General features: G+C 63.6%; 46 protein-coding genes, 1 tRNA gene, 1 pseudogene and 1 CRISPR repeat array (1 of these 49 running past the window's edge). Of the genes and pseudogenes, 18 read left to right on the forward strand and 30 right to left on the reverse strand.

Annotation, left to right across the window (positions count from 1 at the left end; genetic code table 11):
• Nucleotides 1-161: 161 nt before the first annotated feature.
• The 6 genes and pseudogenes from HNW77_RS03660 to HNW77_RS03685 form a co-directional block, all read right to left on the reverse strand.
• Nucleotides 162-1,511: a GntT/GntP/DsdX family permease gene (locus HNW77_RS03660; RefSeq protein ID WP_172155503.1), complete on the reverse strand. Its 1,350-nt coding sequence runs from the start codon at nt 1,509-1,511 to the stop codon at nt 162-164.
• A gap of 68 nt (nt 1,512-1,579) precedes the next feature.
• Nucleotides 1,580-3,016 carry a TolC family protein gene (locus tag HNW77_RS03665; RefSeq protein WP_172155677.1) on the reverse strand — a complete coding sequence of 479 codons (1,437 nt, stop codon included), beginning with the start codon at nt 3,014-3,016 and terminating at the stop codon, nt 1,580-1,582.
• Complete coding sequence (locus tag HNW77_RS03670) at nt 3,016-4,143, reverse strand: ABC transporter permease (RefSeq protein WP_172155505.1); 1,128 nt, start codon at nt 4,141-4,143, stop codon at nt 3,016-3,018. The genes HNW77_RS03665 and HNW77_RS03670 overlap by 1 nt, the downstream gene beginning before the upstream one ends.
• A gap of 4 nt (nt 4,144-4,147) precedes the next feature.
• Nucleotides 4,148-6,921, reverse strand: a pseudogene (gene rbbA, locus HNW77_RS03675) (ribosome-associated ATPase/putative transporter RbbA).
• The gene (locus HNW77_RS03680) at nt 6,918-7,904 is read right to left on the reverse strand and encodes an HlyD family secretion protein (protein ID WP_172155507.1); all 987 of its coding nucleotides are present in this window, start codon (nt 7,902-7,904) and stop codon (nt 6,918-6,920) included. The pseudogene rbbA and the gene HNW77_RS03680 overlap by 4 nt, the downstream one beginning before the upstream one ends.
• Before the next feature lie 152 nt (nt 7,905-8,056).
• Nucleotides 8,057-8,566 (reverse strand): MarR family winged helix-turn-helix transcriptional regulator, encoded by a 510-nt coding sequence (locus tag HNW77_RS03685; RefSeq protein ID WP_172155509.1) that lies wholly within the window; start codon nt 8,564-8,566, stop codon nt 8,057-8,059.
• Nucleotides 8,567-8,798: 232 nt separating this feature from the next.
• On the opposite strand from HNW77_RS03685, the gene HNW77_RS03690 reads away from it, so the two are divergent.
• Nucleotides 8,799-10,955: an FUSC family protein gene (locus HNW77_RS03690; protein WP_172155511.1), complete on the forward strand. Its 2,157-nt coding sequence runs from the start codon at nt 8,799-8,801 to the stop codon at nt 10,953-10,955.
• Here the strand turns inward: HNW77_RS03690 and HNW77_RS03695 are convergent.
• On the reverse strand, nt 10,936-11,526 hold the full coding sequence (locus HNW77_RS03695) for a preprotein translocase subunit YajC (protein WP_172155513.1): 591 nt from the start codon (nt 11,524-11,526) through the stop codon (nt 10,936-10,938). The two genes, HNW77_RS03690 and HNW77_RS03695, sit on opposite strands and share 20 nt — an antisense overlap.
• 264 nt (nt 11,527-11,790) lie before the next feature.
• Here HNW77_RS03695 and HNW77_RS03700 point away from each other — a divergent pair, with 264 nt between their 5' ends.
• Nucleotides 11,791-11,967 (forward strand): hypothetical protein, encoded by a 177-nt coding sequence (locus HNW77_RS03700; protein ID WP_165165649.1) that lies wholly within the window; start codon nt 11,791-11,793, stop codon nt 11,965-11,967.
• Between the two features lie 262 nt (nt 11,968-12,229).
• Here the strand turns inward: HNW77_RS03700 and HNW77_RS03705 are convergent, their stop codons facing one another.
• The gene (locus HNW77_RS03705; protein WP_172155678.1) at nt 12,230-13,504 is read right to left on the reverse strand and encodes a chloride channel protein; all 1,275 of its coding nucleotides are present in this window, start codon (nt 13,502-13,504) and stop codon (nt 12,230-12,232) included.
• 492 nt (nt 13,505-13,996) lie between these two features.
• Between HNW77_RS03705 and HNW77_RS03710 the strand changes: the two genes are divergently transcribed.
• Entirely contained in the window at nt 13,997-14,335 is a 339-nt protein-coding gene (locus tag HNW77_RS03710) for a P-II family nitrogen regulator (protein ID WP_172155515.1), read from the forward strand.
• The gene (locus HNW77_RS03715) at nt 14,332-15,708 is read left to right on the forward strand and encodes an ammonium transporter (protein ID WP_172155516.1); all 1,377 of its coding nucleotides are present in this window, start codon (nt 14,332-14,334) and stop codon (nt 15,706-15,708) included. The genes HNW77_RS03710 and HNW77_RS03715 overlap by 4 nt, the downstream gene beginning before the upstream one ends.
• A 97-nt stretch (nt 15,709-15,805) precedes the next feature.
• On the opposite strand, the gene HNW77_RS03720 is transcribed toward HNW77_RS03715, so the two are convergent.
• Both HNW77_RS03720 and HNW77_RS03725 read right to left on the reverse strand, forming a co-directional pair.
• On the reverse strand, nt 15,806-16,342 hold the full coding sequence (locus HNW77_RS03720; protein ID WP_172155518.1) for a GNAT family N-acetyltransferase: 537 nt from the start codon (nt 16,340-16,342) through the stop codon (nt 15,806-15,808).
• A gap of 54 nt (nt 16,343-16,396) precedes the next feature.
• On the reverse strand, nt 16,397-17,335 hold the full coding sequence (locus tag HNW77_RS03725; RefSeq protein WP_172155520.1) for a hypothetical protein: 939 nt from the start codon (nt 17,333-17,335) through the stop codon (nt 16,397-16,399).
• Nucleotides 17,336-17,386: 51 nt separating this feature from the next.
• Here HNW77_RS03725 and HNW77_RS03730 point away from each other — a divergent pair, with 51 nt between their 5' ends.
• Nucleotides 17,387-17,707: a hypothetical protein gene (locus HNW77_RS03730; RefSeq protein WP_172155522.1), complete on the forward strand. Its 321-nt coding sequence runs from the start codon at nt 17,387-17,389 to the stop codon at nt 17,705-17,707.
• A gap of 181 nt (nt 17,708-17,888) precedes the next feature.
• Here HNW77_RS03730 and HNW77_RS03735 read toward each other — a convergent pair whose 3' ends face one another.
• On the reverse strand, nt 17,889-20,108 hold the full coding sequence (locus tag HNW77_RS03735; protein ID WP_172155524.1) for a TonB-dependent receptor: 2,220 nt from the start codon (nt 20,106-20,108) through the stop codon (nt 17,889-17,891).
• A gap of 367 nt (nt 20,109-20,475) precedes the next feature.
• Between HNW77_RS03735 and HNW77_RS03740 the strand changes: the two genes are divergently transcribed.
• Nucleotides 20,476-21,582: a DUF1963 domain-containing protein gene (locus HNW77_RS03740; protein ID WP_172155526.1), complete on the forward strand. Its 1,107-nt coding sequence runs from the start codon at nt 20,476-20,478 to the stop codon at nt 21,580-21,582.
• A 22-nt stretch (nt 21,583-21,604) separates the two neighbouring features.
• Nucleotides 21,605-22,182: a CRISPR direct-repeat array (repeat unit 29 nt; unit sequence CGGTTCATCCCCGCGTGTGCGGGGAACAC).
• A gap of 186 nt (nt 22,183-22,368) precedes the next feature.
• On the opposite strand, the gene HNW77_RS03745 is transcribed toward HNW77_RS03740, so the two are convergent.
• Nucleotides 22,369-23,058 (reverse strand): TetR/AcrR family transcriptional regulator, encoded by a 690-nt coding sequence (locus tag HNW77_RS03745; RefSeq protein ID WP_172155528.1) that lies wholly within the window; start codon nt 23,056-23,058, stop codon nt 22,369-22,371.
• A 167-nt stretch (nt 23,059-23,225) separates the two neighbouring features.
• On the opposite strand from HNW77_RS03745, the gene HNW77_RS03750 reads away from it, so the two are divergent.
• The 4 genes from HNW77_RS03750 to HNW77_RS03765 all read left to right on the forward strand — a co-directional run bounded on the left by HNW77_RS03750 (nt 23,226) and on the right by HNW77_RS03765 (nt 26,529).
• The gene (locus tag HNW77_RS03750; RefSeq protein ID WP_172155530.1) at nt 23,226-24,857 is read left to right on the forward strand and encodes an efflux transporter outer membrane subunit; all 1,632 of its coding nucleotides are present in this window, start codon (nt 23,226-23,228) and stop codon (nt 24,855-24,857) included.
• Nucleotides 24,858-24,969: 112 nt separating this feature from the next.
• Complete coding sequence (gene dksA, locus HNW77_RS03755) at nt 24,970-25,383, forward strand: RNA polymerase-binding protein DksA (protein WP_025439494.1); 414 nt, start codon at nt 24,970-24,972, stop codon at nt 25,381-25,383.
• Between the two features lie 97 nt (nt 25,384-25,480).
• Nucleotides 25,481-25,555 (forward strand) — tRNA-Thr (locus HNW77_RS03760).
• A 389-nt stretch (nt 25,556-25,944) separates the two neighbouring features.
• The gene (locus HNW77_RS03765; RefSeq protein ID WP_241694276.1) at nt 25,945-26,529 is read left to right on the forward strand and encodes a hypothetical protein; all 585 of its coding nucleotides are present in this window, start codon (nt 25,945-25,947) and stop codon (nt 26,527-26,529) included.
• 84 nt (nt 26,530-26,613) lie between these two features.
• On the opposite strand, the gene HNW77_RS03770 is transcribed toward HNW77_RS03765, so the two are convergent.
• From HNW77_RS03770 to HNW77_RS03785, 4 genes are all read right to left on the reverse strand, one after another.
• Nucleotides 26,614-27,063, reverse strand: coding sequence for a hypothetical protein (locus HNW77_RS03770; RefSeq protein WP_172155532.1), 450 nt, complete (start codon nt 27,061-27,063; stop codon nt 26,614-26,616).
• Nucleotides 27,060-28,784 carry a putative bifunctional diguanylate cyclase/phosphodiesterase gene (locus tag HNW77_RS03775; protein ID WP_172155534.1) on the reverse strand — a complete coding sequence of 575 codons (1,725 nt, stop codon included), beginning with the start codon at nt 28,782-28,784 and terminating at the stop codon, nt 27,060-27,062. The genes HNW77_RS03770 and HNW77_RS03775 overlap by 4 nt, the downstream gene beginning before the upstream one ends.
• A 111-nt stretch (nt 28,785-28,895) precedes the next feature.
• Nucleotides 28,896-31,133, reverse strand: a complete 2,238-nt coding sequence (locus HNW77_RS03780; RefSeq protein WP_172155536.1) for an EAL domain-containing protein — start codon at nt 31,131-31,133, stop codon at nt 28,896-28,898.
• Nucleotides 31,134-31,297: 164 nt separating this feature from the next.
• Complete coding sequence (locus HNW77_RS03785) at nt 31,298-32,419, reverse strand: lysophospholipid acyltransferase family protein (RefSeq protein WP_241694277.1); 1,122 nt, start codon at nt 32,417-32,419, stop codon at nt 31,298-31,300.
• Nucleotides 32,420-32,625: 206 nt separating this feature from the next.
• On the opposite strand from HNW77_RS03785, the gene HNW77_RS03790 reads away from it, so the two are divergent.
• A complete protein-coding gene (locus tag HNW77_RS03790) occupies nt 32,626-33,828 on the forward strand; it encodes an ABC transporter substrate-binding protein (RefSeq protein WP_172155540.1) in 1,203 nt (400 codons plus the stop codon).
• Here the strand turns inward: HNW77_RS03790 and HNW77_RS03795 are convergent.
• The 4 genes from HNW77_RS03795 to HNW77_RS03810 form a co-directional block, all read right to left on the reverse strand.
• Nucleotides 33,819-34,550 carry a CbtA family protein gene (locus HNW77_RS03795; RefSeq protein ID WP_172155542.1) on the reverse strand — a complete coding sequence of 244 codons (732 nt, stop codon included), beginning with the start codon at nt 34,548-34,550 and terminating at the stop codon, nt 33,819-33,821. The two genes, HNW77_RS03790 and HNW77_RS03795, sit on opposite strands and share 10 nt — an antisense overlap.
• Before the next feature lie 325 nt (nt 34,551-34,875).
• Nucleotides 34,876-35,499, reverse strand: a complete 624-nt coding sequence (locus HNW77_RS03800; RefSeq protein WP_172155544.1) for a peroxiredoxin — start codon at nt 35,497-35,499, stop codon at nt 34,876-34,878.
• Nucleotides 35,500-35,533: 34 nt separating this feature from the next.
• The gene (locus tag HNW77_RS03805; protein WP_172155546.1) at nt 35,534-36,670 is read right to left on the reverse strand and encodes a lytic transglycosylase domain-containing protein; all 1,137 of its coding nucleotides are present in this window, start codon (nt 36,668-36,670) and stop codon (nt 35,534-35,536) included.
• Between the two features lie 163 nt (nt 36,671-36,833).
• Entirely contained in the window at nt 36,834-37,667 is an 834-nt protein-coding gene (locus HNW77_RS03810) for an aldo/keto reductase (RefSeq protein WP_172155548.1), read from the reverse strand.
• Nucleotides 37,668-37,855: 188 nt separating this feature from the next.
• Here HNW77_RS03810 and HNW77_RS03815 point away from each other — a divergent pair, with 188 nt between their 5' ends.
• The 4 genes from HNW77_RS03815 (at nt 37,856) to HNW77_RS03830 (ending at nt 41,900) form a co-directional block, all read left to right on the forward strand.
• Nucleotides 37,856-38,881 carry a dipeptidase gene (locus HNW77_RS03815; RefSeq protein WP_172155549.1) on the forward strand — a complete coding sequence of 342 codons (1,026 nt, stop codon included), beginning with the start codon at nt 37,856-37,858 and terminating at the stop codon, nt 38,879-38,881.
• Nucleotides 38,882-38,960: 79 nt separating this feature from the next.
• Complete coding sequence (gene ahcY / locus HNW77_RS03820) at nt 38,961-40,259, forward strand: adenosylhomocysteinase (RefSeq protein WP_172155551.1); 1,299 nt, start codon at nt 38,961-38,963, stop codon at nt 40,257-40,259.
• 66 nt (nt 40,260-40,325) lie between these two features.
• A complete protein-coding gene (locus HNW77_RS03825) occupies nt 40,326-40,718 on the forward strand; it encodes a DUF3597 domain-containing protein (RefSeq protein WP_172155553.1) in 393 nt (130 codons plus the stop codon).
• Between the two features lie 117 nt (nt 40,719-40,835).
• The gene (locus HNW77_RS03830; RefSeq protein WP_187353161.1) at nt 40,836-41,900 is read left to right on the forward strand and encodes a transporter; all 1,065 of its coding nucleotides are present in this window, start codon (nt 40,836-40,838) and stop codon (nt 41,898-41,900) included.
• Nucleotides 41,901-41,923: 23 nt separating this feature from the next.
• On the opposite strand, the gene HNW77_RS03835 is transcribed toward HNW77_RS03830, so the two are convergent.
• The 10 genes from HNW77_RS03835 to HNW77_RS03880 all read right to left on the reverse strand — a co-directional run bounded on the left by HNW77_RS03835 (nt 41,924) and on the right by HNW77_RS03880 (nt 55,179).
• Entirely contained in the window at nt 41,924-42,136 is a 213-nt protein-coding gene (locus tag HNW77_RS03835) for a hypothetical protein (protein WP_172155501.1), read from the reverse strand.
• Between the two features lie 177 nt (nt 42,137-42,313).
• Complete coding sequence (locus HNW77_RS03840) at nt 42,314-43,369, reverse strand: threonine aldolase family protein (RefSeq protein WP_172155555.1); 1,056 nt, start codon at nt 43,367-43,369, stop codon at nt 42,314-42,316.
• Nucleotides 43,366-44,646, reverse strand: coding sequence for a dicarboxylate/amino acid:cation symporter (locus HNW77_RS03845; RefSeq protein ID WP_338033766.1), 1,281 nt, complete (start codon nt 44,644-44,646; stop codon nt 43,366-43,368). Before HNW77_RS03845 ends, HNW77_RS03840 begins: the two co-directional genes overlap by 4 nt.
• Nucleotides 44,647-44,950: 304 nt before the next feature.
• A complete protein-coding gene (locus HNW77_RS03850) occupies nt 44,951-45,367 on the reverse strand; it encodes a c-type cytochrome (RefSeq protein ID WP_172155559.1) in 417 nt (138 codons plus the stop codon).
• A gap of 2 nt (nt 45,368-45,369) precedes the next feature.
• A complete protein-coding gene (locus HNW77_RS03855) occupies nt 45,370-46,947 on the reverse strand; it encodes a flavin monoamine oxidase family protein (RefSeq protein ID WP_172155561.1) in 1,578 nt (525 codons plus the stop codon).
• Nucleotides 46,948-47,221: 274 nt separating this feature from the next.
• Nucleotides 47,222-49,846, reverse strand: a complete 2,625-nt coding sequence (locus HNW77_RS03860; RefSeq protein ID WP_172155563.1) for a TonB-dependent receptor plug domain-containing protein — start codon at nt 49,844-49,846, stop codon at nt 47,222-47,224.
• A 951-nt stretch (nt 49,847-50,797) separates the two neighbouring features.
• Entirely contained in the window at nt 50,798-52,000 is a 1,203-nt protein-coding gene (locus tag HNW77_RS03865; protein ID WP_172155565.1) for a pyridoxal phosphate-dependent aminotransferase, read from the reverse strand.
• Nucleotides 52,001-52,347: 347 nt separating this feature from the next.
• The gene (locus tag HNW77_RS03870) at nt 52,348-52,770 is read right to left on the reverse strand and encodes a c-type cytochrome (protein WP_306665928.1); all 423 of its coding nucleotides are present in this window, start codon (nt 52,768-52,770) and stop codon (nt 52,348-52,350) included.
• Nucleotides 52,770-54,359: a flavin monoamine oxidase family protein gene (locus HNW77_RS03875; RefSeq protein ID WP_172155567.1), complete on the reverse strand. Its 1,590-nt coding sequence runs from the start codon at nt 54,357-54,359 to the stop codon at nt 52,770-52,772. The genes HNW77_RS03870 and HNW77_RS03875 overlap by 1 nt, the downstream gene beginning before the upstream one ends.
• A 160-nt stretch (nt 54,360-54,519) precedes the next feature.
• Nucleotides 54,520-55,179: a GntR family transcriptional regulator gene (locus HNW77_RS03880; RefSeq protein WP_172155569.1), complete on the reverse strand. Its 660-nt coding sequence runs from the start codon at nt 55,177-55,179 to the stop codon at nt 54,520-54,522.
• A gap of 452 nt (nt 55,180-55,631) precedes the next feature.
• Between HNW77_RS03880 and HNW77_RS03885 the strand changes: the two genes are divergently transcribed.
• The 3 genes in view from HNW77_RS03885 to HNW77_RS03895 are tightly spaced (each overlapping or abutting the next) and all read left to right on the forward strand, a layout consistent with a single transcriptional unit that may run on beyond the window.
• Nucleotides 55,632-56,414 carry an RraA family protein gene (locus HNW77_RS03885; protein ID WP_172155570.1) on the forward strand — a complete coding sequence of 261 codons (783 nt, stop codon included), beginning with the start codon at nt 55,632-55,634 and terminating at the stop codon, nt 56,412-56,414.
• Nucleotides 56,411-57,430, forward strand: coding sequence for an NAD-dependent epimerase/dehydratase family protein (locus tag HNW77_RS03890; protein WP_172155571.1), 1,020 nt, complete (start codon nt 56,411-56,413; stop codon nt 57,428-57,430). Before HNW77_RS03885 ends, HNW77_RS03890 begins: the two co-directional genes overlap by 4 nt.
• Nucleotides 57,420-57,671, forward strand: partial view of an NAD(P)-binding domain-containing protein gene (locus HNW77_RS03895; protein WP_172155572.1) — the 5' portion only. 1,209 nt of this gene lie beyond the right edge of the window; the window shows 252 of its 1,461 coding nt (coding positions 1-252); it begins with the start codon at nt 57,420-57,422; the stop codon falls past the right edge of the window. Before HNW77_RS03890 ends, HNW77_RS03895 begins: the two co-directional genes overlap by 11 nt.

A 57,671-nucleotide genomic window follows, 5' to 3' on the forward strand; every position in this document is an offset into this window, starting at 1 on the left:
GGTCCGTTTGCTTGCCAAGGCACAGCGGTTCCATTTTCGCCCATTGGGCATCCGTCAATATCAAGCGATCCATATGCAGTTTAAAGCACATCAGGGACCTTGTGAAAAATCAATTCCAAACAGACCCTGAAAAAAGGCGGCACCCAAAAACTTCTATTTTTTCAAAGCCCGCACGCCTGCATCAGCACGCACATCGCAAGCCCCACCACGCCGATCAGCGTTTCCAGCACGGACCATGTGCGCAGGGTCTGCGGCACGCTCAGCCCCAGCGCATCGCGCACCTGCCAGAAGCCGGAATCATTCATCGGCCCGAACATGACCGCCCCCGCCCCCGTGGCCAGCACCACAAGCTCGGGCGAGACCGTGCTGCCATGCGCCATGATGGGCGCCACGATGCCCGCCGTGGTGCTCATGGCCACCGTGGCCGAGCCCACCGCCACCCGCATGCCCGCAGCCAGCCCGCAGGCCAGCACCAGCAGCGGCACGTGCATGTCCACCGCCGCACGGGCGATCACGTCCGAGATGCCGCTCTCCATCAGTTCCGCGCCAAAGCCGCCGCCTGCCCCGATCATGAGCAGCAGCCCGGCCAGCGGGCCAAGGCATTCACTGGAATACGCCAGCACCTTCTCGCGCGTCATGCCGCGCCGCAGCCCCAGCGTCCAGAATGACAGCAGGGCCGCCAGCGCCAGCCCCACATTGGGGTCGCCCGCAAAGCGCAGCGCCTGCACCCATGCCCCCGGCTGCGGCCCCATGAAGCGCGTGGCAGACCCCGCCAGCATCAGCACCATGGGGGCAAGAATGGTGAACAGGGTGATGCCAAAACCCGGCAGGCTGGCGGGGTCGCGCGGCGTATCGACCCCATGCGCATGCGCGGCCTGCGCCCCGGCATCAACTGGCAGGCGCGGCACGATGAAGCGGGCATAAAGCGGACCGGAAATGATGGCGGCAGGCACGCTGACCACAGCCCCCATCCAGATCAGGCGGCCAATATCGGCATGGTAGGCCGCCAGCGCGAACATGGTGCCGGGATGGGGCGGCATGTAGCCCTGCACGACTGAAAGCGCCGCCGTAACCGGCAGGGCCACGTGCAGGATCGGCATTTTTGTCTGCCGCGCGATGGAAAAGGCCAACGGCACCAGCACCACGAAGCCCACCGTAAAGAACACTGACAGCCCCACCAACAGGCCGATCACCATCATGGCCCAGTCCAGCCGCCCTGGCCCGGCCAGCGCCACCACGGTCATGGCGATGCGATCCGCCCCGCCTGACACCTCGAGCATCTTGCCCAGCATGGTGCCCAGCGCAATGACCGAGGCGATCTGCCCCAGCACCTGCCCCGCCCCTTTCTCGAACGTGTCCACCACATGGCTTGCGGGCATGCCGGCGGCAAAGCCAAGCAGCATGGAGGCAAGGAACAGTGCCAGGAACGGATTGAGCTTGCACCGCTCAATGAGGAAAACGACAACGCATATGGCCGCAACCGCCAGCAGCAGGGCCATTCCGACCGACATCCGATGCCTCTCCTTTCCTGCCCGGCGCCCAGGGCCATTCCACTGAACCCTGGCTCAGTGGAATGGCTCTAGTGCGAAACCGGCGTCGCCGCCTGCCAGCCCCCACCCAGCGCGCGGGCCAGCTGAATGGTGGCCTGCGTGCGCAAATCCTGATTGGACAGCACCGCCGCCTGCGCATCGAGGGCCTGCATGCGGGCCTGAAGCACGTCGCCAAGCGTGCGCTGCCCACCGGCATACAGACCGGCCAGATCATGCGCAACCTGGCCTGCCTGCGCCTGCGCGCGCGTCAGTTCCACATCGCGGGCATCGAGGCCGAGGCGGTTTTCATACCCGTCCTCCACCTCGGCCAGCGCATGCAGCAGGCTTTTGTCATAACCCGCCACCGCCGCGTCGAGCCGGGCGCTGGCGGCATGGATGCGCGCCTGCACACGGTTGGCGGTAAAGATGGGCAGGTAGGTGGTCAGCGCAATCAGTCCCCCCGTGCCCGACATGCCGGGAATGCCATCAAAGCGCAGTCGGCCGTCGCCACCAAAGAACTGCAGCCCGAAGCGTGGCAGCAGGTCGGTCTTGGCACTCTTGAGCCGGTTGAGCGCCGCATCCACCTGATCGCGCCGGGCGCGCACGTCGGGCCTGCGCTCGAGCACCGTGTCCGGCATCTGCCCCACGGGGGCGGGCGGCACGAAATAGGCCGGGGGCGCGGCAGGTACCGGCAGCCCCTCCGGCACCTGGCCGGACAGCACGGCAAGCCTGCGGCGCATGAGGTCGAGCTGGGCCACCAGAACGGGCCTGCGCGCCTTCATTTCCGAGAGTTTCTGCTCGATCAGCCGCACATCCGCCGCCGTGGCCTGCCCCGCTGCAAAACGCGCCTGCCCGTAGGCGTGCAACTGCCCAAGTGTGGCGATGGCCTGATCGGTCAGGGCGATCTGGCGCTGCACACCCTGGGCGCGCAGGTAGCTGTCGGCGGCATCAGCGGCGATGACCATCTGCACGCCATGGAAATATTCTTCCTCCGCCTTCACGCCATCCTTCGCGGCCTTCGCATCGGCATGGCGGCCGCCAAACAGGTCAGGCTCCCACGAGGCGGCAATGCCCGCCAGATGGCCATCGGTGCCCGGATCATTTGCGGGCAGGCTGTATGGATTGCGCCAGTCCATGCCCCCGCCCATCATGTCGCCCGTGGCGCCCACGGTGGGGTACAGCGCCGATTTTGCAATCGTATGCATGGCGCGCGCCTCGCGCACGCGGTCACGCGCAATGCGGATGTCGGGGCTTGCGGCCAGCGCGGTCTCGACCGCCTGCGTCAGCCCCGGATCATGCCACGCCTCCCACCAGCGCGTCAGATCGGTAGGGGCCTGCGCGCCCGCCAGGCCCGCCTGCGTGAACTGCCCCGCCACCGTTACGTGCGACGCGGGCGCATGCGTGCGGAAGGGCGAGCACCCCGCCACAAGCCCCACGGCCACCGCAACACGTCCCATGCGGGCGGCCCGCGCCAATCTGTTCCTCATCATTCCTGCCTTGCCAACATGGATCTGAAGCGCATGAGCGCGAATACAAGAAATACGATGCCCGTCACGGTTACGGTCAGCAGCGGCAGCGCGATCGCCCCCAGCCCGGCATCACGGTACAGGATGGCCTGCGACAGGTTGACGAACTGCGTGGTGGGCAGGAAGCGCACCACCACCTGCATCACCTGCGGCATGCTTTCCACCGGGGTTGCCGCACCCGACAGCAGGTACGCCACCGCATAGACCGGCACCACCAGCAGCCCGAACTGCGGCATGGTGGGCGCAACCGTTGCCAGCATGATGCCCAGCGCCGTGGCCGAGAACAGGTACAGCAGCGAGCACGCGGCAAACAGCGTAACCGAGCCCGCAATCGGCACGCCCAGCCACACATGCACCACCAGCCACAACGAGATGATGGCGCCCACGAAGATGACCAGCCCGTTGGTCACGATCTTGGCCACCGCGATCTCGCTCGCGGTTACAGGCATGACCAGCAGGTGCTCGAGCGTGCCATGCTCGCGTTCACGGATCACCGCCGCCCCCACCAGCACGATGGACAGGATGGTGATGTTGGTCACGATCTGCATGACCGAGGTGAACCATTTCGATTCACTGTTGGGGTTGAAGCGGATGCGGCTCTGCACGGCAAAGGGCACCTGATCGATGGGTGAGGGCACATGCAGCATGTCATCCACCTCCCCCATCAGGATCTCGTTGAGGTATTCCGTGCCCAGCCCGGCCTGCGTCATGGCGGTGGCATCCACGCGCAACTGCACGGCAGGCACGCGGGCCGCCAGCACGTCGGACTGGAAATTGGGGGGGATATCGACCACGAAGATGTAGTCCCCCCTGTCCATGCCCGCGAGCGCCTCGGCCCGGTCCACCATCACGGGTGGCTTGAAGTAGGGCGGCTGCACCGCATCGCGCATGCGGCGCGACAGGGGCGAGTTATCTTCATCAATGAAGGCGATGGTGGCGTTTGACACCTCCACCTTCACCCCGTTGGCCACCAGCAGCACGCCCGCGCTGAAGGCGAACACGATCAGCCCGAGCAGCACCCGGTCATGCACAAGGCTGCGCAGTTCCTTGCCGCACAGCAGGCCAACATTGAGCAGCCAGCGCATCATCCGCTCAGGCTTCCTGTTTTTTCAGCAGCATGCGCGCAGCCAGCATGTAGCCTGCGCCAAAGCAGCCCAGCGCCAGGTACATCGGCCCGAAGCTCGCCCCCCCAGCCCCTTGGTAAAGCAGCCCAGGCTGATGAGCTGGTACCACGTGGCCGGAAAGCCCAGCCCCACGAGGCGGCTGATGCCCGTGAGCGTGGAGGCCGGATACAGCAGGCCGGAGAAATTGACCGCCGGGATCAGGCAGATGATGGACGTGCCGAAAATGGCCGCCACCTGCGAGCTGACAAAGGTTGAAATGAGCAGCCCCAGCCCCGTGGCCGAGAGCACGAACAGCACGCCCCCCAGCGAGAGCGCCAGCAGCGAGCCCTTGAGCGGCACCCCCATCACCACCACGGCCACGGCCACCAGCATGAAGTAGCTGATGGTGGCCAGCGCCACGTAGGGCGCCTGCTTGCCCATGAGGTACTGCCCTACCGAGGCGGGGGAGGCGTAGAGATTGACAATCGAGCCCACCTCCTTCTCGCGCACCACGCCAAGGGCGGTGAGCATGGTGGGGATGAGGATGAGGGCGAGCATGATCACGCCCGGCGTCATGGCGTAGATGCTGCGGAATTCCTGATTGTAGGAAAAGCGCGGCTCCACGGTGATGGGAATGACCGCGCCCTGCGGCATGGCCCGGCCCAGCGTTGCGGCATAGCCCGCCAGCACGCCGGTCACGTAGGCGCGCACATTGGCCGCGAGGAAGGGCACCGCGCCATCGATGATGACCCCGACCTCCGGCCTGCGCCCGGCCTCGAGGTCACGCGCGAAGCCTGCGGGAATGTCGAGCGCAAGCTGCACCCTGCCATTGCGGATGTCGCGGTCCAGCGCATCGGCATCCGCCACAGGGGCAAGTTCATGGAAATAGGCGGAGCCACGGAAACTGTCGATCAGGTCGCGGCTGATGGTGGTGCGGTCATGGTCATCAACCGTAAAGCGCACGCCTTCCACATCGAACGAAATGCTCGAGGCCGCCACCACCAGCAGGATCAGCGGGCCGATCAGGGCAAAGGTCAGGCGCAGGCGGTCGCGCAGCAGCTCCACCCCCTCGCGCCGGGCAAAGGCCCAGGCACGCGGCAGCCACGCGCCCCCCACCGCGCCAAACCGCGCCGCCAGCCTGCCGCCCAGCGCGTGCCACCATGTGCGGGCCGCACTCTGGCGCGCAGGCGCGGTGGCATGGTCCTGCGCATCGGTCGCGGCCTCGGCATCCTGCAAATAGGCGATGAAGGCGGCTTCAAGGTTTGGGGCGTTGCGCTTTTTCACCAGTTCGGCGGGCGTGCCCACGGCCAGCACGTGGCCGCGATGCATGAGCGAGATGCGGTCGCACCGTGCCGCCTCGTTCATGAAATGGGTCGAGACGAAAATCGTCACATGATCCTGCCGCGACAGGCGGATGAGGTGCCGCCAGAACATGTCACGCGCGGCCGGGTCCACGCCGGAGGTGGGTTCATCAAGGATCAGGATTTCGGGGTTGTTGATGCAGGCGGCCGCCAGTTGCAGGCGCTGGCGGATGCCCAGCGGCAGGGAGGCGGGACTGACATCGGCACAGGCGCCGAGTTCAAACGATTCGATGGCCTGCGCCACGCGCTGCGCCGCCTGCGCTGCCGGAATGCGGTAAAGCCGGGCCTGCAACATGAGGTTCTGCCGCACGGTCAGTTCCTCATACAGCGAGAACGCCTGCGACATGTAGCCAATGCGCATGCGGGTTTTCATGTCGCCCGCCGTGATCTGCTCGCCAAACAGCCTGGCCGTACCGCTCGTGGCATCAAGCAGGCCGGTCAGCATCTTCATGGTGGTGGACTTGCCGCAGCCATTGGAGCCGAGGAAGCCGAAGATCTCGCCCCGGCTGATGGTGAAGCTTACGTCGCTCACCGCCGTAAAGCTGCCGAAGCGGCGGGTCAGGTGTTCGGCCTCGATGGCGGGCGGCCCGCCGGGATCGGCATAGGGCGGGATGACGAAGCCGCTGGCCTGCTGCCGCTTGCCCTCGGGCAGGAGCGAGATATACGCCGCCTCCAGCGATGTGGTGTGCGTGCGTTCGAGCACCTTTTGCGTCTGGTCGCTGATCAGCACCTTGCCGTCATCCATCGCCACCAGCCAGGCAAACCGCTCGGCTTCCTCCATGTAGGCGGTGGAGACGATCACGGTCATGGTGGGGCGCTCGCGGCGCAACTGGTCCACCAGTGTCCAGAACTGCTGGCGCGAGAGCGGATCGACGCCGGTGGTGGGTTCATCAAGGATCAGCAGGTCCGGGTCATGCACCAGCGCGCAGCACAGGCTGACCTTCTGCTTCATGCCACCTGAAAGATGGCCCGCCGCGCGATCGGGGAAGGGTGCGAGGCCCGTGGCATCGAGCAGGCGCTGGATGCGGGCATCACGCTCACGCGCATCCATGCCGAACAGGCGGGCGAAGAAATCGATGTTCTCCCACACCGACAGGGTGGGATACAGGTTGCGCCCCAGCCCCTGCGGCATGAAGGCGACACGCGGCAGGAACGCCTCGCGCGCGTGGCGATCGCCTATATCGGCGCCCAGCACATCAAGCCTGCCCGACTGGAGCCTGCGCACACCCGCGATCAGCCCGAGCAGGGTGGACTTGCCCACGCCATCAGGCCCCACGAGACCGATGGTGGTGCCCGCGGGCAGGTCCAGCGTCACATCCGCCAGCGCGGTGACCGCGCCATAGCGATGCGTGACCCCGGCAATGCGGATGCCCGGCGGGTTATGGGGCGCGGCCTCGCTCATTGCGGGGCATCGGCCACATCAAGGCTTGCGGGCCAACGGGCAGCGGGATCGGTGCGCACGTAGCCATCCCCCGTCATGCCCGCCTTGAGCACGCTGCCGTAACGCCCCGCCGTTTCGGGGCTGACCCGCAGCTTGACGCGATAGACCAGCTTGTCACGCTCGGTCGCGGTCTCGACATATTTGGGGGTGAACTGCGCCTCGGGCGAGACGAAGGAAATAGTGGCCGGAATGACCTGCTGGTGCAGCGCATCAAGGGCGATGCGCGCCTGATCGCCCACATGCAGCTGGCCTGCCTGCTGGGCGGGGTAGAACACGGTCAGGTACATATCCGCCGGGTTGAGCAGCGACGCCACGCGGCCACCGCCGGGCAGCACGGCGCCTTTCTCCACGATGCGGTATTCGATCCGGCCGGCCACGGGGGCGCGGATGGTCATGTCATCCTCGGCGGAGCGGGCCTGCGCCACCTGCGCCTGCGCCGCATCGGCCACGGCCTGCGCGCCCTCGACCGCGCGCCCGGCAGCCTCCGCCGCCGCAGTGGCGGTGTCGAGACTGGTCTGGTGCTGGGTCAGTTCCATGTCGGAGACGAGATGCTGGCGGAACATGGTCTGCGCGTGGTCCATGTCGTGCCGTGCCAGGTGCAGCGTGGCCTGCCGCGCATCGCGCTCGGCCTGCGCGCGGGCCACATCCGCCTGTGCGGCGCGCAGGTGGGCGCGGGCGGCATCAAGGCTGGCACGCGCGCTGATGTCATCCTCGCGCGCCAGCACCTGATCGGCGGCAACGAGATCGCCCTCATTGAAATCCAGTTCGGTAACGCGGCCGGGATATTTGACCGCCACGTCAATGCGGGCGAGTTCCAGCCGCCCGTTGGCGCGCGCCAGCCCCGGCGGCAGTTCGCCCCTGTGCTGCACCACGTACCACCCCACGCCACAACCTGCCGCCACAACGACAAGCCCCGCGCCAATGGCTGCGTCACGCCACCTCATGCCATCCGCCCCCTGCTGCCGGGAGCGCACGGGCCGGTCGCAACGGGGGTGGGCAATACGATCATGGGGAGAACCTTCAAAGCCAATGCGGAGACACCATAAGCAGGCAATTCTATACACCCGGGCGGCAAAATGAACTGACATACATCAGTTCAGGGCAGGTTCTCGCCACAGGCCGCGGCCTCCCCCTCACGCAATACGCCCTCCGCCTGCCGCAGCACCACGGCCAGCACCTCCATCATGGCCTGCACCCGCCCTGCCTCCACGCCACCCAGCACGCGGGCCTCCATGCCCGCGCAGGTGTGATGCAGGGCCGCGCACTTGCGCGTGCCGCGCGCGGTCAGGTGCAGGGTCTTGGCGCGGCGGTCAGCGGGGTCGGGGCGGCGCTCGATCAGTCCTTCCTCTTCCAGCAGGTCGAGCACGCGCACCAGGGCCGAACTGTCGGTGTTCATGGCATGGGCGAGCGCGCGCTGGCTGACGCCATCAGGCAGCATCATCAGGTAGGCGAGCGGGCGCATCATCGCCATGCTCATGCCCTCCGGCCGCAGGGCGCGGTCGAGCACCAGCCGCCAGGTATTGGCCAGCCGCATGGTGAGGAAGGTCATCCGCATGTCCTGGAAACCCGTGCCCTCGATATCGGGCAGTGGCGAACGGTCGGTCATGGGCACTCCCTGTGCTGGTTGGTCGGCCACATCGCCTGCCGCGCGATAGCACGCAAGGCGCGCGGGATCATGACCGTTTATGGAGATGGCTGCCCGGCGGCAGAACCGATAGCATCAATATAATTGACATGGCACTAATTGTCATACAATAAATTCCGGCGACGTACCTTTCTCTTCCCACCGCCTGGTTTATCAGGTAGCCCCTACGCCGCCGCCGGGAGTCTTTCGCCCAATGTTGTCCAGCCTGAAGCGCATTTTCTCCGATGATGCCCAATGGGCCGCCACCCGCACCACGGCGGCGTTCAGCGCGCGCGCGCTGCTTTCGGTGGGCATTGCGCTGTTCCTGGCCTTCTCGTTCCAGCTCCAGTCACCCATGAGTTCGGTCACCACGGTCATGATCGTGGCCAACCCCACGGTGGGGGCGCTGGTTTCAAAAAGCGTGTGGCGCATCATCGGCACCATCATCGGCGCCACGATCAGCGTGGGGCTGATGGCGGTGTTCGTGCAGTCGCCGGTGCTGTATTTCATGGGACTGTCGGTGGTGGTGGGGCTGGCCTGCATGGCGGCCACCTTCCTGCGGCTGTTCCGCGCCTATGCCGCGGTGCTCACGGGCTATACCATCGTCATCATCTCCGCCCCCGCGTTTGACAACCCCGATGGCATCTTCCTCTCCGCCATGTCGCGCCTTGCGGCGGTGGTGGTGGGCATTGTCACCACGGCGGCGGTGTTCATGGTCACCTCGCCACGGCGGTCGGACACGCTGTTCACCCAGATCCATGGCCTGTTCCGGGATACGGTCAATTATATCCTGGCCTTCCACCAGGGCTACAGCAACGTGCCCGCGCAGAACCCCGATGCCCTGCCCGGCAGCACGTTCCGCGCCCTGCCCACCACGTTTCATGACAGCCGTGCGGCCATGCTCACCCGCATCGCCCGCCTGTCGGACGCGGTGGAATACGCAGCCGCCGACAATTACGACATCAGCGTGCGCCAGCGCGAGATCCGGGCAGGGCTGGCGCGGCTTTCAGGCATCGTGGCGTCGTACCATCCCCACACCATCACCCCCGCCGATACGGAACAGGACCGCGCGGTGCATGGCGAGATCGAGGCCATGCTGCACACCCTGCTGGACCTGACGAAGGACCAGGCGCTGGAAGCGATGTGGACGCAGGGCTGCGCGCGCATCCAGCACACGCGGGCCATCATGATCGATGAGGCGCGCGCCACGCATTCACCCCGCTCGCTGCTGTTCCTTGATGATATCCAGGACCTGCTCGGCCAGATCGACACGGCGCTGCAGGATCTCTCGCGCCGGGGCAGTGCCGGGCGCAGGCTGCGGCTGCAACCCTATCTGGAATGGCCCACCGCGCTGCGCAACGCGGCCCGCGGCGCGCTGATCACGCTGCTGACAACCCTGATCTGGTACGTGCTGCACTGGACGGCGGGACCAACCATGATGCTGTACGTGGTGGCGGCGGCGAGCCTGCTCTCCACCCTGCCCTCCGCCTCACGCGCGGCGGGGATGATGGCGGCGGGCACGGCGCTGGGCATACCGGCGGGGCTGTTGTGCCATATCTTCCTGCTGCCGCAGATTGATGGCTACCCGCTGCTATGGCTGTCGCTGTGCCTGATGCTGCTACCGGGTGTTTGGTTGCAGTTCCACCCCAAATTCGGCGTGGGCGGCTTTGGCTACGGCGTGTTCTCGACCGTGATGCTGCAGGTCAACAACCCGATCCATTATTACAACGATATCAGCCTGTTCAATGGCTGGATGGCGCTGTTCATGGGCTGCATCATGCTGGTGCTGTCCTTCCGCGTGATCCTGCCGCCCAACCACCGGCTTGATGCCGCCCGCCTGGTCATGTCGCTTACGCGCAGCCTGCGCAGGCTGGCGCTGTCGGGCCGCAGGCAGGGCAAGGAATGGCTGGTATGGGAGAACCTGCAACTGCAGAAGGTGATCCGCCTGGCCATGCGGCTGTCGTTCTTCGCCCGGCCTGCCAGCATGCATGAATATATCGATGCGGCACTGGCCACACTTTCACTGGGGCGGCTGATCGAGCGCATCCGCACCATCGCGGGCAGCCCCGACATCATGGGCGCGCAGCAGGCCGCGATTTATGATGCGCTGGGCACCTTCAGCGAGCTGGCGCACAACCCGCTGCTCACGGCGGCCAGCCTGCGGCGGGCGGCCACCATACTCTGCCCGCCCGATGCCCTGACCCTGCGCCCCGCGGCCCAGGTCGAGGCCATGGCCTGCCTTGAGCAGGCGGCGCGGATCATCGAGGACATACCCGGTTTCCTTGACCAGCGCGGCCCGCTACAATGGGCGGAGGATTATCCCGCCGCCCACCGGCCGCCGCTGGCCGCCGTCAGGACGGAAGCCGGCTGAGCACCGAGAACGACACCGCATCCATCACCGTGGTGTCGACTTCATCGCCGGGCTTGAGGGTCTTGAGGAAGTCCTGCATCGCCTTCTGGCGCACCAGCACCACGCGGGTGATGTCATCGGGGTCGACAAACACGACCTGGTTGCGCGTGGTGTCCACGCCGGTCACCTTCACGCGCTCGCGCTTGAAGGACACCATCATGCCATGCGGGTGCGGGCCGGTGCGGGTGCCGGCGGCGTTCTCGGTCGATTCCGGCAGGGGCGATCCCGGCGGCGCGATGGCGGCATCGATGGTGCGGACAATGCGCAGGCCGATCTTGTCGCCGGGGTTGAGCACCGGCAGCTTGGCGCGCAGGTCGGGGTCGACGCGCACGGTATCAAGGTTGCCCGCCTTGTCGCGCAGCAGGATCATGCCGGCCTCATGGTCCACGCTCTCGACCGTGGCGGTCGCCGTCTGGTTGCCCACGATGACCGGGGCCTGCGCCATGGCGGGCATTGCGGCGGCAGACGCGCCTGCAACCACGCTGGCCAGCGCCAGCGCCACGCGGCGGGATGCAAACAGCTTCACGTTCATAGGTATCGTTCTTCCCTAAAATCTCTTGACGGATGTCAGTCCCTGGCAGGCGGCAATACGCCCGTGCCAGCGCCCTTATCCCATAACGCGCAGAAGCGGTCACGTATCCTACAATGTATGGCGGGCGATGTATGGCGGCCCGCGTCATCGCCCGCCCAACACCTGCGCCCAGCGCATTACCCCCTTCCGCCATGCGGGGCTGCGGGTTACGCGCGCATGGTGTAAGCCTGCCGCATTGCCAGGCACACAAGTCAGGAACCCGACATGACCGACCAGACCCCGCCCGACGCCTTTGCACAGGGCAAGGCAGCCGCCACCAGGGGCGAGCCGCTGATCGAAAACCCGTTTGATGAAACCCTGCCCGCCTATGAGGACTGGAACAAAGGCTGGTGGAGCGTGCGCGAGAACGACGGCGATTTCGATCCGTTTGCCGAGAAATAGGCCCGAAGGCCACGATGGCGTGAGATCAGCCAAACGTGAGGGCGGGCGTGTTGTAGCAGCCCCCCGCGCATGGGATGAAGAACGCTGACGGTTCGTTGAAACAGCGACTGTTCTCAGAAAAAAAGAGGCGGCATCGGCAACGGTGCCGCCTTTTTTTGCGCGCGTTGAGAAGATCAGATGTCTTTGGTGCGGCGTTTTTCAAAACACTCCGAAAAAACGCAGCCCCGTTGAAAAAAGGCGACCGCCGGAAACGCTGCGTGTTTCACGACCGGGCCGACATGCTTCCCGGCGCGGCAGGCTGGGTCTGGGCGGCAGGCGGCTGGCCCATTTTTGCGCATACCCGGAAGGCAAGCAGCGCCCCGGCCAGCGTGAGGAAGGCCGGAATCCACATGTCATGCCCCACATGCGTGAACTCGAGGCCGAGCGCCAGCGCCGTGAGCGGCATGGACATGAACGTGCCCAGGAAGGCAATGCCGCCCAGCAGCGCCACCGTGCCCACATCCACCCCGGGCAGGCAGGCATTCCACCCCCCCGCCAGCACGGTGGCCAGCAGCGCGCCCATGGTCAGGCTGGGCGTGAGCAGGCCGCCCGCGGCGCCTGCCCGCAGCGCCCCCATGATCACCACGATCTTGAGCACCAGCACGGTGGCGGCAAGCTGCGTGCCCAGCTGTGCCGACAGCGCAAGCTGCATCGGCCCGCGCCCGTTGCCCGGCAGTTGCGGGTAGAAGCACGACAGCACGCCCAGCAGCGGAAACACCACAAGGCACCACGCAATGCGCGCCCCGCCCCGCGCCGCGCGGTTCTGCACCACGGCCATCAGCCGCTTGGCCAGTTGCGCGCCCACGCCAATGACCGGCCCCGCGCACAGCGCCCACAGCACCACGGGCGTGGTCACCACCATCGGCCCGATCTCGTACTGGTGCAGGTTGCCCAGCACCGCCCACGGCACGAACGCCCCGATGGCCGAGGCCCCCACCGCGCACAGCACCGCGCGCTGCCCCACCGTGCCGAGCAGCACCTCGAGTATGAACAGCGCACCGCCCAGCGGCACGTTATAGACGGCGGAAAGCCCGGCCCCCGCCCCGCAGGCGATGATGATGCGCCGGTCATCGGGCGCAAGGCCCAGCACGCGGCCGGTGCCGGTGGCCAGCACGGCGCCGAGTTCACGCGGGGCAACCTCGCGGCCAAGCGGCGAGCCAAGGGCCACCGTCACGATCTGGAGCAATACATGCACCGTAGTGGACAGCGCGGGCATGGGCTTGCCCAGCCCCGCCTTGCCCACGGCCGCCGCAATGCTGACCAGCGGCCTGCCAAAACGCCCCAGCGCCCACCAGCCCACGCCCGCCACCACGCCTGCCGCACACAGCGCGGCCACCCGGCGCCATGGCGGCGCGGCGCTCACGCCCTGCACGAATGTGTGCGGCCCGCCGGGCTGGCCGTAGCCATAGGCTGCATGTTGGATCATGTGCAGCAGCACGGACAGCACCGTGCCCCCCACGCCCGACAGGAAACCGGTGGCAATGACCGCCATGGCCATGACCGGCCATGCGGTGGGCGCGCCATGGGGCGCGGGAGCGGGAGCAGGTTGGGTCATGATGAGTGGGATATGCCGGATAAGACGCGGCACGCCAAGCCGGTTTGACCGGCATGGAAGCCCCGACCCGCCCGCCATGGCGCCAGGCGGAATCACGCGCCCGGCCCCCCAGAGCAGATCCAGTTTGAATGGATCCCTTCAAACTGGTGAAGATGCTCGACAAACAATGATTTAGAGCCATTCCACTGAGCCAGGGTCCAGTGGAATGGCTCTGGATTCGGCAATGGCGGGCAGCCTGTTGACAGCGCTGCGCCACCCGTCCTGCGCCACAGGTCAGGAATGGCGAACAGGCCACACCCATAAAGGCAACACCAGGACCCTGCACAACGGGGCTGAAAGGCGCTAGCAACTTCATATTGCTTCGCGATATGGTTGCCTGTACGGAACAGTAGCCATCAGGTGGTGTTTCCAGGGGCAAGGCAGGAAGGGGACGAGATGAAATTCGTTATTGCCATCATCAAGCCGTTCAAGCTCGATGAGGTACGCGAAGGGTTGCATTCCATTGGGGTGGACGCCCTGACCGCAACCGAGGTGAAGGGATATGGCCGCCAGAAAGGCCAGACCGAAATCTATCGCGGCGCCGAATACAACATCCAGTTCCTGCCCAAGATCAAGCTCGAGATCGCGGTGCCCGACGCACAGTGCGACAAGGTGGTGGAAGTCATCCAGTCCGCCTCGTGCACGGGCAAGATCGGCGATGGCAAGATTTTCGTTCTCGACCTGCTGCAGGCAATACGGATCAGGACACAGGAAACCGGAGAAAACGCGCTGTGATCACGAAGATTGGCAAAAGCGCCCGCCATGCCGGGCTGGCGGCGGCGGCTTTTGGCACGTCGATGGCCAGCCTGCCCGCCATGGCGGCCGATGCCCCCCCCGCCATCGACACGGGCGATACCGCGTGGATGCTGGTCAGCACCGCACTCGTGCTGATGATGACCATCCCCGGCCTTGCGCTGTTCTATGCGGGCATGGTGCGCAAGAAGAACGTGCTGGCCACCCTCATGCAGTCCTTCTCCATCTGCTGCATCATGACCGTGGTGTGGATGGTGCTGGGCTACAGCCTGGCCTTTACCTCGGGCAACGCGTTTATTGGCGGGCTGTCGCGCGTGATGCTCAACGGGCTGGGCGCAGGCATCAGCAAGGGCAGTGACGTGGCCTTCACCATGGCCGCGGGCACGCCTGCCGCCACCGCCATGACCATTCCCGAAAGTGTCTGGATGACCTTCCAGATGACCTTCGCCATCATAACGCCCGCGCTGATTACCGGCGCGTTTGCCGAACGCATGAAGTTCAGCGCCCTGTGCGTGTTCACCATCATCTGGTCGCTGATCGTGTACGTGCCTGTGGCCCACTGGGTGTGGGGGCCGGATGGCTGGGTGGCGGCCAAGGTCGGCGCGATCGACTTTGCCGGCGGCACGGTGGTACATATCAACGCAGGCATCGCGGGGCTGGTCGCGGCCCTGGTGATGGGGCGGCGCAAGGGCTTTGGGGAGGACGACTTCTCACCCTACAACCTGACCTATGCCATCATTGGCGCATCCCTGCTGTGGGTGGGCTGGTTCGGCTTCAACGCAGGCTCCGCCGGTGGCGCCAACGGGCGCGCGGGCATGGCCATGGCCACGACCCAGATTGCCGCCGCCGCCGCTGGCGTGTCGTGGATGTGCGCCGAATGGATGAAGACCGGCAAGCCCACCGTGCTGGGCATCATCTCGGGTGCCGTGGGTGGGCTGGTGGCCATTACGCCTGCGGCGGGCTTCGTGCTGCCGGGCGGGGCGCTGATGATCGGGCTGATCGCGGGCGTGGTCTGCTTCTGGGGGGCAACGGGCCTCAAGCACATGATGGGCTATGACGACAGCCTCGATGCCTTTGGCGTGCATGGCATTGGCGGCATCGTGGGCGCGCTGCTGACCGGCGTGTTCGCCTATGGCCCGCTCTCGGCCACCGATGCCAGCCCCGAGGGGGTGAGCGGGTCATTCCACCAGTTTATCGCCCAGGCGGAATCGGTCGGCATTACCGTGGTGTGGTGCGCGGTGCTGACCTTCATCCTGCTCAAGGCCATTGACCTGACCATCGGCCTGCGCGTGACGCGCGATGAGGAAATGGAAGGCCTGGACATGAGCCTGCATGGCGAACGGATCAATTCCTGACCTGATTGCCTGTATGCAACATTACGGAAAAGGGCGGCCTTGCGGGGCCGCCCTTTTTTTCTGGCCCCTGCACACGGCCAGTGCCCCAAACCGGTTTTCAGGTCCCGCCCGCAAGGATCACGTCACGCACCATGGCGCAGCGGGAACCAATGGGAAAACCACCAGCTTCCTCATCACGCAACAGGCCTGCCAGACGTGCATCCTGTGCAGCGGGCGGGAGCAGCCGGAAGCCTGCCCGCGCATAAAAAGGCCCGTTCCATCCAACAGTGCGGAATGTGGTCAGTGTGATGCGGGCAAGACCCGGCAGGCGTGCAGCACCCTCATGGGCGGCCGCCAGCAGGCTCCGCCCCAGCCCCCTGCCCTGCGCCGGATGTGCGACCGATATTTCAAGCACATGCAGGTCAGCGCCATATTGCCGCGCGCTTAAGAAACCAACGGGCTGATCCCGACCATCTACTGCAACCCAGCACAGGCCGTGGGCAATGCAGCCTGCATGCACGGCAGGTGGCAACCCGTCAGCCTGTGCCAGCCAGGCCAGTGCGGGCACGGCCAGGAAGGCTTTTGCGGCAGAGCGCTCGATAGCAGGCAGGAGACCTGCCTCTTCAGGCCGGGCCGGGCGGATGGAAAAGGTCATGGCAACGGCCCCTCGATCATGATGCGCTGCCCCTGCAGTAAATGGCAGGGCGTTTCAGGGCTGCGCCATGCCTCTGGCCTGCGCGGCCCAGGCCAGTATGCGCGCCCGGTCCTGCGGGCTGAAGAGACGCCATGGATAACAAAAGGACGTCAGCTTTCCCTGCTTTACCTCCAAAAAGCGCGGAGTCGAGATTATGCGCACGACCGTCCACGGGGTAAAAACCCTTACGGTGTCCTGGTCCATGTCCAGCAATCTGATGCCCTGCGCATCAATCCGCACCCTTGCCATGGGCTGTGCCTTGATCTGACGCAGGTAGTTTACAAACAGGAATACAATACTGAGAACGACACTACCCGCATTGATGCAAAGGGTCTGTGGATCAAGGCCAAGGAGCAGGCGCACCCTGTCAATCATGTCCGTTGCACCGAACAGAATTGTCCTGCGATCCGTTAGCGAGAACATTAAAACCAGATGCAGCATGAGCATCAGCCCCAAAGTCATGAACGCGGCATAGGGAACAAGTTTTAAAAAGATAGAAAACCGCTCCCCCCTGGTGAACGACAGGGGAACGGTCACTTCATCCCCTTGCGCATCCAACCGTGCCGGGAGGGCCGTGGTGCCAGCAGGGGGGCATGCGGCAACCGGGGCCGCCTTATGCATGCACACCATCTGGACGAGCGCCTTCGCCCGGGGCACGTCCTGCGGGGCGAAACTGTTCCAGGTGATGACATGCCGCTTGCTCCGGCTCCGCATGCGCAGGACCAGAAGGCGTCGTGTCGGACGTATTATCCTGAAATCATCCCACGCAATGTCGGTATATAATCCATTGGCATCCCGGGCTGAAATGCTCTTGGCAGAGAGGACATAGGTCGTACCACGCCGGACATTGCGCCGACAGTACACAACAAGACACCGCCAGAACCACCCCGAGGCGACAAGAACAATAAACGTCAGCGCTGCAGGCTGGAGGGCGCCCAGGGCAATCAGTTCCATCACCACCCCCCATTCCCTCTGGCCTACGGCATGATCGAAAGGAGGATAATCATGCGTCTGCAAACTGATGGACCAGAACAGGCCCAGCAATATTCCATTTGCCAGCAGCTGTTTCCAGCCCAGCAGGATTTCGGCCAGTACATCGAGCGGGGTTGTCCTGAGCCTGCCCGTGATGGGCTGCAAACCGGTCCCGGCCTGCGGTTCGGTTGTGGCATCATCCGTTACGGGGCCGGGCGGAGGCGCATCATCGTGCATGACGACTTACACCCCTGCCTGCAGCCTGCATGGCAGGCGGAACGGGAAATGGAAAAGAGCGGTTCTGAAACCAAAGATAATGCAATTAATATTCAACAAACAATTCCCGGTCTTTAAAAATGAAACAGAAGGTTCATTTTTATATCAAATGCCTGAACCGGGAAAGGTAAATGGATTTTGCCTCATTGTTTCAGGCAACAGATCTGAACCTGCCTGCGCGCATGAGCGTTTTTTCAACCGTTTTGAAGGAATGTCGCCTTTTTTAATAAAGGCGATACTCAAAAACTTTTATTTTCTATCAGAAGTTCTGTGAAATACCGGTCAGGATCGTGCGCCGCAGCCCGTATTGCGGGGCGCCCACGCCAATGCCCGTGCCGCTGCGCAGCATGTAGGGGTGGTCGAACAGGTTGGTCACGTCCAGCCGCAACTGCGTGGTGCGCAGGAAGCGCGAGTGGAACAGGTCGCGGAAGGACTGCACCAGCGCCAGGTTGAACGTGGCGTATTGCGGGATCACGCCGCCATTGGGCACGGTATCCGTATCTTCGCGCAGGCCGCTGCCATAGACCATGGTGGCCGAGAGCAGCGTGGGGTGCCCGGTGCGGTGGAAGAAGGTGTAGGACCCACCGGCCGAGGCGGTCCAGCGCTGGTCATGGTCGAGATGCACCCAGTGCTGGCTGATATAGGCCAGGTCACCGGGATCAAAATTGAACTGTGCGCTGGTAATGTCCTTGCCGATGGCGCGCGACCACGCAAAATTGCCGTAAAGCGAAAGCGGCCCGCGATCATAGGAGGTCGAGACCTCATAGCCGTTCACCTGCCCGCGCCGGTAATTGAAGCCCGACAGGATGATGGGCGCGCCGAACTGCCCCTCGTCAATCAGGTTATGGGCCAGCTTGTAATAGGCATCGAACGATACCCGCCAGCCGGGCAGGATGACCTGCTCGATCCCGGCATCGAAGTAATGGTCGCGCTCGGCCTTGACCGTGCTGCTGCCGGTGCCGGCCGCCGCACCCGAAGTACCCGCAAACTGCTGCAGGTCGGCGCCACCCACCACCTCGAAGGGCGGGGGCGTGAAGTAGCGGGAGTAACCCGCATGCAGCGTTGCCCCCTTCCACGCGCGCCACACCACGTTGATGCGCGGGCTGAGCTGGTGCTCGTTGGTGTATTCGCCCACGCCATCAAAGCGCAGGCCGTAATTGACCGTGACATTGCGCAGCGGCCGCCACTCATCCTGCACGTACAGGCCATAGACATCGCCCGTGCGGCCATTGCCGGTATGGATGGACTGGAGCGCCCCCGTATCGTTGTTCTGTACCAGTGAATCCGCCTTGGTGATGTTGCGCTCGGCAAAGACCTGAAAGCCGAAGCGCACGGTATGGTCGGGCCGCACGCGCCAGGTCACGTCGCTCTGGGTGCCGGTTGACATGACCGAGCGCTCGGCATGCTGGCTTATGCCCATATAGGCCAGGTCGCCCAGATCGGGGTCGGGGCTGTAGCCCAGGCTGCTGTAGCGCGAGAAAACCGATGTCTGGAGCGAGAAGGCCCCGATCTCTTTTTGCAGCGACAGGATGCCGAAATCGGTGATCTGCTTCTGGCGTTCATTGAGGTTGGAGGCCCCTGGCGCACCCGGCACCGACACGCACGCCGAATCATCGCCCGCGCAGGGAAAGGTCTGGCCGCCGATATTGGGCAGCTGGTACTCGGCGTTCGACACGCCCGCAATCAGGCTGAGCCGCGTGTTCTCATCCACCGTGTAACGCAGGTGGCCAAGAAAATGGTACTGGTTGCTCAGGTCATGCAGCGCGTTGAAGGATGGCGTGGTGTTCTCGATACCCACCCGGTCATGCACGTAATCGGCGGTGAAGAAGTAATCCCACTTGCCATGCTGCCCCCCATACTGCGCGGAGGGGAAGAAGTAATCACGCGCGCCACCATAGATGGACACGTTGCCGCCCTTGTTGGTCGCACCATTCTTGGTGGTGATGTCAACCACGGCCGCCTGCAGGAAGCCGTACTGCACCGGCAGCGCCCCGGTGGAGAGCGACAGGTTATCGGCAAAGCGGGTCATGAGTGTCTGGCCAAACACGTTCATGCCTTCGGGCAACTGCACGCCATCAAGGCGGAACTGCACCTCGTTATGGTCGCCGCGCACGTGAATCTGGCCGTAGCTGTCCTGCGCCACACCGGGGGCCTGCAGCAGCACGCTGTTCAGCCCGGTATTGTCGCCGCCGGGAATGGTCTCGATCGCCTTGCGGCTGAAGGCATGCACCGTCGCCCCCGTGGAGGGCTGCAACTGCACGCGCGCGCGGTCGAGGCGTGCGGTAACGGTCATGGTCTCGGGCGCGGAGGAAGCGCGGTCGAGCACCTGCGCCTGTTTGACGGTGGCCTGCGGGTCATCGGACGGTGTGGCGGTCGCAGGCACGCCCTGCGCGAGGGCAGTCGTAACGGGAGTCAGCGCGGTTATGGCCGCCAGCATGGCACGGGAAAGGGGACGGGGAAAAAACCATAGGCGCGTCATGGCGGAAAGGCTCGCATCCGGTGAGGTGGTTTCGGGAGGGGCAGCTTTATTTGGTACAATATAACATAACAACATGAAAAAGCAGTTGCCTTCGCCGGGCTTGCCAGATGTTGTATTTATGCAACAGAACGCTTCGGCCAGAATGGGCGCACCGTGTAACCGCCGCTCCCCACACACAGGAGACTACCCCTGTTGCGCTACCTGCCAGTGGTCTATTATGGTTTGCAGTCCTGCTTTAATACGGTATTATTAAATATAAATATTTCATTTGTTCTGAACAATTGTAAAAACTGCCTGGTAAAAATATTATCCATAATGCTTCAGGAAACATCGCCTTTTTGAAAAAAGGTGGCACCCAGAAATTTTTATGAATTTTCATCAACACGTTATTTTAAAATACTCTCCTGAGGAAGGAACCCGGCATGGCCGATACCCCGCTCCCCCTGACCGCGAGACTCTGGCGCGCTCGCTACAGGCAACCGGCCTGCCCGCTGCCATCGTGGCCCATCTTGCCGCACAGGCCCGGCCTGCCGTGCTCATGCCCACCACGGCGGGGGATGAGGACACCATTCCCGCCGGGGCCTCGAAACTCGGCGGCCGCCCCGACCTGCCGCAGGGCATGGCTTGGCCCCTGCGGCCGCCCTACCCCGATGCCGACAGGCGGGCACAATACTACAACCACAAGGCGGATGACCTGCTGGCCAATCCGCCCTCATGGGCAGGTGCGGAGGGAGCCGAACGCTTCAGCCGCGAATACCGGGCCAAGGCGCAGGCGGTGGCGACGGATTTCCCGCTGGCCTTCTTCGGCCAGTTCAATCTGGCCGAACTGGCGCAGGCACCGGGTTTTGACCCGATTTTTCCCACCGAGGGCCGCCTGCTGGTCTTCTATGATTACTGGATAGAGCCGGAAGAATTCACCCACGAAGCCGCCGTGGGGTGGCGCGTGATATGGGACCCCTCACCCGTGGCTGAACTGGTGCGCGCGCCGGTGCCTCAAGCCCTGCTGGCGATCTCGAACGATGAGTGGAGCTGCGTCTTTCCCCCCGCCCCCGTGACCACGCCGCGTTCCGTCATCACGCCCATGCCATACAATGACAAGGGATGGGATGCCTTTCCCTTGGATTACAATGCGGAATTCGCGGCCTATGATGGGTGGTTCTGCGCTTTCGGCACGCCCGATGAGGCTGGGCGTGACAACCACCAGTTTGGTGGCTTTCCGCAACCTTTACAGAACGGCCTTCAGGCCCGCAGCCAGCTTGCCGCCAATGGCCTGAACTGCGGGGGCGATGTATGGAGCACGGCCCAGGCAAAGGCACTGCTCAAGTCTGCCCCGGCGTGGCGGCTTGTCGTGCAGATCGGGGCAGACCCGCATGCGCGGCTTGCCGATGTCGGGGCCTATTACGTGATGATGCACGAGGCTGATATCGCGGCCCGCCGGTTTGACCGGGCGCGTGTCGTCTATCAGTGCGATTAGGCGCGAGCAGCTTACATAAAGGTCCTTCATCCCTGCGTGTGCGGGGAACACTCGCGCAGCACGGTGTAATTGCCACCCAATGCCGGTTCATCCCCGCGTGTGCGGGGAACACGGCTTTCGCGATTTCCTCGCGGATTTCCTCGTCGGTTCATCCCCGCGTGTGCGGGGAACACTCCACCTCGATGCGCACCAGCTCGGGCAGCTCCGGTTCATCCCCGCGTGTGCGGGGAACACCCGCGTGCCGCCATCTGATCCAGCGCCGTCGCCGGTTCATCCCCGCGTGTGCGGGGAACACGCGTATTTGAGCGCGCTCTGGAAACCGTATTTCGGTTCATCCCCGCGTGTGCGGGGAACACCGGATGCGGCCCGCAGGATTTCGGTCGGGTCGTGGTTCATCCCCGCGTGTGCGGGGAACACGGGGGGTCAAAGTATGCGATGTCGCATGACACCGGTTCATCCCCGCGTGTGCGGGGAACACGATGCCACCGGCATCCGCCGCGTGGCCGGTGCCGGTTCATCCCCGCGTGTGCGGGGAACACTCAAGGGTTCACGTTTGGAGTTCAGGGGATTTCGGTTCATCCCCGCGTGTGCGGGGAACACTCTTCGTGGAATCTATTGATTCCACAGCCTTATTTTACTGTCAAAGAAACTACCAGCCCAAACGTCCCTTTTTCCCTACCTCTTTTCGTGCCCCCGGAAAAGGATCATCCACAGGTTTCACGCTGCAGCGCAGGCAGGCAACATCCGGGTGCGGCGTTTTTCAAAAAGCCTCGTCAGAACCCGCCTTCATCCCTCCATCACCACCGGCGGCAGGCGCGGTCCTTCGCGCAGATAGGCATTGAGGAAGGTGCGCACCGCCGAACGCGCAATGAAATCGATATGCGCCTGATCAGTACTGACCGGCAGTTGCAGGCGCGAACGCGCGGTAATGCGGGTCTGGCACAGGGCGTAGAACTGCTCGGCGGCAAAAACCGGGTCGGGGATGTTCAGCACGCCGGAATCATTATGCTGCATCAGCCAGGCGGAAAGGATGTTGATGGCCTTCTGCGGGCCATGCTTCCAGAACGTCTCGGCCAGTTCGGGAAAATTGCCTGCCTCGGAGATGATGATCCGGTTGAGCATGAGAGACAGCGGCGAAGTCAGCAGCCGGATCATGGCCACGGCCAGGTGCTCGAGCGATTCCGTCAGGTTCGCCCCTTCATCAATGCGGCTGAACAGCAGCGGCATCTTCTCGCACGCGCACTGCTCCACAAAGGCGGAGAACAGCGTGGCCTTGCTGTCAAAGTAATTGTACAGCGTGCCCTTCGACACCCCGGCATCACGCGCGATGCCTGACATGCTGGCCCCTTCGTAGCCGTTATGGGCAAACACACGCGCTGCCCCCGCCAGGATCTGCTGGCGCTTGGCGGCGGAAGCACCCGGGGGCAGGCTCTCGCCGGCCCGCATTTTGCCTGAATGGCCTGGCGTGGTGCCCATTGAAATCATCCTGCTCCCGCGGTTGGCGCGTACTTTCGATTGACCCCGTGAGGAAAGCCGATAGGCTAGGGGACTGACCGAACTGATCGGTCATTCATGCCATGGTTTAAAAACCATGCCAAGAATACAGAATTTACATCAGCTGTTTCAGGTGCAACAGGGGGGCCATGTCGGTGGGTAGGGGAATTTCATGGCGCACGGCCGTGGTCGGGTTGTCGGTCATGACCGCCGGGTGTGCGGTTGGCCCGAATTTCCACAAGCCCAAGCCGTGGGTTCCCAACCAGTATGGTGGCCCGGACCGCATCGCGGCCGCAACCGACAGGAATGGCAAACCCGCCCCGGTCGCCAGCCAGACCACCCCCGATGACCCCGATACCGCCTGGTGGACCATCTTCAACGATGCCGAACTGACCAGGCTCGAGCAGCGCGTGGCAACCGACAACCTTGATGTCCGCGCCTTCGCCTACCGCATGGCCCAGAGCCGGGCCGAACTGCGCATTGCCGGCGCCGAGCGCTACCCTGCCATGTCGGCCACCGGCTCCTACGCCCGCCAGCAGTACAGCACCAAGATGCTGCAGCGCATCGTGACCGACGTGCAGAGCGAACACCCCGAATTCGGCCAGGTGGTCGGCACGCCGGGGCAGGCCAAGATTCCGCTGTTCAACCAGTGGCGCGACAGCGTGGACGCCACATGGGAACTGGACCTGTGGGGCCGCGTGCGGCGTGAATACGAGGCCGCGGCCGCAAGTTCGCAGGCGGTCAACGAATCCCGCCGCGGCATGCTCATCTCGCGCCAGTCGGAAGTGGCGCGTGACTACATGGAACTGCGCAACACGCAGCAGCAGTTGCGCATTCTGCTTGAAAACCGCGATGTGGCAAAAACCATGCTGGACCTGAACCAGCAGCGCTACACCAAGGGCCTGGCCAGCAACCTTGAGGTGGAGCAGGCCCGCGCGCAGTACGAGAACACGCTGGCCCAGATCCCGCAGCTTGAGCAGCAACTGGCCATGCAGGTCAATGCGCTGAGCCTGCTCATGGGCGCGCCGCCGCGCGCGCTGTCCGATGAGCTGCTCACCGCCGCCGCCATTCCGCCCGTGCCGCCGCGCGTGCCGGTGGGCGTGCCCTCCGAACTGGCCCGCCGCCGCCCCGATATCCGCCGCGCGGAGGCCAACCTGCACGCCGCCACCGCCCAGGTGGGCGAGGCCGTGGCCGAGTTCTACCCGCGCGTGACCATCAATGCAGGCTTCGGCTTCGAATCCCTCTCCTTCCGCGACCTTGGCTTCTGGAACGCCAAGGCGTGGAATGTCGGCCCCTCCATCACGCTGCCCCTGTTCCAGGGCGGGCGCCTGCGCGGCCAGCTTGAACTGCGCAAGGCCGCCCAGAAGGAAGCCGCCATCAACTACCAGAAAACCGTGCTCGGCGCCTGGCACGACGTGGATAACGCGCTCACCGCCTATACCGACGAGCAGCGCCGCCATGACAGCCTCGAGCAGCGCATGCAGGCCAGCCACCACGCGCTGGAACTGGCACAGAACCAGTACCGCAACGGCATGGTGACCTATCTCAACGTGCTTGATGCCCAGCGCCAGTACCTCGGCGCCGAATCCGACCTTACCACCAGCACCGCCGCCATATCGGGCAATCTGGTGCGGCTGTACAATGCGCTTGGCGGCGGATGGGAGACAACCTACCCCGACACGCCCCGCCGCAAGCAGGCCGCCGCCACGCCGCGCCCGGCTGCCACGGGCGGCGCGCCTGCCACCCCCGCTCCTTCCACCACGCCGGACCAGCCTGCCTGATGGCCTGCGTTAAAAGCTTGGCGCGCGCGCGCCTTGCTAGTATAAGCCGCCCCGTTCCCGACTGGCAGGCCAGTGGCTGCCACACGGAAGCATGGCGCAGGGACCTGTTCGTATGATTACATTGCCCCCCGACTATCGCCCCTCGGATGATGAGGAATTCATGAATCCGCAGCAGGTGGAATATTTCCGCCTCAAGCTGCTGAAATGGCGGGCGGATCTTCTCAAGGAAGCAGATGAAACGCTGGCCAGCCTGTCGGAAGGCGGCATCCATGAAGCCGACATCACCGACCGCGCCAGTGTCGAGACCGACCGCGCGCTCGAACTGCGCACGCGTGACCGTGCGCGCAAGCTGATCTCCAAGATCAACCAGGCCCTGCTGCGCGTTGAAGCAGGCACCTATGGCTACTGCGAGGAAACCGGCGAGCCGATCGGGCTCAAACGCCTCGAGGCCCGCCCCATCGCCACCCTGTCGATCGAGGCGCAGGAGCGCCACGAACGCATGGAGCGCATCCACCGCGACGACTGACCCCTTCCCTGCCCGGCTGAAACGCCCCAATTTGCCAAAAGGCGATAAAAGGGGGTTGCCAGCCGGTGCAGGAAAAGTTAGGAAGCCCGCATACCGTGCTGCTGTAGCTCAGTGGTAGAGCACTCCCTTGGTAAGGGAGAGGTCGACAGTTCAATCCTGTCCAGCAGCACCATTCTTTCCCGTTTGTTATCAAGGCACTCCAGAGCCTGCCAGAATGGCCGTTGCGGCTTCAGGTATGCCCGGTTGTGGCACGTGGCATGGCTGTGACCGGACGCTGCCGCGCATGGCGCATCAGGCTGCCTGCCTGTCGGCAAAGCCAGAACTTTCCCCATCCTGCCGCGTTACTGTCTCAATACACCAAATGGTTTTGAGCCAACGCCCTTATGAACGTGTCCGGGCAGCGCCTTTTTTCAAAACGGGGCGTTGCCAGAAGCCTTTTGAAAAAATCTTCACCAAATCCGTCCAGGGTTTATGCGCGGCCATGGGCATACATTTTTCAGGTGGCCTGCACGGGCCGATCCCGCCACACCCACGTGGGCCCGGATATTTGACAGAGGCAGTATGAATGCACCCGTAGCCACCCGTTTCACGCCATTATGGCCCCGCCTGCGACAGGCGACAGCACTTGTGGCAGGTCTGCTCGGCCTCTGCGGCCTTTCGGGGTGTGGTTATACGGATTCACGCGCCGCCCATCGCGCGCAGATGACCATGATCGGCATGAACAGCACGGATGTGCAATCCTGCGTGGGTATTCCGGACAAGACCAAGAAAATCAGCGATACGGTGCAGATTTTTGAATATTCCCGCACGCTGAACATTCCTTCCACCAATGATTCGACGCTGATCCCGCTCCAGTCGGTCGTCAACCTGACCGAAACGACGCTTGGCGGCGCAGGCAAGACCTGTGTTGCCGATATCCGCCTTGAAAACGACCGGGTGACCGAGGTGCATTATAGCGGCGATGATGATGAAATGATCGGGACAGACGGCGTGTGTTCCATCGTGACCCGTGGCTGCGTGCGCCAGCCGGTCGCATCCATGCGGCATGTAAAGACAGGGGTTTTCAGCCCCGTTTCCGCCTTTCACTCACCCAGGCTCGACACGCAGCCCGCAGCGGCAACGCCTGCGCCAGCAAACACAAAATAAGAGTTTCCGGGTGTCGCCTTTTTTCAAAAAGGCGGTGTCTTTACGAAGCTTTTTGAAAAAAGCTTCACCAAAAACTTTCTATAGTTAAAGAGTGGCCTTGAGTGGCAGCGCTGCAATATCCGCAGGTGGCCCGGCCAGCATGCAGGCAACGCCGGTCGTGCGGTCAACCAGCATGCGGATCTCGACCGGTCCTTCCGCCCCGAACAGGTCGGATGTCACTTCATAGACCGGGCGCAGCGGTGCGTCCTGTGCTGCGTCATGGCGCACCACCTCGGTCATGATGCGGCCAAGGGCACGCTCCAGCCCGTCCATGACACGCGAGGGCGCGAGGCGTGGCCGGTCACTCTCCCCCGTGCAGTGCAGTTCCAGCAGCCGCGCCCATGAGGCCGTGGGAATGAACAGCGGCATGCGCGTGCCATCATTATGCCGCTCCGCATGCATGATGCGCCGCGTATTGGCCAGTTCGATCACATCCACGCGCGGCAGGTCATCGCCAATGCGCGCGGCCACCGTGCGGGGCGCGCCGTCGCTCACAGCGTAACCCCTTCAAAATGCCTGGGCAGCTTGAGAATATCGAGCGAAGACAGCGCCGATGAGACAAAGAAACCCTGGATACGCTCGGGTTTGAGCGCCTTGACGAGTTCAAACTGTTCGCGGTTTTCAACGCCCTCGACCGTGACTTCCATGTTGAACCCCTGCCCCATGTCAATCAGGCTGGACAGCACCATGCAGGCATCGGGGTTGCCCACGATGTTCGCCACCATACTCTGGTCGATCTTAACCTGCGAGAACGGCAGTTCGCGCAGGTGGTTCAGCACCGTGATGCCCTTGCCGAAATTGTCGAGCGCGATGCGGAACCCCGCCCGCGCCAGTTCACGCAGGTTGCGGATGCCCTGCTCCGCGCGGCGGCCATGCAGCATGGCTTCGGTCACTTCCAGCACGAAGCTGTCGGGCGACATGTTGAAGCGCCGCAGCGATTCTTCAAGCTCGCGCTGGTAGTCATCGCGGATCAGGTCCATGCGCGAGAGGTTGATGGCAAGCTGGCGCGGTGGCTGGCCCTTCTCATTCCACATGCACACATCGCGGCGGAACGCCTCGATCATGCGCGGCCCCATCGCCTGGGCGAGGCCCGCATCGGTAAACACGTCGGAGAAGTCTTCCGCCGCAAGCAGCCCGCGCTCGGGGTGCTGCCAGCGCAGCAGTGCCTCGATCTGGTCCACCTCCATCGTGTTGCAGTTCACGATCGGCTGGTAATAGACCTCGAACTGGTTGCGCTCGACCCCGCACCGCGCCTCGCTCAGGATCGAGACACGCGCCTGCGCGCGCTCGCGCAGGTTCTTGGTAAACATCTGCGACTGCTTGCCACCCGCGCGCTTGGCGGCATACATCGCCATGTCGGCGTTTTTCTGCACGTCTTCCATCGTGTCGGTGCCATCAAGCAGCACCGCACCGATGCTGCCCGCGACACTGACGGTCACCGTCTCGATATCGATGGGGCGCTCAAGAATGGCCTGCAGGCGGTCCATGTACCGCTCGAGCGACACATCCTCGAGCGTGCGGTGCAGGATGACGGCAAACTCGTCGCCGCCAAGCCGGCTGACCGGGTCATCGGGGTGGGTAAGTTCGATCAGCCGCGAGGCAATGGCGCGCAGCACGATGTCACCCGCATGGTGGCCGTGCACGTCATTGATCTGCTTGAAGCCATCAAGGTCGAACATGGCAAGTGCCGGATGGGCGGTCATGCCCGGCTCGCGGCAGCGCGCGATCTCATCGGCCAGCGCGGTGTTGAAGCCGCCGCGGTTGAGCAGGCCGGTCAGGGTATCGGTCTCGGCCAGTTCACACAGCCGGTCGCGTGTGTTCATCAGTTCGGTAATCTCGAACCGGCTGGCCACGTAGCCCGTAATCGTGCCCTGCCGGTCGATCTTGGGGATGATGGTGGTCGCCACCCAGTACAGCGACCCGTCCTTGGCGCGGTTGCAGATATTACCGCGCCACAACTGCCCCGCCTTGATGGTGCGATACAGATCCCGGAAGAAATCGGCATCATGATAGCCGGAATTGACGATCCGGTGCGTCGACCCCACCAGTTCCTCACGCGAGTACTGGCTTATCTCGCAGAAGCGGTCATTCACATAGGTGATGACCCCCTCGCTATCCGTAATCGCGACAATCAGGACATTATCAACCAGATCAGCCCAGAAATCCGCATCCTGATGCGTCAGGGCCCGCAGCCGATCATCGTGTTGCAATGCCATGTTCCCGCCTGGAATCCGTAATGAAAAACAAACTGTTATGCTTCATGAACTCAAACCGCCCCCCGTGCATGCCACTGGCAACGCCAGCCTTGCGGGGTGCCGCATGCCGCTCTACGCCGTGGTTGGAATAAGGAACGAGCCACGCGCCTGCCGCTCACGGAACCATTTTTCCAGTTCTGCTGGGGGCAGTGGCCTGGAGAAAAGATAGCCCTGCATCACGTCGCAATGCAATTCTTCCAGCAGGCGCCACTGCTGCTCGGTCTCCACGCCTTCGGTCACCACCGTCATGCCCAGCCGCGAGCCGATGCCGATCACCGCCATGGTCACGGCCTGGGCATTGGTATCATGCTCGAAATCATTGATGAAACTGCGATCGATCTTGATCTCGGTCAGCGGCAGGCGTGTAAGCCGCGAGAGCGAGGAATAGCCGGTGCCAAAATCATCCATTGACAGCCCGACATCAAGCCTGCGGATGGCATGCAGCACCTCCTCGGTCTCGCTGCTGCTGTCCATCATCACGCTCTCGGTTATTTCCACCGTCAGGCGGTCCGGCGTCAGGCCATGGTGCTTGAGCAGGTTGGCGATGTGCTCGGGCAGCCCGCGATTGCGGAAATGCACGGCCGAGAGGTTCACCGCCACGGTGGGCACCCGCACGCCGTCGCGGTCCCACTTCACCATCTGGCTGCATGCTTCCTCAAGCGACCAGCGGCCGATGGCCTCGATCTGGCCGGTCTCCTCCGCCACCGCGATGAAGCGGGAGGGATAGATGTTGCCCAAGGTGGGGTGGTGCCAGCGCGAGAGCGCCTCCACGCCATAAAGCCCGCCGGTCATGGTCTCGACCTGCGGCTGGTAGTTCAGGTTGAGCATGCCCTTGGAGAGCGAATCGCGCAACGCCGAGCCCAGCACCAGCCGGTCCTGCGCCACCTGGTTCTTCTCCTGGCCCGCAAAGCGGAACAGGCCGCGCCCGTCCTCCTTGGCCTGGCGGGTGGCGGCATCGGCATGGCTGAGCAGGGATTCGCTGTCCGGCCCGTTGGCGGGGAAGGTGCTGATGCCAACGCAGCACGAGATGCTGAGCGTGTTCTCGCCCACCTGCAGCGGCTTGGCGATGGCGTTGATCAGGTTCTCGGCAAACTTCTCGGCACGCTCATGCGAGCATTCGGGCACGACGATGATGAACTCGTCACCGCCGGAGCGGCTGACGATATATTCATCCTTGACCAGATGCCGGATGCGGCGGCCGATCTCGATGAGGAAGCGATCCGCATTCACATGGCCAAGCGCGTCGTTGATATCGCGGAATCGGTCGATATCAACCATGAACAGCGAGAACTGGCTGTCACCGCCGCGCATGATCAGGCGCTCGATGATATTGTGCAGCGAGGTGCGGTTGAGCAGCCCGGTCAGGCTGTCGAAGTTGGAAAGCTGGGCAATATGCTGGCGCGTCTCGCCCTGCTCGATGGCCAGCGCACAGAACGGCATGCTGGTCGAGACCACGCGCTGCGCCCAGGCCAGATCGGCATCATTGCCGCGCAGGTAAAGCGCGAACACGCCCATGACCTGCCCCGTGCGCGAGATGATGGTGGACGAACAGCACCGCTCCAGCCCCAGCGAGCGGGCCAGCGAGGCATAGCCATCCCACACCACGGTGTTGCTGGCGGCGGGGTTGGCGCGCAGCGTTTCAAGCTGCTCGGGGGTGAGTTCCATGCTGTCGAGCGCGGCCCGGTACCGCTTGGGCATGGAGGGCGAGGCGCTGACCGAAAGCTTGCGCGAGCGGTCGATCAGCATCAGCGCGCCAACCGCGCCGGGCACGAAACTGTCGACCCGACGGCACAGGAGGTCGCCCACTTCCTGTATGCTCATGTCGGATGCAAGGGCCTGGAGCACGTCATTCTGCAGCACCAGGATCTTGCGCTGGCGGCTGGGCTCGGTCACGTCCTTCATCACGGCGATGTAGTAGATCTTGCCGCAATCACTCACCTGCACGCGCGAGATGGACAGTTCGCCGCACACATACTCACCATTGGCGCGACGGAACTCGACCTCACGCGAGGTGCCGACAATCCGGCCGATTCCGGTCTCGCGGTTGCGGTTGATGTAGTCGTCATGACGGTCGCGCTCGGGTTCGGGCACGAGGCAGCTGACATTGCGGCCCATGACCTCTTCACGCGTCCGGCCCCATATCTTCTCGGCCGCTGCATTGAAGAAGATGATGAGGTTATGCTCATCAATCACGACCATGGGATCAATGGCCTGCTCCATCGCAGAAAGCAGGACATCGGCGCTAATCTTCGGCTGATCCACCGTAAACTCCAGAACATCGGCACGACCAACCGCGCCATGTGAGATCATTTTCCTGACCTGGGCAGGCATCCGCCCGGCGCCATCACGCAGCCAGATTCGATCATGGCCATGCGACAGCAGGCACCGGGCCACTCGGCGTGGAGATCATACTATTATTTATGGCCATGCGGAAACATGACATGCCTCAATCTTGACACAAAGCCGCCAGCGCTTCAGCCGCCGTGGCGTTCAAGATCCTGCGGCAGCATGCCCGCAAGCGGGCGGCAGGCATAGGCGCTGTCCTGCTCGGGCCGGGGCTGGTTCTGGCGCAGTTCGGCGGCACCCGCGGCCACCGCCCGCCATGCCGCCTGCGCCAGCGCCTTGCGGCTGGGAAAGTCGTCGGGGTCAAGTGCCGGGTGCAGCAGCACGGTCGCGCGCATGGAGCGCCATTTGAGCAGCTGCCACACATGCGGGCCGAGTTCCATGTCGCCATACCACGCAAAGACCGGGCGGCGGGCGTGGTTGACCGGCAGGCCCTCGAGTTCGTCATACACCACCGAGACCGGCTGGATGAGCGGCGTCATGCCGGGGCGCGCGGCAATGGCGGCGGCCTCGCTGTCAGGCTCGACCGGCCCCTTGCCCCTGGGCAGGCGCGGCGGCTTGGCAATGGCAAAAAAGGCCGAAAGGAAGGGCAGCACCCGCGAGCCATCCGATGACGTACCTTCGGGGAACAGGATCAGGTTGTCGCCTTCCACCATCAGGCGGTGCAGCATCTCGTCGCGCTCGCGCCCCGTGGTGCTGCGCTGGCGGCTGACGAATATGGTGCGGCCAATGCGCGAGACCAGCCCCATGATGGGCCAGCCCTCGATATCGCCCTTGGCCACGAAATTCGATGGCAGCACCGTGCCGAGCACCGGCACGTCAAGCCATGTGGAATGGTTGGAAACGTAAATGACAGGCCGCTCGCCATTCTGGCGCGCCTTGCGCCCGCCCACGCCACCGGCCCTGCGCCCCACCACGCGGATGCGCAGCGACAGAAGCAGGCACAGCCCGCCCCAGACCATGCGCGTCCAGCGGATCTTGGCGGTGCCGGGCACGAGCAGCAGCACCGCCTCGAACCCGACCGAGAGCGGCACCCACACCGTAATGGCCGCAAGCCGCCCCACGCCGCGCGCGGTCCGGGCATAGTCACGCAGGCGGCCTGAGGGCATGACCGTGGTGGTGGCGATGGCATGCGCCGCCGCCGAGCCCGGGCGGGGCGCGATCACCTGCCGCGAGGCCCGCAGGGCGGATCGGGATATGGCGGGTGACGGGGAGCGGCGCCGGGTCAGGCGGCGGATGAAATCGGCGATCATGCGGCTATCCATAGCCCGCCATCATGGCGCGCGACAATATGGGGCAGACGGGCGGGCAGCCCGGCGTGTCCTGCACGCCACGCCTGTCATGACACGCCCCCCCGCCCGTTGGGCGTGCGGAACAACCGCGCGAAACGCCACCTGTACACTGGACCTTCCTCCCCGACCCGTTCATGCTGGGGGTTGATCCTGGAGGAGAATTGTCCATGCCCGCATGCAGCCGTCGCAGCGCCCTTGCTGCCGCGACCGCCTTCTCGCTCCTTGCCGTCATGGCCCCCGCGCCGCTGCGGGCGGCTGACGAGGTCCTGAACGTGCTGACATGGTGCGACCATGAGGATCCCGAACTGCTCGGCCCCTTCGAGCAGGCCAACAGGGTACACATCCACTTCAAGGACATCGACGGCACCGAGGCTGCCCGCGCCATCCTGCGCCAGGCAAAGGCGGGCGACTGGGATGTGGTGATCATGGAGGAGACAGCCGCCCCGCAGCTTGCCGCAGCAGGGCTGCTCGCACCGCTCGACCCGGCGGATTTCCCCAACACCGACATTCCCCCCGCCATCGCCAGCCCTGCAGGCGGGTCGTATCAGGGGCAACTTTATTCCGTGCCGGAAAAATACGGCTTTCATGCCGTAGCCTTCAACCAGGCCCGCGTATCGGCCGCCGACATGGACGACATCAACGCCCCCTGGCAGCCCCGCTATAACGGGCGCATCGCCATCTATGACAGCTACCTGCCCATCCTGTCCTATGTCGCACTCGCACTCGGGCTCGACCCCGCCCATCTGACCACCGCCGACCTGCCCGCCCTGCACGACAGGCTCGCGGCCCTGCGCGCCAATGCCAGCCTGGTGGGCGATATCGCCACCGTGCAGCAGGCCCTGGCCGACGGGCAGGTGGATATCGTGGTGGGGGGTGGCGGCTGGACCACGGCAGGCGTGGATGAAGGCGGCACCGTGACAACGGCCGATACCCACGCCCCCCAGCCCAGGGCGGACCTGACCTTTACCCTGCCCCGGCAGGGCGGCATCCGCTGGCAGCATGGCATCTCGATTGTCGAGTCCTCGCAGCGTAAGGCGCTGGCGCTGGCATTTGCCAGATACCTGCGCACGCCCGAGGCCCAGGCGCGGCTGGCCACATCATCATGCTACTGGGGCATGCCCGCCAACACGCGCGCCCCGCTTGACGACACCACCCGCACCGCCCTGCACTGGGCGCAGCAGCCCGCCTATATCGCGGCAAGCCACCCCTACCCCGTCGTGGATGACGCGATGGATGCGAAGCTGCGCGCGCTGTGGGCGGATGTGATGAAGGATGCCCCGGCGGCCACTCCGCCTACGCCCCCCACCATGGCCGCACCGCAGCCCGCGGGCGATGCGACCGGCGCGGCCGGGCCGTCGGCTCAGCCGTAATGCCGTAGGGTGGCGGGGCGGCCCAGCACGCGCTCGGCCAGCAGGCCGAAGCCAAAGCCCATGCTGCCCCACAGCACCAGTTGCATGCCCAAGGCCGCCTCACGGAAGTGCCACAGCACCTGTGCGGGGAAATTGTCCGGCACTTCATTGACGGCAGGCAGCGCCCATTGCAGCAGGCCGGCCAGCACCGCAAACGCCACCACGCCGCACAGGCTGGCGTTCCAGTTGCCCAGCCGTGCCGCAAGCCGCCGCCCGGCCAGCACCGCCATGATCAGGGCGCACAGGGAAAAGACCACCATCTCGAAATACGCCATCGTGCGCAGGCCAATCGTTTCGTGATTGCCGACGCCGGGCGGGTTGGCGGGGTATTTGAGGTCAGGCACCAGCACCACGGCCAGAAAGCCCCCCGCCGCGAGCAGCATGGCCAGCATACGCGGCGAAAAACGGCCAATGCGGCCATAGGCGGCGGCAAAGACCAGCGCGAACACCCCGCCATAGGCCGCACCATACATGACAGCCGCCGTCAGCAGCCCCGCCGTGGCCTGCACCGCGCGGCTGACGAGTTCGACCTCGGGCGGTTCACCCGCAGCCGCATCCATCGCGGCTTCATAGCCAATGGCCAGATTGACCTGGGGCTCGCCAAAGACACGGGCAAAGACAAAGGCAAGGCAGGCGGCCACGATACCGGCCAGCATGCCGCGCAGCAGCAGGCGACCGGCCATCAGGCCACGCCCTGGCGCAAAGGAGAGGAAAGAAAGATCATGATGGGTGTGCTCCTGTCGGGAAAGCGCGTCCCGTAACGGAAATGGCAGGCAGGCGCTGTCGGGGAGGTCTGACTTCCGCATGGTCCATGCGGTGCACAGTGGCGCGACCGTGCCGGAATCCCACCGGCTTCCCCCCGCAGCAGGGTGAGTGGCCACTCAATAACGCGCGGGCATGCCAAGTCAATGTCATGGCTGCGCCCCGCAGGGTCATGGCTGCACCCCGCAGGGTCATGGCCGCGCCCCGCAGGCGCGATGGCCGGCCTGACCCGGCCGGAAACTTTTATTATTGGCCCGTGGGGCCTGCGGGCAGCGCCACTTTGGTGGCGTGGCCCTGCGCCGCCTTCCACTGCCTGAGCGCATCGAGGGTCTTGCTCACGTGGCCAGAGGGCGAAAGCGCGCTGTAGGCATAGATCACCTTGCCATCGGGCGCGATGACATAGGAGGTGCGACTCGCACGGTTGAGCAGTGGCAGGCGGCTGTCATACTTGCGCGCGATCTCGCCATGCGGGTCGGCTGCCACGGGGAAGCGGCCATGGCCTTCACTGACCGAGAAACGGTCCAGCGTGGGCATGTCATCGGTGGAAACGCCAATGACCGTGGCGCCGAGCGCCTTGTACTGGTCCATGGCATCGGCAAAGTCATGCGCTTCTATGGTGCAGCCACGGGTGAAGGCGCCGGGGTAGAAATACAGCACCACAGGCCCCTGCCTGAGCGCATCGGCCAGGCGAAAGCTGAACTCGCTGCCATTGCGCGTGGCCTGGGCATCGAACAGCGGGGCCTGGCTGCCTATCGGCAGGGCGGCATGCGCGGGGGAGAAGCAGATGAACCCGGCAAACGCCATGAGCCCCACCAGCGGCAGGCACAGCCCCGGCAGCGCCCCACGCGAACGCCTGTAAAAATACCTCATGTTTCCTCACACCCCGTTACAGAGGCCCATGCCATCATGTGGCAGGCGGCAGAACCTGACAGCCTGAGCCGCCCAGCCTCTGGCACAGTTGCTGCGCAGCATCGTGCGAGAGGCCGGTCAGCCTTGCACGATAGACATGACCACGCCCGGATGCAACGCTTGCGACCTGCGTGCGCACGCCGCTGAGCGAAACCCTGGCCCGTGCCTGCCCCGCCGCGTGCTCCGCCTGCCCTGCCGAGCCAAAGGCCCCTACCTGCACGCTCCAGTCATGCCCGCTGGCCATGCTGATCACCCCGGGGTGCTCGCCCGCAGCCGACATGGGGGCCACGCCCTCCTGCGCGCGGGCGCGCCACGCGGCGCGCACGGCGGAGGCCTCGGGCGAGGGCGTGTCAGGTGCGGCGCCCTTTGGCACGGATGCCAGCAACTGCCGCCCCCGGCTGCGGCTGCCCCGGCTGTTCTGGGCGGCCTGCGCGCGGGCCATGGCGCGCGCCTCGATCAGCAGGTCGGCCTGCGAGCGGTTGACCGGCGAACTCCCCGCGATGCGTGGCCCGATGGCGGCCACGTAGTCGCGCGTTTCCTTGGGCAGGGTGTGGTAGTGATCGACAAAATCATCCAGCCGCCCCGGCCCGCTGTTATAGGCGGCGAGGAAGCCGGGCGAGCCATAGATGTCATACATTTCGCGGATGTAGGCGGTGCCCGCCGTGATGTTGTCATGCGGCTCGAAGGCATCGGGGCCAAGGTTGTAGCGCGCGCGCATCTCGTCATAGGTGGGGGGCATGAGCTGCATCAGGCCCATGGCGCCGGGCAGCGAGGTCACGAACTGCCCGTTGCGGTAAAGCTGGCCACCCGACTCGCGCTGCATCACCTCGCGTATCCACACCGCAGGCACGTCAAAACGCTGCGACGCCTCGGTAACATAGGGACCCCACGGGTCATCGGGCGGGCCGGGGGGGGTGTAGTTGGCATGGGCACGGGCGCGGTAGGACTCGGCCTCGTGGATCATCTGTTCCTCGCTCATGGTGCCCGCGCCATTATGGGCGCAGGCGGCGAGCGCGCCCGCAAGCCCGAGCGCCAGCCAGCGCAGGACGCTGCGGGGCGATGGGCGGAAGGGCCGGCCGGTCGCCCGACTGCCCGCTTCACCGGATGCTGCGTATGCCTGCGCTACTGCCATGTCGTGCCGTGATCCTGCTCATGCCCGCACACCCATGAAGGACGTGCCGACATGGCCCGCCCGGCAGGGAACGGGCGCCGCACCATAACAGCGTGGTTCCGGCTTGTGCAATCCTGCCCTGCCGCCGCCACGCCAGGAAGGCGGCAGGACAGGCATGGCGTGGTTATTCCTCGATATAGGTGGCCGGGTCGCCGCCGGTGCGGTGGGCGGGGGAATCAAGGGTGGCGAGGTCGCGCATGTCCTCATCGGTCAGTTGGAAATCGAACACGCGCAGGTTGGCGCGCATGCGCTCGGGGTGCGCGCTTTTGGGAATGGGCACCGAGCCCGTCTGCACCACCCAGCGCAGCATGACCTGCGCGGGCGTGCGGCCATGGCGCTCGGCCACGCGGGCCAGGGTGGGGTTCTGCAGGATCTCGCCACGCCCCAGCGGGCTCCATGCCTGCGTCAGGATGCCCAGCTTGCCATCGACTGCACGCTGCGCTGCCTGCGCGAAATCGACATGCATCTCGATCTGGTTGACCGCGGGCGTCACCCCTGTTTCGTCCACAAGGCGCTGCAGGTGCTCGGGCAGGAAGTTGGAGACGCCGATGGAGCGCACCCGCCCCTCCTTTTGCAGGCGGATCATCGCCTTCCAGCTTTCCACGTACAGATCCTTGGTGGGCAGCGGCCAGTGGATGAGGTACATATCGATATAGCTCATCTTGAGCCGCTCGAGGCTGGCCTCGAAGGCGCGCAGCGTACTGTCGAAGCCCTGCTCGGCCCCGCGCAGCTTGGTGGTGACAAAGATGTCCTCACGCCCCACGTCAAAGCTGAGCAGGCCGGTGCCCACCCCGCTTTCGTTGCCGTAGCGTGCCGCCGTATCGAACAGGCGGTAGCCTGCCGCGAGCGCCTCGCGCACGGCGGCCTCGGCCTGCGGGTTGTCGAGGGGGTAGGTGCCAAACCCGATCGCGGGGATCTTGCGTCCGTCATTGAGGGTCAGCAGGGGGATGGTGGTCATGGTCGTTCCTTCGCCTGGCGCCCCGGCGTTTTATGGTGCCCCGGCGCAAGGGCGGCAGGGTGGCGACCAGGCCGGGGCAGGACGTGTCGCCGTCTGCCACCCTAACGACATCACGCGGCTTTTGTTTTATGCCCAGTTTTCAGGACTGGGCTGCATGTGGTTCATTATCAGCACCAGACGAGGACCGAATGACCGATACATCCGCCGACCTGCACCACAGCATCCTGACCCTCGACACCCATGTCGATATCCCGTGGCCCGACCGGGGGGACTTCGCCACGGGCAGCCCCTCGCGCCGGGTGGACCTGCCGCGCATGCGCGCAGGCGGCCTGCGGGCGGCGTGCCTCGTGGCCTATGTGGGGCAGGGCGCGTGCGATGCGGACGGGCATGCCGCAGCCTCGGCCCGGGCGCTGGCCATGCTGCGCGTGATCAATGATGCGGGCCGGATCGGGGGCGTGCGCGTGTGCGATACGGCGGCAGGCGTGCGCGCGGCGTATGCGGCCGGTGACATCGCCATCATCCCCGCCGTGGAGAACGGCTACGCGATGGGCGACAACCTCTCGCTGATCGGGCAGTTCCGCGCCCTGGGCGCGCGGTACATGACGCTGACCCATAACGGCCATAACGCGCTGGCCGACTCGGCGCGCCCCATGCACCACCTCAACGACCCCGAAAGCCGGCATGGCGGCCTGTCGGCGCTGGGGCGGGCGGCAATCGCGGAAATGAACCGCACCGGCATGCTTGTCGATGTATCGCACACCGCGCGCGACACCATGATGCAGGCGGTCGAACTCTCGCGCGCGCCGGTCTTTGCCAGCCATTCCTGCGTGCGCGCGCTGTGCGATCACCCCCGCAACCTCGATGATGGCCAGCTCGATGCGCTGCGCGCATGCGGCGGCGTGATCCACATCACCGCGATGGACGCCTTCCTGCGCCCGCGCGACGTGCGCGACATCCGCCCCGTCACGGTGGCGGATTTCGTGGACCATATCGACTACGCCGTGCAGCGAATCGGTATCAAGCATGTCGGAATCTCATCGGATTTCGATGGCGGCGGCGGCATACGCGGCTGGGCCGATGCCTCCGAATCAGGCAATCTCACCGCCGAACTCCTGCGCCGGGGCTATGACCATGCCCAGATCGCGGCCCTGTGGGGCGAAAACTTCCTGCGCCTGCTCGACCAGGCCGATGCGGTCGCGCGCACGACCGCGTGAACGCAAATCCCGCCCGCTCTGGATCAGTCGCGCCCAAACGGGTATATCCTGTGCCGAATTAACGAATACAGGATAAAACATGACCACCAGCACCGACTACAAGGTCAAGGACATCTCGCTTGCCGAGTGGGGCCGCAAGGAAATCTCGATCGCTGAAGGCGAAATGCCGGGCCTGATGGCGCTGCGCGCCGAATATGGCCCCACCCAGCCGCTCAAGGGCGCGCGGATCGCAGGCTGCCTGCACATGACGATCCAGACCGCCGTGCTGATCGAGACCCTGACCGCGCTCGGCGCCGAGGTGCGCTGGTCGTCGTGCAACATCTTCTCGACCCAGGACCAGGCCGCCGCCGCCATCGCCGCCACCGGCGTGCCCGTGTTCGCCTGGAAGGGCCTGACGGAAGACGAGTTCAACTGGTGCATCGAGCAGACCATCCATGGGCCGGATGGCTGGACGCCCAACATGATCCTCGATGATGGCGGCGACCTGACCGTCATGATGCACGACAAGTATCCCGAACTGCTGAAAAACGTGCGCGGCCTGTCCGAGGAAACCACCACCGGCGTGCACCGCCTGTGGGAGATGGAAAAGAAGGGCACGCTCAAGGTCCCGGCCATCAACGTCAATGACAGCGTGACCAAGTCGAAGTTCGACAACCTGTATGGCTGCCGCGAGAGCCTGGTCGACGCCATCCGCCGTGGCACGGACGTGATGATGGCGGGCAAGGTGGCCGTGGTGGCCGGTTATGGCGACGTGGGCAAGGGCTCGGCCGCATCGCTGCGCAACGCGGGCTGCCGCGTGCTGGTGACCGAGGTTGACCCCATCTGCGCGCTGCAGGCCGCGATGGAAGGCTACGAGGTCGTGACGATGGAAGAGGCCGCGCCGCGCGGCGACATCTTCGTCACCGCCACGGGCAATATCGACATCATCACCATCGAGCACATGCGCGAGATGAAGCACCGCGCCATCGTGTGCAACATCGGGCATTTCGATTCCGAGATCCAGATCAATGCCCTGCGCAACTACACGTGGGACAACATCAAGCCGCAGGTCGACGAGGTCGTCTTCCCCGACGGCAAGCGCCTGATCGTGCTGTCCGAAGGCCGTCTGGTGAACCTTGGCAACGCCACGGGCCACCCTTCGTTCGTCATGTCCGCGTCGTTCACCAACCAGACGCTGGCACAGCTTGAGCTGTGGCAGGCACCCGAGGGCAAGTACAAGAACAAGGTCTACACCCTGCCCAAGCACCTTGATGAGAAGGTGGCCTTCCTGCACCTGGCCAAGGTCGGGGCCCACCTGTCGCGCATGACGGACGAGCAGGCGAAATACATTGACGTGCCGGTCAACGGCCCGTTCAAGAACAAGGACTACCGCTACTGAGGGCCAGCCACACGGCCTGAAAGGCCCGGCACCTGCCGGGCCAACTTGATGGAGTTGAAAGAGACCATGAGCATTTTCGGTACGATCCTGTCCAAGATTTTTGGCAGCCACACCGCTGCTGCCGCCACCCCCGCGGCAGCGCCCGCAGCCGCTGCGACCGCCGCTGCTGCGCCTGCAGCAGCACCTGCAGCCCCCGCCCAGCCGGTTGACGTGGATGCCGTGCTGAGCGCGCTGGCCGCCAAGAACCCCGAGAAGCTGAACTGGCAGACCTCGATCGTTGACCTGATGAAGCTGCTCGGCCTGGACAGCTCGCTTGCCGCGCGCAAGGAACTGGCCACCGAACTGCACTACAGCGGCGACATGAATGATTCCGCTTCCATGAATGTCTGGCTGATCAAGCAGGTCATGCAGAAGCTTGCGGCGAATGGCGGCAAGGTCTCCCCCGACCTGATGAAATAAGGCGCGGTTGCCTGGAGCGGGCGGACGTGTGGCCTGTGGCCGCCGCCCGCCCGTTTTCATGTCAGCCACCGCCCGGACACGACAGCCGCAGCAGGCGGCATGATGGAGGGACAAGCGATGGAAACCGTTCCCGACTTTCCCGCAACGGACACCGCCGCCGTGCCGGTGGAGGGCAGGCCGCCCGCCACATCCATCTCGAACGGGCTGGTCTGGGCCATTGGCTGCCAGTCCGGCCACCGCCCCGTGCGCCTCAATGATGAACAGATCACGCGCGCGCTTGAAGGCGGCTCGCCCACTACCCCCGATTCTTGGGTCTGGCTGCATTACGACATCGTCCATACCGCCAGCCGCGCCCATATCCAGGCCATACCCTGCCTGCCCGAGGAAGTGCGCCTGGCCCTGGGTAGCACAGACCGCGGCACCAATGTCGAGGCGGAAGGCGACATCGTGTACGGTGCCCTGCCCGGCTTTGATGATGCCATGTCGGAGGATGACAAGAACCTCTCCGCCTGGCGCTTTGCCGTGCTGCCCGACCTGCTCATCACCACGCGCCGCCAGCCGGTGCCAGCACTTGGCGTGGTGTACCGCGCGCTGCAACGCAATGAATCCTTTGATTCGCCAGCCGAGGTCGTGGACCACACGCTGCTGGAATTCGCCGATACCGTGCGGCGCAACATCGCCATGCTCGATGACCAGCTCGACCGCGCCGAGGACCTGCTGCTGACGCTGGACCAGCACACCGATTTCGGGCGCATCAGCGGGCTGATCGGCCGCGTGCGCCGCCGCTCGACCGAATTGCGGCGCGTGATCTCGCCGGTGGACCGCATCTTCCACAACGAAGACCTTGAACTGCCCGAATGGGCGGAAGATGACATACGCGACCGCTCGCAGCGCCAGATCCACGCAGCCCTTGATGACCTTCTCGCACTCCAGGACCGCGCGCGCTCGCTGCAAGATGAACTGGCATCAGGCCAGGCAGAGGAAACCAACCGCCGCCTTTACACCGTCTCCATCGTGACCACGCTCATGCTGCCCGCCACCTTCGTGACCGGCTTCTTTGGCATGAATACCGGTGGCATGTTCCTGGCATCGGGGGGCATGGGCACGGTGGAAGCGGGCGGGATCTGCTTCATCTTCATGATGATTACCTGGTTCCTGCTCAAGGTCATGAAGCTGCTGTAACTTTATGGCCCGCAGGCCGGGCTTCAGCCTGCGGTATCGTCCTCGCCATCATGCTGGGGCAGGGTCAGCGGATCGGGCAGGTCGGTGGGGATGGGACCTGGCCGGGGCGGTTTCGTGGCATCCGGGTCCGGCTGGGCCTCGGGCGGTGAACTGACGCCCGGGGCCGGGTAGCGTGCGCCCCCACCGTCTTTGCCGCCGGATTCCCCTTGCGTGTCATGAGGGTCGTCATGTGTCATGGCCTGATCCTTCCACGCCATCCCAACGCGCGGGCAGGGGGCCGGTTGCGCGCCCCGCGGCACAATGACCCGCCTGCCCCAAGGGGGCGCCTTTTCAGGACATGTCCGGGCGCATCGCCTTCGCGGAAAAAAGCGATGCCATCACCCGCCCGCTTTCCATCAGGCGGCAGAGGGCTATCAGGCACATGCCTTGCTGATGGCGGCGAGAAGATGGTCCACATCCCCCTCCGTTGTCAGGAAGCTGGTCACAAAGCGCACGACCGGCTGGCCGACCGCATCCTGACCGACGGTGTGGAAGGCAAACCCCTGCGCGCGCAGCGCCTGCACACAGGCGGCGGGCAGGGCGACGAACATGATGTTGGCCTCGACCTTGTGAAGGATCGTGACCTGTTCCTGCCGCGCCAGGCCATCGTGCAACCGCCTGGCCACGGCATTGGCATTGCGTGCATTGTGCCGCCACAGGTCATTGGCAAGGTGTGCGACGACCTGCGCCGAGACAAAGCGCTGCTTGGCCATCATATGCCCGGCACGCTTGACGTAGCGCCTGAAGTTTTCCGCCCTGTCGGGGTTGAAGAACACGACGACCTCCCCGCAGATGGTGCCGTTCTTGCTGGTACCCAGCGACAGCACATCCACTCCTGCCCGCCACGACATATCCGCCGGCGTGCAGCCCAGCGTCACCAGCGCATTGGCAAAACGGGCACCATCCATGTGCACCGTCATGCCCCGTTCATGCGCAAGGCGGGTCAGCGCCGCGATTTCATCCAGCGTATAGACCGTACCCCGTTCCGTAACCTGTGTCAGGCTCAGTACCGCCGGCACCGTGGTATCCGTGTTGGAAGCGGGATAGGCGGCCAGCAGGGCGGCCAGCGCATCCGCCGTCATCTTGCCTGATTGCGCCGCAACCGGAAGCATTTTCGACCCGTTGGTAAAGAACTCGGGCGCACCGCATTCCGCCCGCAGGATATGCGCGCCTTCCGAACAGGCAATCCCGCCATAGGGCGGCGTGGAAGCGGCAATAGGCAGGCAGTTGGCGGCCGTGCCCGAAATGATGGGGAATGCCGAAACCTTCGTCCCGAAAAAGTCGCCCACCACCTGGTCCAGGCTACGGGTCATGTCATCATGGCCATAGGCCCCGGCAGGCCCCTTGTTGGCCGCGTGCAGGGCCTCAAGGATCTCGGGGTTGACCCCCATGCGGTTGTCACTGGAAAAATCCATATTGCAGGTCATCATGCTTCCTCGGGAAACGTGTTGTGCGGCTGGACCGGACGGCCAAGGATACCGACCAGAACAGACATTCCGTAGATACTGGCAGCCGTACGGGCCATGTCAAAGAAATGATCCACGCCCAGCAGCAGCAATATGCCTTCGGGCGGCAGGCCGAATGTGGGCAGGACATTGCCCAGGATTATGATCGCGCCGCGCGGCACGATCGCCATGCCCTTTGAACTGATGAACAGGAAGCCGAGGATATAGCATAATGTCAGGAAACCCAGGTGGATGCCGTAGGCATCGGCGATCAGCACGACACTGAAGGACTGGAACATCATCGCCCCGTCCATGTTGAAGCTGTAGCACAGGGGAAGCAGGAACCCCGATACTTCGCGGTCGATGCCGAATTCTTCCAGGTTTTCGATCAGTTCAGAATAGGCGGCCTCGGAACTGCCTGTTGAAAAGGCCAGGATCAGCGCCTGGACGACATTGCGCGACAGGCGGAAGACATCCCGCCCCATGCAGAAAAATCCCGCGCAGAACCATGCCAGCACCAAAAGCATGATCGCCACGTAGAATTCCATGATGATATAGAAATAGGATATGACAAGCTGGTACCCCGAACGGGCCGCGACCATTGCCGTCGAGGCAAAGACCACCAGCGGTATTGATTTCATGATTATTTCAGTAACCCGCAACATGATGTTAAAAAATTCGTTGCAGGCCTGCAAGATGACCGTTGTGGTATTTTTATAGCGCGAGACCAGCCCCAGCCCGAACAGGAGCGAGAACGCAGTCACCTGCATGATCTCGTTACGCGCCATGGCGTCGATGATGCTTGAGGGGATGATATGGGCGACCTGCTCGGCCAGGCTGATGGTCGGAATATCCATTTTCTCATGCGACAGGCCGATCTGCGATGACAGCAACCGCCCGGGATGAAAGAATTCCGATGTAACGATACCAATGAGCAGCGATATGAGGGACGCACAGACAATCCATACCGCCAGCGTGCCGACCAGTCGCCCTACCCCCTTGTGCTGCGCCAGGTTGCCAAGGCCGGAAATAAGCCCCGCCATGACCAGCGGCACGATGATCATTTTTACAACCCGTATGAACAGGCCCAGTATGTATTGTGTGCTGGCAACAGTATATGCCTGTAGGGGCCCTCCGCACATATTGCATATTATGCCGAAGACAAGCCCAAGGACGAGCATGAGAACAATGAAAAGGCTTTTCCTGTATCGTCCGAAAGCAGGGCTTTTACGGTCAGTCATACAATAATACTTCCAATGCATTACTTGACAGGAAAATAGGCACGGTCGCACCCTGATGCGGTCAATGAACCTGACCCGGCGCGCAACAGGGGCAGACCGCACGCCTTGCCGGGACAGCAGCCCGATTTATGTTTTGTATTGGTAACAAATTGGGTGCCGACACCCCGCACACCGGTTTTTTTACAGAATACACCCGCTCACCATCCGCCGGTACCGGACTTCAGCACCCGCAAGGCGGCAGGGCCATGTGACACACCCGGTGCCGCCAGATGGCCTGTGGCAACAGGGCACCGACCCATCTGGCGGCATCATCAGGGCGCGTCGATCAATGCGTCATATGCGGCACGGGACCGGACATGGCCTTCACGTCGCTGGCCGAGATCGTATCGGTGTAGGCATTGCCAAAATGGGTCCGGACATAGTTGACCACACTGGCGATCTGCTCGGGCGACAGCGTACCGTTGAACCATGGCATCGCGCCATAACCATTGAGGACAATGCCGGCGGGATAGGCGGCCATGGCCAGCTTCGGGTTGCCGGCCAGCGCCGGGATGACCGCAGCCCCCTTGCCACCCTTGCCATCCGCCATATGGCATGCCTGGCAGACATGCTGGTAGACCTCGGCCCCGGTCTTCATATCGTTCTTGCTGTCCCCGCCCGCACCGGGAGAATCCGCGTGCGCCATGACCGGCAAGGCCGAAATGCCGATGATGGCGAGCATGTGCAGAATGTAACGGTTCATGCTCAGGCCTCCTGCGCCCGTTTGTGAAGTCGTTTGATCGCATCAAGGGACGAAAGGAGCGCCCCCTCCTGCCAGCAGCCCAGGTAGGAGGCATGTTCACCCGCCAGCACGACCCGGCCGTCGATTTCCGTCAGGTTGCGGTAATGCTGCTTGCGGGTCTCAGCACTCCAGATGGCGCAGCAGCCCAGCGACCACGGCATGCGGCTCCAGGCCACGGCCACGCCATTGCTGAATTCCTTGCGGTATTGCGGGTGCAGCACCGATCCCTGCGCCAGCCCGACCTCGATCCGTTCGGCAGGGGTCATGCCCGCGATATCAAGGCCCGCCATGCTCTTGGTATAGGCCCCCAGCAGGACGGCGGGACCAGAGGACTGGAAGCCGTAGCTGGGATAGGACACCTGCGAGATTTCCTGGTTGGTGAAGCTGATGCCACCATAGATGTCATCATCCTGTTCCCAGAACCGGCGCTTGAACTCCAGCCCCATCTTGATGTGCGATGTATAGGGAACCGCGCCGATGGCGGCCTTCATGCCCGGGGAGACCTGGATATCGATCTGGCTCAGCACGGAAAGCGGGATGGTGCACACACACCAGTCGGCCGTCTCCTCCGAGACCTTGCCCGTGCCGGTATGCTCCCACGTCACGCGCACGCCGTGATCATCCTGCGCGATGCGGCTGACGCGCGCATTCATGGTGATGAGGTCGGAAACCTGTTTTGCAAAGCCCTTGCCGATCATGTCCACCCCGCCGGTCGGCTGGAACATGGTCGTCTGCATCTCGTAGTTCATGAACGTGGCAAGGGACTGCCACATCGCGGGCCGGAACAGGTCGTGCCGGTCAAGAAGCTGGGAGGGTACGGGCGCGCCATCCGGGCCACCGCCGGGGCGCTTTTCCCATCCACGCCGTGTCGAGGTATGCACGCTACTCTTGTAGCGGAAATCCTCATCCAGCAGGCCCCAGCCACGCATCGCTTCCTTGAGCTGCATGCGGTCTTCCTGGGTCAGTTCCTGATCGAGCGTGTGCCCGTCGATCGACTTCGCCAGCAGTTCGGCTACGACACCGGTGAAATCACAGGCCACGTCACGATAGCGCATCGGCTTGCCCCCGAACGCATCGGGACTGTGCACGAAGGCATTGTAATTGAGCTGGATGAAAGGTTCCAGCGCGACCCCGAACTGCTTGCAGTAATGCAGCAGGGCGCGGTGGTGGTAGGGAATGCGCCATGGGCCGGGGTTGATGTAGTTTCCGGGCGCGAATTCCACTTTCTGCACCGGCGTGCCCATTTCGACCACGCGATCGCCGCCACGCAGCGTCCAGTTCCGGCCACCTGTCCGGTTCTGGTATTCAAGGACACGTACGGAATAACCGGCCTTGCGCAGTTCATAGGCGGCCAGCATGCCGGCAAGCCCTGCCCCCAGGACAAGCACTTTCGTACCCTTGCGGGCACCGGACAGGACCGGCGGCCCCGTAAAGCGTGAATCAGCTGCATACCCCATGACCGTCATGGCCTGGTAGAGGGCTGCGGTTCCTCCGGCAAGGCCAAGCGCGGTCAGAAGCTGGCGTCGGGTTGAAGAGACCATAAGGCGGGGCTCCCTGTTCAGGAAAAGACGTCCTTTCCCCCGACAATTCGGGGCAAGGCCGTGCTGGGTCATGTTTTTTTCTATAATCAATAAGGTTCGATGCCGCAATATTACGCATCAGTAATGTTATGATGGACATCACGAGCACACAGCCCGTTCGGGCAGGATATCCCTTAATGCCCTGCGTATCCTTGGTATTTTATTTCCAGGACAGAAAAAAAGGCACACCGAACGGAATCCGGTGTGCCAGGGCTGGAAAAATAAACACCAAGTATCAGAAAGTCGCGTTTATGCGGCCATAGTAATAACCACCCGTGATCGGAACCTGCGACGAGTTCTGGTCATACAGGTTAACGCCGTTGGAATCGTTTTCCGTGGGCAGGCGACGGGGCCGGATGTTGAACACATCGTTCGCGCCGACAGCGATATGCAGGTGGCGGTTGACCCGGTAGCCGATTTCGATATCGGTCAGCCAGCGCGGCGTGTTCTTGAACTGCGCAAAGCAGGTGTTCGAGGCATAGAGCGCACCGCCGCTCGAGCAGCTACCGCTGGTGGTGTAGTCGTAATAGGTCAGCATGTCCGTCGTCTCGCCGTAGCGGGTCTGGCGAACATTGAAGTCCCAGCTACCAATTGTATAGAACGCGTTCAGGATGATCTTGCTGCGCGGATAGGCCGTGGTCAGGTAAGCCGTATTCTGCGCGTTGAGCAGGGCATTACCCGTCGAAGACGTGCCATTGTGGTGCAGGCGGGTACGGTTGAGGTCCAGCGCCATGCTCAGCGTCAGGTTGCCATACCGGTGCAGGCGGAACATGTAGTCTGCCTTGATATCAAGGCCCTGCGTACGGGTGCTGGCACCGTTGGTCAGGTAATAGGCGGAAACGGTGGACACATCCAGGCCGTTGGCCGGCAGGGTGTATCCCATCTCCTCGATGGCGTTGACCGCGGCCTGACCCTTCGTGGTGCCACCACCCACGATACGGTCACGCAGGTTAATCTGATAGACATCCGCTTCGACATGGAAGCCGTCAACCGGTTCAAGCACGATACCACCGCTCTCGCTGGTGGAACGCTCGGGCTTGAGGTTCGAGGCACCAAGGCTGCGCGCGGCCTCGGATGACACGGGCAGCATGCCCGAAGCCGTCGTCGGGCCGACGCTCATGGCGCTGTAATGTTCTTCGGCCAGGGTTGGCGCACGGAAACCGGTGCTGATGGTACCACGCAGGGCCACCCGGCGGTTGAAGTCATAACGGGTCGAGATCTTGCCGTTTTCCGTGTCGCCCACGTCGGTGTAGTGTTCAAAGCGACCGGCGAAGTCCACGCTCCATTTCTTGGTGAAATGGAAGTCGCCATCAAGGTACCATGCCCAGATGTCACGGCTCCAGGAACCGGCACTCTGCGGCCCCAGCCCGGCATAGCCCTGCGTGCCACCCGCCTGGTAGGACGGCGGGTTGCCGGCCCAGATGTCATAGGTTTCCAGGCGATGCTCGGCGCCGAAGGCCAGCGTCATCGGAACCTTGTGGCCGATATCGAAATGACGGCGGAAATCGAGGTTGTTCGTCCACTGCGCCATGCGATAGGTTTCGGAGCGTGTCTTCGTCGGCGACCAGCCGCACCCGTCCGTGGATGCATAGGCCGCGGGCCCACTGTTGCAGGTCGAGGCCAGCATGCCGGTATTGGCGGTGTTCTTGTCGCCAATCTTGTCTTCATCCGCGCCATACACGGTGCTGAGGTCCCAGTTGAACCCCATGAAGTTGTCACCCTTCAGGCCCAGCATGGCGGAGTAGTCGTTCTCCTCCATGGTTTCGATGGGCGTGAAGCCATTGGGGTACATCGACGGCGCAATGGTCGGGATACGGTAGTTTTCATACGCTTCCGCATGGCGGTGCGCATAGGTGATCAGGCCATAGAAGTTGATGCCGGGCGTCAACTGCTTGCCCCAGTCGATCGACAGGTTCTCGCGCGTTTCCTCGGGCGTGCTCATCAGCACGTTCGTGCTGGGATCAATGTATTTCGCGCCCGCCACCAGGCCATTATAGTAACCGGTGGTGTGCGCGCCCTCGGGCCATGTGCCCAGCAGGCGGTGGTCGCGCGCGCCCTTGGGCACGTCATGGTCGGTGTGGTACACCTGCCCCGAAAGGTGCAGGTACCCATCCTGCCCCAGCTTCATGCCGCCATCGGCATTGACCTGGTACTGCCACCCGCCACCGTTATAGGCGTTGGCGCCGGTCTGGTAGCTGGCGTCAAAGCCATGGTCCTGCTTCTTGGTGATGATGTTCACCACGCCGGCAATGGCATCGGAGCCATACATGGCCGCGGCCCCGTCTTCCAGTACCTCGATATGGTCAATGGCGTTGGCGGGGATCATGTTCAGGTCAACCGGCGTCGCGCCGAAGGCCGGGCCCGGGTTCTGCGTCATGTTGCCGGTGGAGTGGCGGCGCTTGCCATCGACCAGGACCAGGACCTCGTTCGGGTTGAGGCCACGCATGCGGATAGCCGATGTCAGGGCCGCCGTGTCACTGCCCTTCGCGCCGACGTTGATCGAGGCATAGGTGCGGGTTATGGCATCGGCCAAGTTCATCTGGCCGGAACGGCGCAGGGTCGCGGCCGTTACAACGGTAACGGGACTGGTGCTCTGGCGGGCGCGCCGGTTGGAAGAATGCGTGCCCGTTACAATGATGGCCTCACTCGTATCGGCGGGCGCGGCAGTACGGGCAGCGGCTTTCAGGGTATTCGCCTTCTGCGCGGTCGTGCCCGATGCCTTGGATGGCGTTGAACGGACAATGCGATGCCTGGATGAATCAACGTCCGTATCAGCTGCCACGGCAGCCTTCATAACGGCGTCCACTCCGGCGGGGACTGTAAAAACGGTCGCCGCCACAAGCCAACGTCTGAGAATCATGAGGTTACCTTTCTGATTCATCTAAAGGTTACAACAAAGAAACATCTACAATAAATTTTTCATTAAAAATAAAAAATTGGAACCACTTAATATATTTTCGCCGTTTTGTTGTTTTCTTGCAACATTTTAGGTTATGACAAAGAAAAAACTTTCAACCCCGCCCCGGAGCCTGCCTGCCTATGGAAGCTTCAGGCGGGAAACCACCCGAAAAAATATCCATATGAATTAAAAGGATTTTTTGTCACTGATTACACATGCACGTCCTGCCGGACCCGTCGCCCCCACGGAATTGATATCGAAACAGGCATACAGGCGCCTTGCGCCATACGATCTGACAATATCAATGAAACCCCGCCGGAAAAGCATTTTTTATATGGTATTCCATGAATAAAACTATGTTCTGGCAGATCGATGCAAATGACTCCTGACATGGTACCGCCTACCCGGTTCACAGCACACCATGAACGGATTTTGCATTACAAATATATCATGAACAAGATCATTACATTTGTAATTTATTATATATTCTGAAGATAGAAGTAATTATGTTTCCAAACCACTTGTCCAGCCATGCCCCCCCAGAAATGACCGTTTGCGATTGGCACAGGCGGGAACGCGCAAAACAACAACCTGCCTGACGCTGCATGCACGACAGGCACCATGGCTGCGCGCGGCATGACCAACGGGATGACCGGCCACAGGCCAGCAGGTGGAAACAGGCCACTTTCTGCCTGTCGGCGTCAGGAAAACAAGTTTGCCATAACGGTCAGCCTGGCTGCCGAACCCAGATCATGAAGCACACAGCCCCCGCGCACGCCCCCTGCCTGCAATCACGACACAGGCACTGGATATGACAATCGCCCCGGCAGTCCTGCCGGGGCGACGCTCTGGTTTTCTTCCATCCACACCACGATGCGGATAATGATTCAGGTGACTTCAGGCGCCGAGCAATCAGACCATGATCTGGTCAAGGGCGTCACAGAAAGCCTTCATGTCTTCCGCCGAGCCAACCGTCACGCGCGACATGGTGGGCCAGATCGGCCAGTTGCGGCCGATATCGATCTTGCGGGCGGCAAAGGCATCCCGCATGGTCTGCGCCGGCTGCTTCCAGTCAACCATGAACATGTTGGCCTCGCTGGGCAGGTAGGTCAGGCCACGCTTTTTCAGGTGGGCGAAGGTCGCCTCCCTTACGGCGATCATCTGGCTGCGGCGTTCGGCAATCGCGGCGGTCTGGGTCAGGCTTGCCGTGCCGGTGGCCAGCGCCACGATCGACAGCGTGCCCGACTGGTTGAGGCCATCGTAGCGCATCATCTTCTCGTGCAGGTCAGGCCGCGCCATGCTCAGGCCCAGGCGCAGTCCTGCCATGGCGAACAGCTTGGAGAAGGTGCGCAGAACCACGACATCCTTGTTCTCCGCCACCAGCTTCGCCGCACTCGGCGCACCGGAGAAGTGGATGTAGGCTTCATCGACCAGGACGATGGACCCCTCGGGCTTGTGGGCCACGAGCCACTTGATGTCCGCCAGCGGGGTGACCGTGCCGGTTGGGTTGTTGGGCGAGCAGACATAGTAAATGCCGGCATTCGGGTCGGCCTTCAGCATGGCCCGCACATCGGTCACATATTTGTTTTCCGCCCGCAGCGGCACCTTGGTGACCTTCACGCCCAGCCATGACGCGGTGCGCCACGAGGCCTCGAATGTCGGGTCGGCCGTGACAAGGCCGCGCGTGGGCGAACAGAAGGTCACGACGGTGCGGCTCAGCGGGTCACTCGATCCCGGCCAGGGCAGGATATGCGTCTCGGGCACCTTCTCGACCTGCGAGACGGTCTGGATCAGCTGCTCACGCAGGTTCGAGGGTTCATAACGGTTGCCCAGGGGCACCACCGCCGCCCCGGCCTGTGCCGCGGTGGGGAAGGGGCCGGTCCAGCATTCGTTGCTGCCGATGCGGACCATGCCGGACTTGTTCTGTGCTTCCTCGATCGGGGCCTTGGGGCTGGCGGCCGCGCTCTTGGCCGCAGCCGTGCCGCTGAGCAGCGGGGACGCGGCCATCGCCGCCGAGCCAAGCCCGAGCAGGGCTGAAATGCGACCGAACTGGCGGCGGGAATATCCCCGTGCCAGAAGGTCTTCCTTCGCTTCTTTTGAAAGTAGGACACCCATGGACTTGTCACCTTGATGTTTTGCAGGAATGCAATCGAACCCTGGCGGAGGAAATACAGACACCCATAATCCGCCACTGGTTTCCTTATCGTAATGAAACCGGCAGCATTGCGGCGTATGGCGCCTGACCGGGGAAGGGTCATGTCAGCACACGGGCCCGCAGGAAAATCCGATGCGTATATTTCCCGCAAAGAGCAATAACATTCCCTTTACCAGAAACTTTCCTGACTTGATCATAAAACAGATGCAATGGCAATCATTGCATCGTATAAAAATTCTCCCTTGTTATTTTATAATAATTATACAATAGAAATGCGCGGGCCCTGTTCCCCTGCCCGCCACATCAGTCAGTGATCATCGACTTTCAGCGGCCCCGCCATGCTGCCCACCACCTGGGGCGTCAGGGCATCCGTGTAGTGATTGCCAAAATGCGTCCTGACATAGTTGACGACATCCGCGACCTGCGCGGGTGACAGCACGCCATTGAACCACGGCATGGCCCCCTTGCCGTTCATGACCACGGTTGCGGGATAGGCCGCAACCGCCAGATGCGGGTCTGACGCCAGCGCCGGGATGGTTCCCGCCCCCGTGCCCCCCTTGCCATCCGCCATATGGCAGGCCTGGCAGATATGTTCATAGACCTGTTGGCCCGTTTTCAGTTGCGCGGGGTCCGCCGCATCCGCGGCAAAACAGAATGACGGTGCGGCCCCGACAGACAGGGCCACAGACGCAGCCACGGCCCATGCCCTGATATCTTGCATGCCCATCATCAAGCTTCCTGTGCCCGTTTGTGCAACCGTTTCACCGCATCCATGGAGGACAGGAGCGCACCTTCCTGCCATCCCCCCAGATAGGAGGCATGGTCCCCCGCCAGGACGATCCGGCCATCAAGCGCGACCAGGTCCTGGTAATAGGCCTTCCTGTCCGCCTCGCTCCAGCGCGCGCGACAGCCCAGCATCCAGGGCACGCGACTCCAGGCGACGGAGGTGCCGTTCATGAATTCCCTGCGGTATTGCGGGTGGATGACCTCACCCTGCTTCAGGGCGGTTTCCAAACGCTGTTCAGGTGTCATCGCCGCGAAGTCGAGCCCCGCCAGATTGAGGGGAAAGCCCCCCAGCAGCACGGCGGGGCCGCTGGAATGCATCCGGTCGTTGGGATAGGAAATCAGGGCGATTTCCTGGCTGGTGAAACTGATCCCGCCATAAATCGCTTCGTCTTCCTCCCAGAAGCGGCGGCGGAATTCCATGCCGATCTTCGCATGGCTCGAATAGGGCACGGCCCTGATGCCCGCCTGCATCTTGGGCGAGACCTGCACAGGGATCTGCGCCAGCACCGTCAGCGGCATGGCGCATACGCACCAGTCGGCCCTTGTCTGCCCCGCCGCCCCGCTGACACGGTCGGCATGGCTGACCGTAACGCCCGAATCGTCCTGGGCGATGGCCGTCACCTTGCGGTTGAAGGTGATCAGCCTGCCCACATGCCGGGCAAAGGCCTTGCCGATCATGTCCATGCCGCCAACAGGCTGGAACATGGTGGGCTGCATCTCGTATGTCATGAAGAACTTCATGGTGTTCCACACGCACGGATCGAGCACATCGCTAAACGGCAGCAGGTCCGAGGCAATGGGCGCGCCATCGGGGCCGCCACCGGGCGGGCGCTCATATCCCCGTCGGGTCGAGACATGCAGCCCCTTGCGGTAGGAATAGGATGCATCGAGCATGCCCCATTCGCGCAGCGCCACCAGCAGGCGTTCGCGGTCCTCCTTCGTCAGGACCTGGTCGAGGTTGTTCTGGTTGACGGACTTGCCCAGCAGTTCGGAAATATTGCCGATGAAATCCGAGGCCCCATCGCGGTACCGCTGCGGCCTGCCGCCAAAGGCATTCGTACTGTGCACATATGCGTTGTTGTTGAACTGGATGAACGGTTCAAGCTGCACGCCGAACTGCTTGCAATAATGCAGGATGGCCCGGTGATGGTGCGGGATGCGCCACGGGCCGGGATTGAAATAGTTCCCCGCCGCAAACCCGACCTTCTGGGTCGCGCCCCCCAGTTCGGTATAGGTATCGCCCCCGCGCAGGGTCCAGTTCCGGCCACCCGCGCGATCCTGGTATTCAAGCAACTGGACCCTGTAGCCCGCCTTGTCCAGTTCATAGGCCGCCGCAAGGCCGGCAAGCCCCGCGCCCAGCACCACGACACTGTCGCCCCTGCGGGCCCTGCCCAGTTCCGGCGTGCCCCTGAACTGCGATTCTTCCGCATGGCCCAGGGCGGTCATGGCCTGGTACATCGCAGCGGTTCCGGCGGTCAGGCCGATCCTGAGCAGCAGGTCCCGCCGCGTCGGGCCGGAAGCGTTGGCGGGCATGCCTCAGGATTCCCTGATCATGATGATATCAAAACGATATAGATGCAGCATGCCTGGTCCCTTTCCCTACGGAATCTTTCCGCCGCCAGCTTAATTGTAAATCCGCGGCATACAACTCATTATGTTTTCGTAACGGAAAATTCAGCGCCCGCAGGCGTTTTCATACGGCAAGCGTGTTCAGGATGGCATCAGCAACCTGCTGGAGGTGCCTTTGCATCAGCATCGACGCCCGCTCCGCATCCTTGTGCCGCATCGCATCCAGGATCTGGCAGTGTTCCTGCCGCCCGGGTTCGAGCCGTTGCGGGATCTGGTCAAAACCGTACAGCCGGGTACGTTCACGCAGTTCGTTGACATTACGCGCCAGCAGGCGGTTGCCGCTGGCTTCGGCAATCGTGGCATGGAACATGTTATCGACATCCCAGTGCGCCTCGGCGGTGATGTGTTCCATCCGCAGGAGCGCGACTTCGCGCGCGTGCAGGATGTCCAGCGTGGCAGGGCTGATCCGGTGTGTCGCCAGCTTGACGCCCTCGCCTTCCAGCAGGCGGCGCAGCACCAGGATCTCCAGCACATCCTCGGTGCGGATGGCGTTCACCATGATGGTGCGCCCGCTCTGCCGCAGCAGCCCTTCCCCCACCAGCCGGCGCAGCGCATCCCGGACCGGCGTGCGGGACAGCCCCAGCCGCAGCGCCACTTCCCGTTCGATGACGACGGTATCGGCTTCAAGCTGGCCTTCGAGTATCCACCGCCGGACAGTTTCAAATGCGTCCTCGGACAGGCTCCCCCTGGGGGCCGAAGACCGCTGCTTGTCAGATAACATCATATGCGCCGCCGCATCACACGGCCTTTCAGACAGGATAGAAGCCACCATCGCACGCCTGTGCACGGGATGGGCGGAAAGCAATTTTCCGTTCCGGAACGCGCGAACCTGCCCCACCAGTGATGGGCAATGTCCTTGAGTTACTGCTGAAATTTTCCCGGTCACCGCAGTATGTCCCGACCATATCCCCACCCGGATCGGACATGCAATAATTTTCAGAACCCAATGGTATACTTCTTGCATTCCAGCGCACGGTCGTTATAGATAAGAAACGATCAACCCGATGCCATGCGCGCCGGCGGGTCGTCCGGTTTTCCTTCGCAAGGCATCGTGCCGCACCGTCCCATGGCAACCGGGCCACCAGCCTTCCCGCACGGACCCGTCCGGTCCCGGAATGCCTTCCGTGCCGGGAACAGGACGCCCCATCATCGGATTTTCATATTGGATGTGCCTCCATGTCACTTGAAAAAGCGGGCTTCAGTTTACCAGGGCTGGGTAGGATCGCGTCAGAAACCTGCTGCCCCATCCCGGAGGAACTGAAAGCCAGGCTGCTTTCCGTCGCGGTGCCCACGCTGTCCGCCATCATGTTCAAGATGGGGCTGCACACGCGCTTCTTTTCCGACCTGCACCCCCTCCAGCCTGCGTGCAGGCGGTTCTGCGGCCCGGCATGGACGGTGCGCGCCATGCCCGTGCGCGAAGACATCCGCGAGGGAATCGCCCAGCGCCAGGTCCCCAGCCTGAACCGGATGGCGCTTGACGCCGCACCAGCGGACAGCGTGGTGGTGGTTGGCAGCGGCGGCCATCCGGAAGTCTCGTTCATGGGCGACATCATGGCCACGTCACTGATGGTACGCGGCATTGCCGGGGTCATCCTCGATACCAGCGTGTCCGATGTCTCGATCGTGGGCAAAATGGAACTGCCGGTCGTATGCGCGGGCCGGAACGTGCGCTCCTCCTTCTCGGCGCTGATGGTCATTGGCTGCGATGAACCCGTTGGCGTGCAGGGGGTGGCGGTCTTTCCCGGTGACATCATCGTCGGTGACGAGGACGGCGCGGTATGCGTGCCCCGCCACCTTGCCGATGAAATTGCCGATGCCGCGATCGAACAGGAAGCGCTGGAAGCCTTCATCATCAAAAAAGTCGCCACGGGCATGCCGATCGATATCGCCTACCCGCCCAGCCCGCAGATCCTGGCCGAATACGAACAGTGGCGCGCCACGCAGGAAAAAACGACATGACCATGCCGGGTGGCGCCGTGGTGGTCACGGGCGATACGGGCTTCGTCGGCCTGAATGTTGTCGAGGCCCTGCTGGGCAGGGGACGTTGCGTCATCGGGATTTCGGACCGGGCGCTGCCGGCTTCGCTCACGCGCCATTTCCCCATGTCCGATGGCCGCTACATCCACCACCAGGGTGACATTACCGACCCGGCCTTCGTGCGTGCGTGCTTTGGCGGCCGGGACATCGCCGCCGTCATCCATCTTGCGGCCGTTACATCCGGCGCGGCACAGGAATGCCAGCGCGCGGCGGCAACGGTTGCCGTCAACCTGGGTGGCACGGTCAATGCCATCAATGCGGCCGCGGAAGCGGGCGTGCGGAATTTCCTTTTCGCCAGTTCCGTCGCCGTCTACGGCAATGACTTCCCCGATGGCACCTGGCTGAAGGAAAGCACCCCGCGCGCGCCAGCCAGCCTGTACGCCATCAGCAAATACAGCGGCGAACAGATCGCGGCGCGACTGGCCGCCCAATGGGGCATGACGCTGAAGATCGGCCGGCTGGGACGGGTTTTCGGGCCATACGAACATGAAACCGGCGTGCGGGATACGCTCAGCCAGATCTTTGTCGCAACCCGGGCCGCCCGGACGGGTCAGCCGGTGCATTTCGCACGGCCGTGCATCAAGAACTGGCAGTACGCACGCGATGCGGCAGCCGCCCTGATCGCGCTGTCCGACATCGCGCAGCCCGTGCGCCAGACCTACAACATGGGCGCGCCAACCGCCTGGTCACTACTGGACTGGTGCCGCCTGCTGCGCACGGCCTATCCCGATTTCCGTTTTGCTGTCGGGCCGCAACCCGCGCCACCCGGCGCGCTGTCCATCGACCTGTGGGGCGACCACGATGGCGGCCTGCTGTCAGGCGCGCTGTTCCGCCAGGACGTGATGGATGCGCCCTGCTGCGACATGCAGGCCGCCTTCAGGGATTACATGCAGTTCCTGCACACATCGGACACAGAAGGAAAATGCCATGACGTCTGATCTCGCCATGCTGGAAGCACGGATCAGCCGCGACCTGGACATGATCGCGTACCCCGAGGGCCAGTGGGTACCGGAACATGCCGTCGATGGCCAACCCGTCCATGACGTGGTCATCATCGGTGCCGGCCAGGGGGGACTTGCAATCGGCATGGCCCTGCGGCACCAGCAGCGGATCGACAATTTCTTCATTGCCGACAGGGCCGCCCCCGGCCGGGAAGGCCCGTGGCTGGATTACGCGCGC

It is taken from the genome of Komagataeibacter melomenusus, assembly GCF_013155395.1.
GTDB lineage: Bacteria > Pseudomonadota > Alphaproteobacteria > Acetobacterales > Acetobacteraceae > Komagataeibacter > Komagataeibacter melomenusus.

Excerpts from the sequence above, each read along its gene's own strand:
- HNW77_RS03705 (WP_172155678.1), bottom strand. The coding sequence starts at position 13,504 with ATGGCCATGGCGGTCATTGCCACCGGTTTCCTGTCGGGCGTGGGGGGC.
- HNW77_RS03735 (WP_172155524.1), bottom strand. The coding sequence starts at position 20,108 with ATGACGCGCCTATGGTTTTTTCCCCGTCCCCTTTCCCGTGCCATGCTG.
- HNW77_RS03665 (WP_172155677.1), bottom strand. The coding sequence starts at position 3,016 with ATGAGGAACAGATTGGCGCGGGCCGCCCGCATGGGACGTGTTGCGGTG.
- HNW77_RS03880 (WP_172155569.1), bottom strand. The coding sequence starts at position 55,179 with ATGATGTTATCTGACAAGCAGCGGTCTTCGGCCCCCAGGGGGAGCCTG.
- HNW77_RS03680 (WP_172155507.1), bottom strand. The coding sequence starts at position 7,904 with ATGAGGTGGCGTGACGCAGCCATTGGCGCGGGGCTTGTCGTTGTGGCG.
- HNW77_RS03890 (WP_172155571.1), top strand. The coding sequence starts at position 56,411 with ATGACCATGCCGGGTGGCGCCGTGGTGGTCACGGGCGATACGGGCTTC.
- HNW77_RS03830 (WP_187353161.1), top strand. The coding sequence starts at position 40,836 with ATGGAAACCGTTCCCGACTTTCCCGCAACGGACACCGCCGCCGTGCCG.
- HNW77_RS03865 (WP_172155565.1), bottom strand. The coding sequence starts at position 52,000 with ATGGGTGTCCTACTTTCAAAAGAAGCGAAGGAAGACCTTCTGGCACGG.
- HNW77_RS03825 (WP_172155553.1), top strand. The coding sequence starts at position 40,326 with ATGAGCATTTTCGGTACGATCCTGTCCAAGATTTTTGGCAGCCACACC.
- ahcY (WP_172155551.1), top strand. The coding sequence starts at position 38,961 with ATGACCACCAGCACCGACTACAAGGTCAAGGACATCTCGCTTGCCGAG.
- HNW77_RS03725 (WP_172155520.1), bottom strand. The coding sequence starts at position 17,335 with ATGGAACTGATTGCCCTGGGCGCCCTCCAGCCTGCAGCGCTGACGTTT.
- HNW77_RS03720 (WP_172155518.1), bottom strand. The coding sequence starts at position 16,342 with ATGACCTTTTCCATCCGCCCGGCCCGGCCTGAAGAGGCAGGTCTCCTG.
- HNW77_RS03670 (WP_172155505.1), bottom strand. The coding sequence starts at position 4,143 with ATGATGCGCTGGCTGCTCAATGTTGGCCTGCTGTGCGGCAAGGAACTG.
- HNW77_RS03860 (WP_172155563.1), bottom strand. The coding sequence starts at position 49,846 with ATGATTCTCAGACGTTGGCTTGTGGCGGCGACCGTTTTTACAGTCCCC.
- HNW77_RS03835 (WP_172155501.1), bottom strand. The coding sequence starts at position 42,136 with ATGACACATGACGACCCTCATGACACGCAAGGGGAATCCGGCGGCAAA.
- HNW77_RS03660 (WP_172155503.1), bottom strand. The coding sequence starts at position 1,511 with ATGTCGGTCGGAATGGCCCTGCTGCTGGCGGTTGCGGCCATATGCGTT.
- HNW77_RS03800 (WP_172155544.1), bottom strand. The coding sequence starts at position 35,499 with ATGAGGTATTTTTACAGGCGTTCGCGTGGGGCGCTGCCGGGGCTGTGC.
- HNW77_RS03870 (WP_306665928.1), bottom strand. The coding sequence starts at position 52,770 with ATGATGGGCATGCAAGATATCAGGGCATGGGCCGTGGCTGCGTCTGTG.
- HNW77_RS03795 (WP_172155542.1), bottom strand. The coding sequence starts at position 34,550 with ATGGCCGGTCGCCTGCTGCTGCGCGGCATGCTGGCCGGTATCGTGGCC.
- HNW77_RS03810 (WP_172155548.1), bottom strand. The coding sequence starts at position 37,667 with ATGACCACCATCCCCCTGCTGACCCTCAATGACGGACGCAAGATCCCC.
- HNW77_RS03710 (WP_172155515.1), top strand. The coding sequence starts at position 13,997 with ATGAAATTCGTTATTGCCATCATCAAGCCGTTCAAGCTCGATGAGGTA.
- HNW77_RS03685 (WP_172155509.1), bottom strand. The coding sequence starts at position 8,566 with ATGACCGACCGTTCGCCACTGCCCGATATCGAGGGCACGGGTTTCCAG.
- HNW77_RS03730 (WP_172155522.1), top strand. The coding sequence starts at position 17,387 with ATGCGTCTGCAAACTGATGGACCAGAACAGGCCCAGCAATATTCCATT.
- HNW77_RS03745 (WP_172155528.1), bottom strand. The coding sequence starts at position 23,058 with ATGGGCACCACGCCAGGCCATTCAGGCAAAATGCGGGCCGGCGAGAGC.
- HNW77_RS03845 (WP_338033766.1), bottom strand. The coding sequence starts at position 44,646 with ATGCATTGGAAGTATTATTGTATGACTGACCGTAAAAGCCCTGCTTTC.
- HNW77_RS03850 (WP_172155559.1), bottom strand. The coding sequence starts at position 45,367 with ATGAACCGTTACATTCTGCACATGCTCGCCATCATCGGCATTTCGGCC.
- HNW77_RS03700 (WP_165165649.1), top strand. The coding sequence starts at position 11,791 with ATGACCGACCAGACCCCGCCCGACGCCTTTGCACAGGGCAAGGCAGCC.
- dksA (WP_025439494.1), top strand. The coding sequence starts at position 24,970 with ATGATTACATTGCCCCCCGACTATCGCCCCTCGGATGATGAGGAATTC.
- HNW77_RS03885 (WP_172155570.1), top strand. The coding sequence starts at position 55,632 with ATGTCACTTGAAAAAGCGGGCTTCAGTTTACCAGGGCTGGGTAGGATC.
- HNW77_RS03775 (WP_172155534.1), bottom strand. The coding sequence starts at position 28,784 with ATGGCATTGCAACACGATGATCGGCTGCGGGCCCTGACGCATCAGGAT.
- HNW77_RS03815 (WP_172155549.1), top strand. The coding sequence starts at position 37,856 with ATGACCGATACATCCGCCGACCTGCACCACAGCATCCTGACCCTCGAC.
- HNW77_RS03785 (WP_241694277.1), bottom strand. The coding sequence starts at position 32,419 with ATGATCGCCGATTTCATCCGCCGCCTGACCCGGCGCCGCTCCCCGTCA.
- HNW77_RS03740 (WP_172155526.1), top strand. The coding sequence starts at position 20,476 with ATGAATTTTCATCAACACGTTATTTTAAAATACTCTCCTGAGGAAGGA.
- HNW77_RS03805 (WP_172155546.1), bottom strand. The coding sequence starts at position 36,670 with ATGGCAGTAGCGCAGGCATACGCAGCATCCGGTGAAGCGGGCAGTCGG.
- HNW77_RS03875 (WP_172155567.1), bottom strand. The coding sequence starts at position 54,359 with ATGCCCGCCAACGCTTCCGGCCCGACGCGGCGGGACCTGCTGCTCAGG.
- HNW77_RS03695 (WP_172155513.1), bottom strand. The coding sequence starts at position 11,526 with ATGAACGTGAAGCTGTTTGCATCCCGCCGCGTGGCGCTGGCGCTGGCC.
- HNW77_RS03790 (WP_172155540.1), top strand. The coding sequence starts at position 32,626 with ATGCCCGCATGCAGCCGTCGCAGCGCCCTTGCTGCCGCGACCGCCTTC.
- HNW77_RS03765 (WP_241694276.1), top strand. The coding sequence starts at position 25,945 with ATGAATGCACCCGTAGCCACCCGTTTCACGCCATTATGGCCCCGCCTG.
- HNW77_RS03690 (WP_172155511.1), top strand. The coding sequence starts at position 8,799 with ATGTTGTCCAGCCTGAAGCGCATTTTCTCCGATGATGCCCAATGGGCC.
- HNW77_RS03855 (WP_172155561.1), bottom strand. The coding sequence starts at position 46,947 with ATGGTCTCTTCAACCCGACGCCAGCTTCTGACCGCGCTTGGCCTTGCC.
- HNW77_RS03840 (WP_172155555.1), bottom strand. The coding sequence starts at position 43,369 with ATGATGACCTGCAATATGGATTTTTCCAGTGACAACCGCATGGGGGTC.
- HNW77_RS03750 (WP_172155530.1), top strand. The coding sequence starts at position 23,226 with ATGTCGGTGGGTAGGGGAATTTCATGGCGCACGGCCGTGGTCGGGTTG.
- HNW77_RS03780 (WP_172155536.1), bottom strand. The coding sequence starts at position 31,133 with ATGATCTCACATGGCGCGGTTGGTCGTGCCGATGTTCTGGAGTTTACG.